This is a genomic window from Bacteroides sp. Marseille-P3684 (genome assembly GCF_900291465.1).
Classification (GTDB): Bacteria; Bacteroidota; Bacteroidia; order Bacteroidales; family Bacteroidaceae; genus Phocaeicola_A.
In genome coordinates, this window is sequence record NZ_LT985808.1 from 1313381 (window position 1) to 1371051 (window position 57671).

Below are 57671 nucleotides of genomic sequence, written 5' to 3' on the forward strand. Positions count from 1 at the left end.
TACTCAAACTCCTTGCAGGTTTGTTGGAGGACTGAAGCAACCGTACGCTTCAGTTCCTCCAGGTTGTTCAGGCAGATGGTGATGATGCTCAGTTTCATAAAGGCATTCTTTTACAAACTCTGCATGTCGTTCAGTTTCTTGTAGTACCCGTTCAGTGCCAGCAGTTCCTCGTGGGTACCACGTTCCACGATTTCGCCTTCATAGAGTACACAGATTTCGTCAGCGTTCTTGATGGTGCTCAGGCGGTGGGCGATGGCGATGGTCGTACGCGACTTCATCAGGCGTTCCAGTGCCTCCTGTACCAGACGTTCAGACTCGGTGTCGAGTGCCGACGTCGCCTCGTCGAGGATGAGGATGGGCGGATTCTTCAGGATGGCACGGGCGATGCTCACACGTTGGCGTTGTCCGCCGGAGAGTCGGCCTCCGCGGTCGCCGATCATGGTGTCATAACCCTTTTCCGTCTCCATGATGAACTCATGCGCGTTGGCAATCTTGGCAGCCTCGATGACCTGTTCCATGGTCGCATTTTCCACACCGAAGGTGATGTTGTTGTAGAACGTGTCGTTGAAGAGGATGGCTTCCTGGTTGACATTGCCGATGAGCGAACGCAGGCTGCTGATGGACACATCCTTCACGTTCTTGCCGTCGATGAGCAGCTCACCTTCCGAGACATCGTGATAGCGGGGTACAAGGTCTACCATCGTCGACTTTCCGGAACCGGATTGTCCCACGAGGGCGACGGTCTTGCCTTTGGCTACGGTCAGGTTGATGTGTTTCAGGACAGGGCGTCCGGGGAGGTAGCTGAAGCCCACGTTGCGGAACTCCAGTTGTTCCCGGAACTCGTCGAGCGGTTTCGGTTGGGCAGGTTCCTTGATGGGGTTCTCGGCTTTCAGGATCATGTCGATGCGCTCCATGCCTCCCAGTCCCAGGGGGACGTTGTAGAACGCTTTGGCAAACTCCTTCAGCGGGTTGATGATGCTGTAGAGGATGACGAGGTAGAAGATGAAGGTGGCGGCATCCATCGGTGCATATTCCGTGTTCAGGATGAGTGAACCGCCGAACCACAGCACGATGACGATGACACACGTACCCAGGAACTCACTCATCGGGTGGGCAGAGCTTTGGCGGATGACCATCTCGTTCATGGCACGGCGGAACTCGTTGTTGGTCTTCTCAAAACGGTCTGCCATTTTCCGTTCGGCAATGAAAGCCTTGATGATGCGCAGTCCGCCCAACGTCTCGTCGAGCTGGGACATGATGTCGCCCCACTGTGACTGTGCTTCCGTGGACTGACGTTTCAGCTTGCGGCTCACCGTACCCATGATCCATCCTGCCAGAGGCAGTACCACGAGCACGAACAGGGTCATCTTCCAGCTGATGGTGAACAGGGTGATGAAGCACACGAGCAAGGCTATCGGGTTGCGGATCAGCATGTCGATGGAGCTGGTCAGCGAGTTCTCCACCACAGTCACGTCGGCACTCATACGGGCAATGATGTCACCCTTCCGCTCTTCCGAGAAGAAGCTCAGCGGCAGGCGCAGCACCTTGTTGTATACCTGGATGCGGATATCGCGGACGATACCGGTGCGGAGCGGTACCATGACGGCTGATGAGGCAAAATAGCCGGCCGTCTTGAGCAGGGTCATCACGATGAGGATGCACCCCATGATGATGAGGGTGATGAATGCGCCGTGCGTATAGATAATCTGGCTGATGTAGTAATAAGCATTGTTGATCAACACGTCCTTGTCCAGATGGTTCCACTCCATGGGGATGTACTCATAGGTCTTTGTGTCGATTTTGAACAAGATGTTCAGAATAGGGATGATAGCGGCAAAAGAGAATACGTTCAACCATTGGGAAACGAAGTTCAATATCAACGCCCAAGTCAGGTATTTGCGATAGGGCGCAATGTATCGCCTCATCAACGAAAAGAACTGTTTGATCATAAATGTCAGTGTATTAAGTTGGAATAACGGCTGCAAAAGTAGGAAAAAAACTCCAAATGCCCCAGAGAATCTTTGGGGGATTCACCGGACCAGGTGCATCCCCCTTGTTGTCGTGCCGTCTTTTCTCTTACCACAAAGCAACCTTTCCGGCTATTCCCAGATCGAGTGTAGCCGTTGTTATGCCCAGCGCTTGGAATACTCTGCTCATGGTAGAAAGAGTCATGGAGCTTTTACCGCTTTCCAACTTGCATATTTGAGAGCGTTTCACTCCTATCCGCTCTCCCAGCTCCTCCTGTGTAAGATTCTGTTGGAGGCGTGCCTTTTTGATAGCCTCTCCGACAAAGTAGGCTTGTATGTCCTCTTTGAGCTGTGCTTCCATTGCGTCACGTTCTGGAGTACCGATGGGTCCCCAAAGCTCATCTTTCATCTCGTCTGCTGGTGTGAAATTCATCTTTGCCATAACCTTTATTATTTTTTATCGTTAAAATATTCCTGTCTTATTCTCTCTGCCTTTTCTATCTCTTTTTTCGGTGTTTTCTGTGTCTTTTTCACAATTCCGTGTGTTACCATAACCAACACATTGATTTCATTATCCCAAAAGGCAAACAATCGGTAACAAATGCCATTAAAGAGCGTTCGCAGCTCCCATATCTCGGAGTTCTCTAACTTCTTAAAGAGTTCTTTATCCATAACGCCGCCTTCAACCTTGAAGATGTTGTAGTAAATCTTCTGTTGAGCCTTGAATGGTTGTAGCTTTATGAAGGCTTTTGCCTCATCGCTTAGTACTATCGTTATAGGATGTCCGTTCATGTCGTTTCTTAATTGCATCTGCAAAGATAAGATTTTTTGTTTCTAAATAGGTAAACAAATAAATTTGTTTCTGCCGGCTTTTGCTAAAAATTCAATCTTTTTGCTTCTGCTCTTTTGTGCACTTTATCAGTGTCTGATAGGTTACGCTGAAAAATATCCCTCCCGTCATTCGGAAATATTCCGAAAAGACCTACCTTTGCAGCATTCCGGAATTTCCGGAAGTTTTTTAGTGACACGAGAATCTTTAGGTACTTATGAAGCTCAACAGTCAACCAATGACCATCAACGAGGCATTCCGGTTGTATTATCGTCCGTTGTGTCTGTATGCTCTCCACTATTTAGGTGACACGGAAGAGGTCGAAGATGTAGTCCAGGATTGCTTCGTCGACTTGTGGGTCCGCATGAAGGCGGACCGGACTCCCATTGAAAACGTGAAGTCTTACATGTATTCCATGGTGAGGAACCGTTGCCTGGATGCCCGGAGCCCCGGGCTGGCTCTCAGAGACCTGCGTCCCCTTGATCTGGAGGAGCCCCTTACTGACGAAGAATGTGAGGAACGTTCGTTCGTCGAGGCTCGTCTGTGGACTGCCATCGATGCCCTTCCCACCCGTTGTCGCGAAGCCTTCCTGCTCAGCAAACGTGACGGACTGACTTATGAGGAGATTGCACGGAGGCTCGACATCTCCGTCAATACCGTCCGAAATCATGTGAGCAAGGCGCTCAAAATCCTGAAAGAGGGCGGACGGGCTGTCTATTATTTCTTTTTCGGCTGAATGGTTATCCGTGAATGGTTGACAGATTGCAACCCAGTCAGACAAATCCCTTTACAGAATTGATGAAAATGCCGTTCCCGGCTAACGCGTACTTTTGAAAAATCGGGCAAAGTAGGCTTTTTTAGGAATATTCATGCGAAACGGTTTGCATGGATATGTAGAAATCAGGGCAAAAACGAATAATTATACCGCGAAACAATATTGTTTCACTCTTCAAACAATATTGTTTGACGTCCCAAACAATATTGTTTCATCCGCCGAAGTCAACTATTCGGAAGAAAAAACACTTGATTTGCATTTCTGAAACACTATTTTAGAACTGTTTACCTCTAGTTTGTTGCCGGAAGCGTCCGATTGAGAGGTGTGAAAAGGTATGGTCTGTTTCCTGATATTGTTCCCGTATGATGTCCCGTGAGTCTGTTTTCGTGCTGTTTGGATGTCGCATGAGTGGATAGGGTGTCAATGTGTATTTCGCGAATCGCCCGAGAAGGCCCTCCGAATCCATCAAGCCGTATTTTGGTGCGAGGAATGCATTTTCAGAGGGGTTCATTTGACGTTTTGACACTTTGACAAAGGGAGAGTGGAAGAATGGATGTATTTGCATGTGTGCTTTGAAGTAATAAATTGAAAGGATGTGTTTTCTTCTGTTTTGATAGAAAAATGACGCTTTTTATCTCTGTTTGTAGTCTTTGTGTTTTTATTTTCCGCCTTTATTGTGTATGTGGAAGAGAATATCTAATTTTGCGCCCGCTTTGGAAAAAGGAAAATGTTTTAAATTGAAAGTAGAATATGAAAATCATCTGGTCTGTACGGTCCTTTAATTTTACGAACATACCGTAATGGGTTGGTATTGTGAGTGATTTGTTTTTGTATTGTATAGGTGAAAAATAAGAAGTTGTGTCGTGCCCGGTCTGTGTTGGCTGGGGGTGCGGCAAAATAGAAAAGAAGAATTTCCATGTTTACTTTTATTTTGATGATGTTGCTCGGTGTCCTGATAGGATATTCGTTGCGCAACCGTTCGAAGATTCGTAAAGTCAATTCCTTGATTCATGGGGTGGTCTGGCTGATGCTGGGACTGCTGGGATGTTCCATCGGACAAAATCGTCTGATTGTCGACCATCTGAGTTATTTCTGCGGACAGGCGGCAGTCATTTCGTTGCTCAGCGTTCTGGGAAGCCTGTTGGGTTCGGTGTTGGTGTATCACCTGTTTTTCAATAAGAAAGGAGCAAGCCATGAGAAGTAGTCTGATTACGTTGCTGTTTTTTCTGCTGGGTGGGGTTGTCGGAGCCTGTGCCTCGGTGAGTGTCGACACCCATCGTGCGTCGGTCTATGTGCTCTATCTGCTGATGCTTCTGCTGGGCATCAGTCTGGGTTGCAGCCGCGACCCGAAACAGATTGTCGCTTCGTTGCGTCCGGATGCCTTGCTGTTGCCGTTGGCCACGGTTGGTGGTACGCTGCTGTTTTCGGCGATGGGCGGATTCCTGTTGAGTCGGTGGACGGCGTTCGACTGCATGGCGGTCGGCAGCGGTTTTGCCTACTATTCCGTGTCATCCATCCTGATTACCGAGATCAAGTCGGCTTCCTTGGGTGTTCAGGTCGCTACCGAACTGGGCACCATCGCCCTGCTCTCAAACATCTTCCGTGAGATGGCAGCCCTGCTCTGTGCTCCGCTGTTCCGCCGCTACTTCGGCTACCTGGCTCCGATTTCCGCCGCAGGCATCGGTTCGGCAGATATCTCGTTGCCCGCCATAGCCCGCTATTCCGGTCCGGATGCCATTCCGTTGGCCATCATTCACGGACTGCTCATCGAAATCAGCATGCCGTTCTTCGTCTCCCTGTTCTGCCGGTTGTGATTTGCTCCCTTTATTTTTTTGGTATTATGCTGGGGAAACATTATGTTTGCGCTGCATAATTTTACCCTGAATCGGTCATTCTACCAACTGACCCCATGAAAAGAAAATACATTTTGCTCATTGTTGCCGTTCTCCTTGTGGCACTTGTCCTGTGCCGTCGGCAGATTAGTTCCTTCTTTGCCCAACAAGGCATTGACTGGGCGGGACGTGTGATTGACAGCCGGGAGATGGTGACGTTCCGCAGCGACTGGGTAGACTCCCTGTATGCGAAGAAACGTTATGCCTATTTCCTGTTCACGAAGGGAGAGGGGAGGGGTGCTGATGACATCGTGCGTTCCCTTCCGCAGGACTCCGTGCTGGCTGTCAAGCCCGTCGGACTCCCGGCGTGTTCTCCGGACGAGCCTTTTGATACCCTGTCGTTGCCGGTTTCGGTTCTGGAACTGATGGTCAGGAAGGACGACCCGGCAGCTCTGTTCCGCGTCCTTTCCGTGGAACAGGATTCTGTCGGTGCCTTTTATCGGCTGAAGAGACTTCCTGTCCGGGAATGACCGTTCGGTCCGATGTCTCACGGATAACTATTTCCAACTGTCAGTAGCCCAGCTCCTGGATGCACGGGATGAAAGGCTTCCAGAAGGGAAGGCGGCTCTTGTGCATGAACCCGTGGCAACCCATGGGGAGGCGGCGTCCGTTAAGCTCGTGACAGACCTGGGGCTTCAGGTCGTAGGCAAACTGGAGGGCTGTCTCGACCGTCGGATAACGGAACTCACGGGGAACGAGCGCCCAGAAGATGTCTTCGTTGTGGAGGTCATCCTGACGGGCGTTGAAGGCGGCGATTTCGTCGGCGTAGGTACTGCATGCCTGACGGAAGGCAGCCACACGACGCAGGCAGAGACCGCCGTTGCCGATGCGCCCGAACATGCGGGAACGCGGAAGGTCCCGTCGGCTGAAAAAGTCCTTCAGGGCAAGCCACTGACGGAACGGGAAACGGCGGTAACGCGGACGCAACGGCCAGGGAGCAGCCACTAGGTCATAGCCCTTCAGGCACCAGGCGGCAAGTTCGTCGCGGAACAGCCAGGCATCGAGGTGGCAGATGAAGATGTACTCGGTGTCGGCAAACAGGTCGTAGAACGAGCGCGACAGCATCATCTCGTTGTAGCCCGCAATGCCGCGTCGGGTGCCCAGCCAGTCGGGGCTGACCCGCATGACTTCAACCGACGGATAGACGGTGCTGAGCGGACGGATGTCCAGTCCTTCGGGAATCAGGAAGAGGATGGGGTAGGCCGACAGGAGGCGAAGGGTGTTGTCGAGCGAGGCGCGCTCCCAGTCTTTCAACGTGGTGCGGTAGATGGGGATAATGACTTTTACGAGGTTGTCCATAGGGGCATGTTTGATTGGCTAATCGTGAAATGTGAATCCGGTCGCAAAAGTAACGATTCGCAGGTAAATCCTCGCTACAATCTGTCAATTTTTATCGCCTGTGTTGTATCCTGACGCCTCCCGTGTTTCCTATTTTTCACTAAAAACAGCCAATCCGCTTCCGTTTTATGTGGCACTTATAAGCGAAAAGTTTACCTTTGCACCTAATTATTAAAGGAATTCAACTTTCGCATGTTCAAGTTGTAGTCGACAGGGAGCTTCCTTGTCTCATCTCCATTGAATCTCCCTCCGTTGACTGGAAGTTGGGCGTATGCGGAACTTACGCTAAAGAAGAAACTGAATTATGTCGTGTATATTGCATATTGAGACCTCAACGCAGGTGTGCTCGGTGGCGTTGAGCGAAGACGGACAATGCATCTTTTCAAAGACTGATTTCGAGGGACCCTCCCATGCCGTGACGCTGGGCGTATATGTGGACGAGGCACTGTCGTTTGCCGACAGCCATGCCATCCCTCTCGACGCCGTGGCGGTGAGCTGTGGTCCCGGTTCGTATACGGGTCTGCGCATCGGTGTTTCGATGGCAAAGGGCATCTGCTACGGACGCAACCTTCCGCTTATTGGCATCCCGACGCCGGAAGTGATGTGTGTCCCCTTGCTGCTGGATGAAGAGCTGCCCGAGGATGCGTTGCTCTGCCCGATGATTGATGCCCGACGGATGGAGGTCTATGCAGCCCTCTACGACCGTGCCCTGCATCCCGTGCGCGAGATTGAGGCGGTCATCATCGACGAGTCGTCCTACGAGGACTACCTCAACCGCGGTCCGGTCTATTTCTTCGGCAACGGTGCTGCCAAGTGCAAGGAGAAAATCCTGCATCCCAATGCGCGCTTTGTCGAGGACATCCATCCGCTTGCCAAGTGGATGTTCCCCCTTGCCGAGAAGGCATTTGCCCGCGGAGACTTCAAGGACGTCGCCTATTTCGAACCGTTCTACCTGAAGGAGTTTGTGGCTTCCAAACCGAAGAAGCTGCTGTGAGACGGGCATTCCCGTGAAACCGATAGGCCTGTCTCCCCCGTTTCCCTCTTTTTTTTCAACCAACGAATTATGAATCAAGAATACAATTATAACACCCAACGTAAGAAAATGGCGCTTCCGGAGTACGGACGGAGCGTGCAGAACATGGTCGACCATGCGTTGACCATCGAAGACCGTGCAGAACGTCAACGCTGTGCCAACACCATCGTCAACATCATGGGAGGCATGTTCCCCCAACTGCGCGAAGTCCCCGACTTCAAGCACAAGCTGTGGGACCACCTCGCCATCATGTCGGACTTCAAGCTGGACATCGACTACCCCTATGAGATTGTCCGTCCGGACTACCTGAACGTGAAGCCTGACCGCATCCCCTATTCCAGCGGCAAAATCCGCTACCGGCATTACGGGCGTGCCATCGAGCTGCTCATCCAGAAAGCCGTGGAGATGCCTGAAGGCGAAGAGCGCGACCAGCTCATTGCCCTGACGGCAAGCCACATGAAGAAGGACTACATCACTTGGAACAAGGACACGGTGGAAGACCAGAAAATCTATGACGACATCTACGAGATGTCCGGAGGAGCCATCCGTCTGAGCGACGAGAACTTCCACCTGGGCATCACCGCACCGCAGCAGCACCAACAGCCGCAGCGGCAGTTCCAGCAGCAGCGCAAACGCTATTCGAACAATAACCAGAAACGCAAATATTGAAACGTGGAGACGTCCCCCCGTCTCTCGTCAACCTTAAAAACTAACCACTATGGCAGCATTTGTGATAGAAGGCGGACATCGCCTCAAGGGCGACATCTATCCGCAGGGAGCCAAGAACGAAGTACTCCAGATTCTTTGTGCCACGTTGTTGACACGCGAAAAAGTGACCATTCATAACGTGCCCGACATCCTCGATGTGAACAACCTCATCCAGTTGCTGCGCGACATGGGGGTGAAGGTGACGCGCGAAGGGGTCAGCTCCTACAGCTTCATCGCCGACGATGTGGACCTGGAGTTCGCCTCCGGAGAAGTGTTCCTGAAGAAGTGTGCCAAGCTGCGCGGCTCGGTGATGCTCATCGGGGCGATGCTGGGACGTTGCGGACAGGCCGTTTATGCCAAACCCGGTGGCGACCAGATCGGACGACGTCGGCTCGACACCCACTTCATCGGCATCCAACGTCTGGGAGCGGAATTCCACTACGACGAGGAACTGAAGGCATACGTCATCAAGGCAGAACACCTGAAGGGGACGTACATGCTGCTCGACGAGGCGTCCGTCACCGGAACGGCAAACATCATCATGACTGCCGTGAAGGCGGAAGGGACCACCGTCATCTACAACGCTGCCTGCGAGCCGTACATACAACAGCTCTGCCGCATGCTCAACCGCATGGGCGCACGCATCAGCGGAATCGCCTCCAACCTCCTCACCATCGAAGGGGTGGAGGAGCTGCACGGATGCGAGCACACCGTCCTGCCTGACATGATCGAGGTGGGAAGCTTCATCGGCATGGCTGCCATGACACAGAGCGAAATCACCATCAAGAACGTCTCCTACGAGAACCTGGGCATCATCCCCGAGAGCTTCCGTCGGCTGGGCATCACGCTCGAACAGTGGGGCGACGACATCTTCGTCCCCGAGCAGAAATACTACGCCGTGGAGTCGTTCATGGACGGTTCCATCCTCACACTCGCCGATGCGCCCTGGCCCGGACTGACGCCCGACCTGCTGAGCGTGATGCTCGTGGTGGCGACACAGGCACGGGGCAGCGTGCTCATCCATCAGAAGATGTTCGAGAGCCGCCTCTTCTTCGTCGACAAGCTCATCGACATGGGAGCGCAAATCATCCTGTGCGACCCGCACCGCGCCGTGGTCATCGGGCACGACCGCAAGTTCCGCCTGAGAGGAGGGAACATGGCATCGCCCGACATCCGTGCCGGTATCGCCCTGCTCATTGCCGCCATGAGTGCCGACGGCATCAGCCGCATCAGCAACGTGGAGCAGATTGACCGTGGCTATCAGGACATCGAACGGCGGTTGAACGCACTGGGGGCGGGCATCACACGAATCTGAACAAACTGACTCATGATAAAGAAAGAAGACGTATATAAAATAGGTGTGCTCAACAAGCCGCACGGCGTCAAGGGGGAGGTCGCATTCACCTTCACCGACGATGTGTTCGACCGCGTGGACTGCGACTACCTGATTTGCCTCATGGACGGCATCCTCGTGCCGTTCTTCATCGAGGAGTACCGCTTCAAGTCCGACAGCGTGGCGCTGGTCAAGTTTGAGGACATCGACACGGCGGAACAGGCGCGGCGCTTCACCAACGTGGAAGTCTATTTCCCCCTCCACCTTGCCACCGAGGCGGACTGCGACGAGCTGTCATGGGCCTACTTCGTCGGTTTCGAGGTGGCGGACGTGCATCACGGCGACCTGGGCCCCGTCACCCACGTGGACGAGTCGACCATCAACACCCTGTTCGTCATCAATCACGACGGACGCGAGCTGCTCGTCCCCGCACGGGAAGAGTTCATCCGCGAACTGGACCACGAGCACCGGAAGATGCTGCTGCAGCTGCCTGACGGACTGCTCCATCTCGACAGCGTCCCCGCAGCGGAACAGGAAGAGTAACCATTCATCACGGAGCATCCACCCATGAAGAGAAAGCGGTTTTGGCATAACATCAAGTTCAAGTACAAGCTGACCATCGTCAACGAGAGCACCCTCGAGGAGGTTGTCGGGCTGCACGTGTCGAAGCTCAACGGACTGTCCGTGCTGCTGGCGGTCTGCGTGGTGCTGTTCGTCATCGTCGCCCTCATCGTCTCGTTCACGCCCCTGCGCAACTACCTGCCGGGTTACATGAACAGCGAGGTGCGCAAGCAGATTGTCGACAATGCCCTGCTCGCCGACTCGCTCCACCGACTGCTCGACCGCCAGAACCTCTACATCATGAACATCCAGGACATTATCCGCGGCGAGGTGAAGCCCGACTCCGTCCGCTCCATCGACTCGCTCACCGTGCAACGCTCCGAGGCACTGATGGAACGTACGCAGAACGAAGAGCGCTTCCGCAAGGAATTCGAGGAGCAGGAGAAGTACAACCTTGCCGCCGTCAAGGGGCGCACCGGGGTGGCGGACGCCATCTTCTACCGTCCCGTGCGCGGCATGCTGACCCATGACTTCAATCCCGACGACCGCCACTTCGGCGTGGACATCGCTGCCGGAGCCGACGAGAGCATCCTCGCCACGCTCGACGGGACAGTCATCTTCAGCGGCTATACAGCGGACGCCGGACACGTCATCGCCCTGCAACACGGCAGCAACCTCGTCTCGGTCTACAAGCACTGCGGCTCCCTGCTCAAGGAGCTCGGCGACAAGGTCGCGGCAGGCGAAGTCATCGCCCTCGTGGGACGCCCCGACGGCACCACCGGCGGACCGCACCTCCACTTCGAGCTGTGGCACCGCGGACAGGTGCTCAACCCCGCCCAATTCATCGTCTTCTAAATCCTCACATCCATGAATAAAGCAACCGAACCAATGAAAAAACAAATAGCCATCCTGGGCTCGACAGGCTCCATCGGCACGCAGGCGCTGCAAGTCATCGCCGAGCACTCCGACCTCTATGAAGCCTACGCACTGACGGCGCACAACCAGGTGGACCTGCTCATCGAGCAAGCCCGACGTTTCATGCCCGAAGCCGTCGTGATAGCCAATCCCGACAAGTATGCCCGGCTGAAAGACGCCCTCGCCGACCTCCCCATCAAGGTCTATGCCGGCGAAGACGCCCTCTGCCAGATTGTGGAGTCCGCACCCATCGACATCGTGCTCACCGCCATGGTGGGTTACGCCGGACTGCGCCCCACGATGAACGCTATCCGTGCCGGGAAAGCCATCGCGCTGGCAAACAAGGAGACGCTCGTCGTGGCGGGCGACCTCATCACCCGCCTCGTGGACGAATACCACGTCCCCATCCTGCCGGTGGACTCCGAGCACTCCGCCGTGTTCCAATGCCTGGAGCCGGGCAATCCCCTGGAGAAGGTCATCCTCACCGCATCGGGCGGACCCTTCCGCACACTCACTGCCGAACAGCTTGCCACCGTCACCCGGGAGCAGGCGCTCAAGCACCCCAACTGGCACATGGGAGCGAAGATAACCATCGACTCCGCCTCGATGATGAACAAGGGCTTCGAGGTCATGGAGGCACGCTGGCTCTTCGGCGTACGTCCCGAGCAAATCGAGGTCGTCGTCCATCCGCAGTCCATCATTCACTCCATGGTGCAGTTCGCCGACGGGGCAGTGAAGGCACAACTCGGCATGCCCGACATGCGCGTGCCCATCCAGTTCGCCTTCTCCTATCCCAGGCGGCTCCCGCTGTCGGTCGAGCGCATCGACTTCACCCGCTTCCATGAGCTGACCTTTGAGCAACCCGACACACGCCGCTTCCGCAACCTGGCACTCGCCTACGATGCCCTCCACCGCGGAGGCAACATGCCCTGCATCGTCAATGCCGCCAACGAGGTCGTCGTCGAGGCATTCCTCCACGACCGCATCTCCTTCCTCGGCATGAGCGACGTCATCGCCCGCACGATGGAGCGCGTCTCCTTCGTCGGCAGACCCACGTACGACGACTATGTGGCGACCGACGCCGAGGCACGCCGCGTGGCGGAAGAGCTGGTGACATCCGGAGGCACACCGACACTGAACCCGTAAAATTCACCGGACGCACGGAACGTACGTCCCCCTATAAATCCTAAAAAACAAACGAACACAAATGGAAACATTCTTAATCCGCGCCCTGCAACTCATGATGTCGCTCTCCCTGCTCGTCATCATCCACGAAGGAGGGCACTATCTCTTCGCCCGCCTGTTCAAGATACGGGTGGAGAAGTTCTATCTGTTCTTCGACGCCTGGTTTGCCCTCTTCCGCTACAAACCCAAGAACAGCCACACCGAGTACGGCATCGGCTGGCTGCCCCTGGGCGGATACGTGAAGATTGCCGGCATGATTGACGAGTCGATGGACAAGGAACAGATGGCAAAGCCGCCCCAACCCTGGGAGTTCCGCTCGAAACCCGCCTGGCAACGCCTGCTGGTGATGATTGGCGGCGTGCTGTTCAACTTCCTCCTCGCCCTGTTCATCTACTCGATGATTCTCTTCACCTGGGGCGACAGCTACTATTCGCTCCCTGAGATGGACCGCGGCATGAAGTTCAACGAACGTGCACAGAGCATCGGCTTCCGCGACGGAGACATCCTCCTGCGTGCCGACGACAAACCCTTCGAACGCTACGGCATGGACATGCTGCGCGACATTGTCGACGCCAAGGTTGTCACCGTCCGCCGCGACGGACGCGAGGAACAGGTCTACATCCCCGACGACCTCAGCCTGCTGACCGTCGGCAAGGAACAACCCATCTTCGTCGACATGCTCATCCCCGCCAAGGTCGATTCCGTCCTTCCCGGAAGCCCTGCCGGACGGGCAGGCGTGCAGCGTGGCGACAGCCTGATTGCCCTCAACGGCAAGCCGCTCAACTCCTGGAACGCCTTTCAGGAGGGACTCTCCTCGCTGCGCGACAAGGCAGCCATGAAACCCGACGCACGTGCTGAATACGCCGACGTCTCGCTTGCCGTCGTCCGTGCATCGGGCGTCACCGACACCCTGCACATGCAGCTTGACTCCACCTTCGTGGCAGGCGTCGTGGCAGCCCCGCTGACCGACTACTACAAGCCGCACGTGGTCGAATACAGCTTCCTGTCCTCGTTCCCCGCCGGCATCACCCACGGGGTGAACGTCCTCAAGGGTTACGTGAACGACATGAAGTACGTCTTCAGCAAGGAGGGCGCCGCCAGCCTGGGCGGTTTCGGCACCATCGGAAGCATCTTCCCCACGGAGTGGAACTGGCCCCGTTTCTGGGAGATGACCGCCTTCCTGAGCATCATCCTTGCCTTCATGAACATCCTGCCCATCCCCGCGCTCGACGGCGGGCACGTGCTCTTCCTCATCTACGAGATTGTCGCCCGCCGCAAGCCCAGCGACAAGTTCATGGAGCGTGCACAGGTGACAGGCATGGCGATTCTGTTCCTGCTCCTCATCTGGGCGAACTTCAACGACATCCTGCGCTTCCTCTTCTAGCGCATCCTGCGTCCCTGTGACCGTGACACCGCGCAATCTTCCTTCACGAGGTTGGTTGCGCGGTGTTTCTGTGTCCGTGCGTCCGTCTTTCTTTTTCAGCGGAAGCGCCGCCTGTCGTCATCCCCTTCCTCTCGTTTCTTTCCTTTTCCGCGTAAGGCGCGTCAGTCGGCATGCCTTCCTTCTCCTTCCTCCGCCTTGCGGATACGTCGTATCCAGCTCCAAAAGGATTTGTTTGGCGGAAGATACGGCATATCCAGCTCCAAAGTGAATTATTTGGCGGAAGATACGGCATATCCAGCATCAAAATGAATTATTTGTTAAAGGAAACGTCGTATCCAGCGTCAAAGTAAATCATTTGTTAAAGGATACGACGTATCTAGCGTCAAAGTAAACTATTTGTTAAAGGATACGACGTATCTAGCGTCAAAGTGAATCGTTTGTTAAAGGATACGTCGTATCCAGGACCAAAAGGAATTGCGGGACGAAAGAAACGGCATTTCCAGGAGCGGAGAGGGGAGAAGGCGGGGGATGTCGGCAGGCGGGGCGTCCGCTGAACCCCGGAGAAGGGTGTGAAAAAGGAAACGCGGACGAAAGGGTTGTGGAGGTCCCTTTCGTCCGCGTGTCTTATGCTGTTCTGCAGCTCCTTGCGCCCCTTGTCAGCGGAAGCGGGAGGGCGAAGGACGGTGCGGCGCAAAGCATCAGCCCGACCCCAATGAAGAGTTTGTTCATGATTTTATAGTGTTTAGGTTTTCCGGACGGGCGATGTGTCCGTCCCTGCAATTTAGTTTATCGGTTTCATCCTGAATTTAATCAGCAGGGGGTTGTCAGCGGACGGGATGGAACGCGCCACTGCCTGCTTCAGGGGTGAATCATCCTCCACGTATTCGGGATAGAACAGGGCGTAGAAGGCATCGCCCTCCACCTGCAGGATGTTCAGCCGGGCTTTGGGGTCGGTGTCCCCCTTCAGTATCTTGCCGGACGCCTTGTCGATATAGATGTCATAGTAAGCCGTCTTCGGGCTGAGGGCTGATACGTAGATGCCCGTCCGGCTTTCCAACACGGAGAAGAGGGTCTTGAAATAAGGCTCCTTTTCCAACTTCCGGATGTCTGCTGCGCTTTGCGGCAGGAGGTCTTCGGGAATAGCCTTGTCGCCGAAGTCGATGTAGAAGCGTTTCTCCCCGTCAACCGTTGAGACGCCGAACTCCCCGTAATCCGGGCAGACCAGGTAGTTCCCTTCGTAATCCGCGAAGAACTTCTTCCCGCCCAGTTGGTAGTTTCTGCGGGGTTTGAGTCCGGTCATTTCCTTCCCGTCGTATTTGTAGAGCGTGTGGTCTCCCATGTCGGTCCACAGGAAGAAGGTGCTGTCGGAGGGATTGATGCAGGAGGCGAACAGGACGTTCCGTGGCGGGTTGTCCACTTGCAGGTTCAGCGGACGTGCCTGTCGGAAGGTGCCGTCGGCGAGGCTGTAGGACAAGAGCTTGTAGCCGTCGTTGATGAGGATGTCTTTCCCGTCGGCTGACGTACAGAAGCTGCGTATGTCGAGGTATTCGCCGGGCCCGTTCCCCTGGTTGTGGATGGAGTAGAGGTAGTTTCCTTTCCGGTCGAAGACAAAGAGCAGGTGCTGCTTGTAGTCGTGCACGAGAATCCTGTCGTCGGTCACCTGACAACCTTGTATCAGGCTGATCATCGAGCTGTCGGAGAATTCAAACGGAACGATTTCTTCCACTTCGATGTGTGAATACCAGTCAAAGGTTTCCCCGTCTTCGTACGCGATGGTGTATGTCGTCGGATAGTCTTCGTGGGAGACGGTCTTCCGGGTGCAGGCTGTCAGCAGCAGCCCGGTGACTGTGAGCAGGGTGAGGAGGATTGATTTCATGGTGTGTGATGAGTGGTGTGAGGGGTTAATTATGTGGTCTATGACACGTCCCGTTCATGTCAGAAGGGAACGGGATGTGCTGCAAATATAGCAAACAGCCGATAAGGTGTATCGTTGTGTGGATGGAAAAGAGTCTATCTGTATGTTTATTCAATCCGTTTCCACACTCTGTCCCAATTCATGTCTCCAGTAAAACGGTTCTTCGATTGCCAGATGCGTACAGCTTTTCCGGCGATGTAGCTTTCCGGCAGCAAGCCCCAGTAGCGGCTGTCAACGGAATCAAATACATTGTCGCCTGCCATGAAGTAGTAATTCTCTTGAAAATGATAGGCAACCAGTTTCTTCTCGTTCAGATAGGCTCCATCCTCATGCCAAATTAATTTTTGACCTGTTTCCCACTCGATTAAAGTGCGATAAAGCAGGAAATGCTGTCGACTGATGGTGATGTAGTCTCCCTTCCGCGGGATATAAAACGGACCGAAGTTTATGGTAGTCCACCCAATCTCCTTTTGTTTTGGATAGGCATTGATAGATACACCTTTTATACGTTTCTCTCCGGTTGTGAATACCTGATGGAGGCTATCGTGCAAGTGGCAAACGGCGGATGGAAATACAGTTAGTGGATGCCCGTTTATTTGATAATAGCCTTCGTCGATGGATAGGCTATCCCCCGGCAGACCGACACAGCGTTTTACATAATAGCTTAGTATGTCAAATCCGATACTGTCTCTTGTTTGCGGATAGGGGTAGTTGAAGATGGTGATATCGCCTGCTTTCAGTTGATTCCGTCCCCATACGCGATAGATTTTGAAAGGTTTGTGCTCAATGGATGCCTGTAGATTGAAGATGCGTGCTCCTAAATAAGTCTTATCTGCCAAAATATAGTCTCCCGGAAACAGTGTGGGTTTCATGGAACTTGACGGAATGTTGTAGCTTGCAAACAAGAATACGATTGTGAAAACCCATCCTCCGACCAACCAGAGTCCTACAGAAACAGTCCGGTCGAGTAATCGTAAGGTATGTTGGATCCATTTTCTCATGTCAGTACCAGATTTGTTCATTGTCTTCATACAGGAAGATACGTTCTTCTTTTCCTCTCGTATGGTCCCTCAATATCAGCAAGGCATTATCGGGAACATTATTAAAAGTCAAGCTCATGATAGTGGCCCGTTGTTTCCCTAAAGATACCCATCCGTTTAAATCCCAATAATAGAGTTCGTATTCGTCTCCTACACGGATGTTGTTGTCATCTCCTCTGGCAAGATAGCCAACCTTATTTATCCTGACCGGTTTGCCAAAGTCCATACCGATCCAGCCACCCGACTGGAGATTTGATATGTAATAGGTGAACGGGTCATCGTCAAACGCCGCTTCACGGCTATATCGTACATCATCTTTTTGACGTTGTCCCGTCCCGATGATGTCACCTGTCATTTTGTTCCCTTGATTATCAAAAAAAGCAAGTTCTGCAAGGTAGCAATAGCAAGGATTGGGACAAAAGTATCTCCAGTAGCGATAGCCGATAGAATCATTGGTATCCACATAGCCTGCTACTGTAAATTTGTCGAAACGGTGGAGAGTGACAGCATCACTGAAATCGGCATGGTTTGCTGCTTGTATCAGACTTCCTGTTATACACCTTCCTGTGTTAAATGCTTTAGTGGTCAGGGGAAACTTTCGATGCAGTGTCATGCTTCGGGTATGCTGTTTATCAGGTTTCAGATACTTGATTTTTTCCTGTTGTGTAAGTAGGAATGGATAGTTTGCAGGCTGTAGTCCTTTTTCGGTATAATAGGCAGGCAGGTAAACAGCGCCACGTTCCATGTCTTTGAAGCAGGCTTGTTCATCTTCTGTCCGGGCATAGCAGACAGGTACCCAGTTGTAGTTTCCGTAGACTGCCAGATAGGCGTATTTTTCGTGGTTCTGTCGTAATTCGGGCAATGGCTTTACGGTGACATTTACCGGACGGACATACTCAGCTGTCACATCCTTCATGAAAATAGTCCTGAGTGTCGATGGCACATGCACAGCTTCCGTATTCAACCGTATCAGACCTTTATCAGGCGCATACGTGCGACGGTAGACTTTGCCTTTACATTCTCCAGGTCTCATGAAGCCTAAGACCTTTCCTTCACACCCTTCCAAGTATCCCGGGCGTTGTGTGTCGGTCAGTAAAGTGACCCATGAATGGTTATTGGTCTTGGTTGCCCATTGTAGAATAAAATCATTGACAGCAGGAATACCTTTACTTCGTAGGATACCGACTGTGACTAATGAATAGATATCACATTCTCCGGAAGGGATTTTAGTCCAAAAAGGAACTCGGAATAGTGAATGACTGCGCATGGCATCTCCCAGATGACCACGGTGTAGCCTGTCCAAACTATCATTGATGGCACCGGCTGCCCAATAAGCGGAATGCCGATACACTCTGTTGTATACAAAGTCTTCATAGGCCCCTTCTGCTATAGGGCGCAGGGTGTCCCGCCAATTGTCCAATGCTTGATAATCGATGCATTTATAAGGCAACAAGTATTCGCAAAATTCTTCAAAAGAGATTTGTTGGGCATATACCCCATGCTGCCAGTCATCAAATGCCCTGTCTATGTTATGTATCAAGTAGTCAGCAGTGATGATTTTTACGTCTTGCTCTTTTTTAATGATGCCGGGAGGATATTTCCGATACAGTTCTTCCAGCATTCTGACTTTGGTTGCCGGAAGACTGTCGGAAAGTAAGATAGGTTTGGCTTCCTGATAATAGCACTCAATCTCTTGACCGACATACGATACATGTCCGGGCATATTGCAGATGAGGAACTTGGCTGCTTTCAGCTTTAGGGAATCGTTGGCGTAATGCTTCAGCACCTTTTCCAATTCCGTGCGATTCTCTTCGGCTGCTTGTAAAGCAAATTCAAGTTGCTGTTCGGTCTCCGATTTACAAGCAATTATAAAGAGCAATAGGATAAAAAAACAGTGTTTCATGAGTGGATGAGGATATTGGTTTAGTTAGCTTGCGCACTCGTAATCCATAGCAACGTGGTATTTTCTTTCTGCAATCGTGGAAGCTTAAGCATATTTTTCTTCTGCGATTTTCCTGAATGGTAAATATCGTTTTTCTCATCGTTCGTATCCTTTATATGCTTTACTATCGGAGCTTCCACAGCCATGTGAGTAAGTTTATTGCCCACATGGTTGAGTAGCTCCTCAGACACTTGTTTTATTCTCTTTGCAATCATGTTCCAATTGGTGAACCTTAGATTGTAGTTTATAATAGTTCGTTAAAAATTTACCGAAGTATTGCTAAATAAATAGTCTCGACTTATTTAGTATACTACAGTCTCTCAATGAGCAGTTCTCATCACACAGAAAACGCAGTCTGGCATCAAGACGGATAAAGCAATTTCAAACTTGAAAAATTATGAATCAACCTTTTATTTTAAATCATAAAATACCAACACCGGATTTCCTTCTTTATCCGCCTGCTTCAAACACGCCTTCAATGCAGGATAGATAATCTCCTCTTCCATATCAAGCAACGAAAGGCTGCCTACCAGCAAATCCCCATCCGTGCCGACTGGCATTGGAAACAAACCGCCCAACCCCAAATCGTCCTGCACGTCAGCGGCTTTCACGTTGGCAACCCGACCCGAAGACTNCTCTTCCATATCAAGCAACGAAAGGCTGCCTACCAGCAAATCCCCATCCGTGCCGACTGGCATTGGAAACAAACCGCCCAACCCCAAATCGTCCTGCACGTCAGCGGCTTTCACGTTGGCAACCCGACCCGAAGACTTATTATAAACCGACAGATACAAGTCTTTTTGAACATAATACTTCACGGCTAAGGCAGCCCGGTTTTCATATACATACAGAAAACGGATATAATCGTCCGACAAGATCTCACGCATTACATCTCCCGAATCTTCCGCTTTTTCAAAGACAGCAGCTTCGGGGAAGGTTCGATCTCCCCACTTCATCTCCAGGCATACCTTCAATGAATCATTCGTCCATTCATAAATCCGGTTCGAAAAATAGGGGTAAACACGTATCTTTCCTTCATAACCATAAAACGGAGCCGTATGCCCATGCAATATCCTGCCGGAAGCCGGTGCATCATATGCAGTGGACAACACATTACCCTCCTTATCTGCCTCTACATATTGCTTTCCGCGGAAAGAATCATTCTGCCGTAAAGGGAAATAATATAGATAATCGCCCTCCGCAGGAACGCAGAAAGCTAAGGGAGCCTGGCCAGGAAGTTTAATATCTTCTTCATATTCAAAGGTTGCCAGATCATACTTCAACAGTTTCGACATCATACGGTCCATCACATACAGTGAGCTGTCGGAGCGGTCAATCCAAAACGAATGCGGACTGAGGAATTCTCCCGGTCCGTTCCCCGTTCCCTCTATCTTATGAATAAACTTTCCGTCCGTTGCCGAAAATACCAGCACCGCATTGGTTTTATACGTATCAAGCAGATAAATCCTGTCTTTCCACACCTCAAGCTGATCTATGCTTCCAAACAACGAGCTATCGGATGTCTCCAAAGGAAGAAAGCGTTCAATCTTTATCAGATCCGAACTTTTGCAACTTTGCACATTACCGAAATCTACAAGCTCCGCTACCGGCTGGCTTTCACCTTTCCGGGAGGTACAACCGACAAATAGAATCAATAAAGTTGTAGTAAATAGAACGAATATTTTATGCATACCTATCATATTACAAGTTTAAATCCATATAGAATAAGGAATAGGAGCTATCTATAACAGAAACACTCCTAGACCCTATTTTAATACTTAAATTACTTCATTTTGGATAAAGACAAAATGAAATCTTAAAATCATTAATATTTATCGTCACTAGAACTTATTTTTACTACTAGCAAGTTTCATTGCCTGTCTTTGTACAATTATAACCTGTACAATCTGGACGGTAAAAACGTTCCCATATTTTTTGAGAATAATCGCCTTCCCCACTAGCTAATGCCAAACAGGAGTAAGCTTGTTAGAAACAATGTTGCTTTATTCATTGTCATCGAGGGATAATATCAATCCAAGCAACCCTGTGACCACCATGAGGACACACTAGGCAACCAAGATCTTTGCAATCAACTTCAGCTGGTTTATCTTCTCCTCCAGCCAAAGCTTCTACATTTTCCAGCAGCAACCCATTGACAGGGGTGTTGTGTTTGTTTAGTCCCAAAATGCATGTACTGCCTAGCAGTATAAGTAATAATGTTTTAGCGTAAATAGTTTTCATATGTGTAGAATTTGGTTTGTGGCAAATGTATAAGACTTACGAATAAAAAGATAACATTCAGGGTATTTTCTATCTAAAATCTTTCGTTGAGGTTTGATTTATACTTTAATAATTAGAAATGTAACGTGAGTGAAAAGAAATGAAACGTGTATAAACGGTTTATTGGAAAATATTAATTATATTTGGCACGAAACGATTTGTAAGATGATAATTGGATGAAGCGATTAAAAGCATTAAAGAAATTTTGTACCAACTATATTTTATGTATTCTAGTATTGACAGGAGTGGTTGGAGGACTTAAAATTTATTCCGTAGAGCGTACAGCCCTGTATTCAAAAACATACCGGGTCTTGCAGGAAACCATCAATCAGGATTATGAAAATCGTATCGGTGGAATTTACCGGCACACGGAAGGGAACAAAAGGAAAAGTCATCGGAAGATAAAGGAACAATGGGTCTATACGGAAAAGGAACTCTATCATGTGGTCTATCAGGACAGTATTTATGTTCCGCAAGCAAGGCAATATGCCGATCAGTTTATGATGGCAACTCAATGCCCCGTCAATCCTAGTGTTATGGCTGGGATATTTAAGGAAAAGCTGATGGAAAATGTAGGTGGGGACTACTCATGTGGCATTATCTATCGGCATAACGGCATCGCCCAATATAGTTTGAATGACACGATTTCTCCTCGGTATGCATCCTGTCTGACTCCAATGAGGTTTCTTGATTTTGCCAACACGGTCAGTGTTCAGGGCTGGGTGGATTATGACGGGCTGACCGTTTTTGTGAACATGCATCCTTTGGGGATGATTGGATTTGTAGTTTTGGATTTCCTGTTGCCGTTGATGCTTCTGACAGGCTATGTGATACGGTGTTATCGGGTTCATATAGTTTTTGATAAGGACGATAAACTGGTATGGATTGATGGAAAGTATTGTGCAATGGCTAAATTGGACCGTCAGATTCTGAAGCTCATTTTGAAGAACAAGGACTATGTGGTTACTCGTGAGGAACTGAAGCAGGCATTTTGGCCTGACAGCATGACTGCTGACAAGAATATAGATACCCATCTTTATACCCTTCGGAAAAACCTGACAGACTTTCCCCGTTATCAATTGGATACGGTCGGGCAAGGAAGATATCAGTTGAAATGTAAACCTTTTAGGAGGATACAGGCATTGGGGCGTTCATTCTGTCAAAATGTCAAATGAACCTCTCCACGGTGCTCTTCCTCGCACCAAAATACAGTTTGATGGATTCGGAGGGCCTTCTCAGGCGATTCGCAAAATACACCTTGTTGCCAAACGGCTTATTCTAGTTGCGTTGCAGTGGGTAAAAATGGGATAGCTACGTCCTTTTACTGTTCATGCCTCTGTTTTACCCCTCTTTTTATTACCTTCCGATTTGTTGACACCGCTCACCTTCTGGAGAGTGAAACTCCGGATTTGTTACTTCCATTTTCCAAACATTTGACTTCCGGGCACGAAACAATAGTGTTTGGCAGATGAAACTATATTGTTTGACGCCTCAAACTATATTGTTTGGCTCGCGAAACAATATTGTTCCGGGCACGTTTTGCCTGTTTTTTGAAAATGAAATGTATAGTTTTCTAAAATCAAAGGCTTTTTCCGTATGTTTCGTTTGCACTCATTCACGTTTCATCTCCAGATTATCGGATTTTTGAAAAGTATGAGTTAGCTGAAAGTCTTGATTTGGGGAAATAATGAAAGTTATTAGTCCGTTTGGCTGACAAGGTGTAAATCGTCTGACAGGCTTTTCCCATGTCTTTTTCGGGGCAAAGCACCAGTCGGATATCGGGGCGAAAACATTGATTTTGGTTCATTCCCAGCCTCAATAAAAAAATTGAGGTCAATATTTGTGCCGGAAAGTAGTCTTGTTTGCGACATATCCTGTACCTTTGAAGTGCTGAACCGTCCGTCGGATGAGACCGGACAAGATGCTTCGGAGAATATTCCGGCAAGGATGTTCACGGCATTTTGTCTTTATCCGGTTTATGGACCAACTTTTACAAGTGAAGAATGAAACAAGCCGTGAAAACATGTATGCCCTATGTGGCGTTGCTCCCTCTGATGGGGTTGCTCGGAGTCGTCTTTGTTTACGACAGCCGTCTGCCTGCCGATTGGCTGGGATGGCAACGCGAATGGCTGTATCATGCCTGTTGGGTCAGTGTGGCATGGCTTTTATTGGTAGGGATTGTACGCCCGCAGTGGCTCCGGCTGTTTCCCCGGATATTGGCAGGGACGTTGATAGCCTTGGGAGGTGTAGAAGCCCTTTGGGGGCTTTGCCAGCTTTTCGGTCTCTGCCCCTCCCGGCATGCGTTGTTCCCCATGACGGGTTCATTTTTCAATCCCGGTCCTTATAGCGGTTATCTGGCACTGGTACTTCCCGTGGCAGTGTTTGAGGCGTTGAGACTTGGGCAGAAACAGTCTCCGGTGCGTTGGGCGGCAGGGAGTGTGGCTTTGCTGATTCTCTGTGTCCTCCCGGGCGGTATGAGCCGTGCAGCGTGGCTGGCGGCAGGTGTATCGCTTGCCTTTGTCATGTTCCGGAGTACGGAGGGGAAACGGCATACGGCGTTTTTCGTTTTCTGCCGGGAGCATCGCCGGATGCTCGTCGGCGTTTTGTGCCTGTTGCTTTGTCTGGCAGCCGTCGGCATTTACCTGCTGAAAAAGGATTCGGCTGACGGAAGGCTGCTCATTTGGAAAGTGGCAATGAAAGAGGTTGTGGCACACCCCGGAGGTGCGGAGATGGATGCAGGTTCAACCTTTTCGGCTGTGTACGGGAATGCACAGGAACGGTATTTCACAGCCGGAGACTATACGGACGCTGAGGCTCGTGTGGCAGCCTCTCCCGAATTTGCATTCAACGACTACATCCAGTTTGCCCTGATGGAGGGAGTCTGGTGTCCGGTGCTGTTGCTGCTGATTGGTATCCTGGCTTTCAGGGGTACTACCCTGAGTGGCGAAGTCGGTCTGGGTGCTGCCTTGCTGTCACTCGGTGTATTCGCCTTTTTTTCTTATCCATTGCAGTTGCCGGCATTTGTCTGTACTTTCTTTCTGCTGGTTGTGGCTTCCTTCTTGGCCTGGGCAGGTCCGAAGGTCGGAAGGTGTGCCGGAAGAAGTTGGCCGATCGTGGCTGTCCCTTTTCTGATGTATATCCTGTTTACTTCGTCAGTTTACTCTTCGTTACACGGCATCACTCATGAGGAGACGTTGCGGTGGACCAAGGCGCGGCAATATTATCGTGTCGGTGCCTATCGGGAAGCCATGGAGGCGTATCGGAAGGTGAAAGGGATGGATGCATGTGCCGACTATCATTTCGAGTTGGGACGTGCCTGCTACAAGAGCGGTGAATGCCTCCCTGCCAAATGGGAACTGGACAAGGCACTGTGCCTTAGCGGAGACCCGATGATCCTGAATCTGCTGGCACAGAATGCATGGAAGGCAGGTTATCCGTTTATGGCGGAAACCTATTTGCAACGTGCCGCCCACAGGGTTCCGTCGCTGACTTATCCTTACTATCTACTGACGAAACTTTATGCTGACCCTTATTTCTACCAGCCGGACCGCTTGCAGGAGGCAGCGCGGATGGTGCTTGAAAGAGAACCCAAAGTCTTTTCACCTGCCATCGCACAGATGCGGGAAGAGGTAAGAGACATCCTGAAAGAGATACAGACTTCTGCCTTGACTCCGGTGGACCGGGACTCCATACGGCGTGACATCCCGTACATGATTGAGAGTGTCACGTTAATCCCTGTCGGACCGGGAGAGGGTGGAGATTCATTAACCTTGAAACAATAACCTTATGACTGGAATCGTATACAGTTCACTTGGAGTGATGATGGCAGCGGTGCTCCTGACTGCCTGCGGACGGGAGGACCGTCCGTCGGTGGAGAAGGAAGGTGTCGAGACCGTCCTGCCTGCCGAGGTGAACGAAGTGTCGGTGATGACCCTCAAGAAGGGAGACTTCAACCACGAACTGGTGAGCAACGGCAAGGTGGAGGCGCGGGCGTATGCCGACTTGAACTTCCGCCTGACCTCGGAACCCGTCGCACGGGTCTATGTGAAAAACGGTGACCATGTGAAGAAAGGGCAGAAGCTCGCCGAACTGAGCCTCTTCACCCTGCAGAACAAGCTGGAGCAGGCGAAGACCTCGCTCGACCAGGCGGACCTGGAGATGCAGGATGTCCTCATCGGACAAGGCTATGCGCCCGACCGTCCGGAGGCGGTGCCGGAGAATGTCATGAAGCTTGCGCGTGTACGGAGCGGCTACGAACAGAGCCGGGCGAACTACGAGCTGGCACGGTATGAGTTGCAGCAGGCTGTGCTGACTGCTCCCTTCGACGGCGTGGTGGCAAACCTTTTCGGCAAGCAGTACAACCGTCCTGACGGGGCGGAGCCGTTCTGCCGCATCATTGCCACGGCAGGCATGGAGGTGGAGTTCTCCGTGCTGGAGAGCGAGCTTCCGCTCATCAGACGGGGCGACGAGGTGGATGTCTCTCCCTATGCGGCGACGGTCGCTGCACGGAAGGGGCGGGTGACGGAAATCAACCCGTTGGTCGACGAAAACGGCATGGTGCGTGTGAAGGCACAGGTCGACGGAGGCAGCCAGCTCTTCGACGGTATGAACGTCCGCGTCACAGTGAAACGTCGGGTGCCGGGACAGCTTGTGGTGCCAAAGACGGCGGTGGTGCTCCGCTCGGGCAGGCAGGTGGTCTTCACTCTCCGGGAGGGGAAAGCCCAGTGGAACTACGTGCAGACCGGACTGGAGAACATGACCGAATACACCGTCACCGGTGACGGTCTGGAGGAAGGAGCGCAGGTCATCGTGACGGGCAACGTGAACCTGGCACACGAGACACCCGTCAGAGTCGTCGGACAGAAGAAATAGGAGTGCGGTCATGGTCAAGTTTCTCATCCGGCGTCCCATTGCCGTACTGATGGCGTTCACCGCCAGCTTCATCATCGGACTGGTGACCTACTTCGCCCTGCCCGTGTCGTTGCTGCCCGACATCGACATCCCCCAGATCACCATCCAGGTGACGGGCGACAACATGTCGGCACGCGAACTGGAGAACACGCTGGTCGCTCCCGTCCGCCGTTCCCTGCTCCAGGTCTCGGGGCTGGACGAGATGCGCAGCGAGACACGCGACGGTTCGGGCATCATCCGTCTGTCGTTCGATTTCGGGACGGATACAGACCTGGCGTTCATCGAGGTGAATGAGAAAATCGACGCCGCCATGAACAGCCTCCCCCGCGATGCCACCCGTCCGAAAGCCATCAAGGCAAGCGCCACGGACATCCCCGTCTTCTACCTCAACATGACGCTGAAGGACGGGCTGCCCTATGCACCCGTCGACGAACAGGCATTCCTGCAACTCTGCGAACTGGCGGACAACGTCGTGCGCCGCCGCATCGAACAGTTGCCACAGGTGGCGATGGCGGACGTCACCGGCATACCGGGAAGGATGCTCCGCCTCGTGCCTGACCGTGCGAAGATGGAAAGCCTGGGACTGACCATCGCCGACCTGGAAAATGCCTTGGCTGCCAACAACGTGGAGCCGGGCAGCATGCTCGTGCGCGACGGATACTATGAGTACAACATCCGCATCGCCTCGCTCCTGCGTACCCCCGAGGACGTGGAGCGGATTTACCTGAACGTGGACGGACGCATCCTGCAACTGAAGGACATCTGCCGCGTGCAGGTGGTGTCGCAGAAGGAGTTGGGACGTTCGCTGGCAGACGGCAAGCGTGCCGTGACCCTCGCCATCATCAAGCAGTCGGAGGAGAACATGGACAACCTCAAGGCGGAGCTGAAGCGCACGACCGACTATTTCTCCCGCCTCTATCCCTCCATCGAGTTCTCGGTGAGCCGTAACCAGACGGAGCTGCTCGACTACACCATCTCCAACCTGCAGCAGAACTTCACACTGGGATTCCTGCTGATATTCGTGGTCGCCATCCTCTTCATCGGGGACGTGCGCTCTCCCCTGGTCATCGGCATCAGCATGGTGACGTCGGTGGTCATCACCTTCTTCTTCTTTTACATCTGCCGGGTGTCACTGAACATCATCTCCCTCTCCGGACTGATTCTCGCCGTGGGTATGATGATCGACAACGCCATCATCGTCACCGAGAACGTGTCGCAGTACCGGGAACGGGGCTATTCGCTCCGTCGGGCAGCCGTGGCGGGCACGACCGAGATGATTACGCCCATGCTGAGTTCGTCGCTCACGACCATTGCGGTGTTCGTTCCGCTGGTGTTCATGAGCGGCATTGCGGGAGCCATCTTCATGGACCAGGCTTTCTCCATCACGTCCGGGCTGCTGGTGTCCTACTTCACGGGCATCATGCTGCTGCCGGTGCTCTACCTGCTGTTCTACCGCATTGCCCTGCGGAAGCACAACTGGCTGACGCGCAACTTCAGGGAGGTGCTGAAGAATGACTGGCTGGAACGGTTCTACGATGCCGGCATCCGTTGGACGTTTGCCCACAAGCGGCTCAGCCTGCTGCTGGGGCTGCTCACCCTGCCCCTGTGTGTGGTCATGTTCCAGGTGCTGGACAAGGAGCGCATGCCGGAAATCACGCAGAGCGAACTGATTGTCAAGGTCGGCTGGAACGAGAACATCCACGTGGAGGAGAACGAACGGCGCGTGAACGACCTGATGCGCGAGGTGGACAGCCTCGTCGTCGAACACACGGCATACGTCGGCATACAGGATTATGTGCTCAATGCGGACGAGGAGCTGGCTGCCGACGAGGCGGAACTGTACTTCAAGACCGCTTCCCCCGACGATGTGGGGAAGGTCGAAGCGCAGGTGAAGGACTTCTTCCGCCGCAACTATCCGGATGCAGTCGTGACGTTCGCCCCGCCCATGACCGTCTTTGAGAAGCTCTTCGTCACCGGAGAGCCCGACGTAGTGGCACGCCTGCATGCCGCGGACAAAGGCACGGCGCCCGACCCCGCTGCACTGAAGGAACTGGAGCAACGGATTGCCGGCGCGACGGGCATACAACCCGAGGGAGTCGCCTTCCGCAGCCAGCTCAACCTGGTCATCGACCGGAGCAAGCTGCTGGTCTATCATGTCGACTACAACGAGGTGCTGCGCACCCTGCGCACGGTCTTCAAGGAGAACCGCACCTCGACGCTGCACTCCTATCAGCAATACCTCCCCATCGTGATTGCCGGCAACGAGAAGACCGTGAGCGGAGTGCTGGCGGAGACGCTTGTGGAGAACACGCCTCCGGCAGGAGAGGAGACACAGTATGTCCCCCTGCGCGAACTGGTGACGGTCGTGCCGGGTGAGGACCTGAAAAGCATCACCGCCGGACGCAACGGCGAGTACATCCCCCTGAACTTCTACGGCGTGGACGATGCGCCCCGCCTGATGGAGGAGGTCAGGGACGTGGTGACGGAGGCAGGCGGCTGGGACGTCGACTTCGGAGGCAGCTTCTTCTCCAACCGGCGGATGATGGGCGAGCTGATGGTCATCCTGCTCATCTCCATCCTGATGATGTACTTCATCCTCTGTGCCCAGTTCGAGAGCTTCCTCCAGCCGCTGATTGTCCTGTCCGAGGTGCCCATGGACACCGCGTTCGCCCTGCTCTGCCTGTGGCTGTGCGGCCATACGCTCAACCTCATGTCCGCCATCGGCATCATCGTGTCCTGCGGTATCGTCATCAACGACTCCATCCTGAAGATTGACAGCATCAACGAGCTGCGAAAGCAGGGGATGCCGCTCTTCGACGCCATCCACACCGCGGGTATCCGGCGTCTGCGTGCCATCATCATGACCACGCTGACGACCATCTTTGCCATGGTGCCGCTGCTCTTCACGTCCGACATCGGTTCGGAGTTGCAGAAGCCCTTGTCGATAGCCATGATTGGTGCGATGGCGGTGGGCGTCGTCATCAGCTTGTTTATTGTCCCCTTGATATATTGGTATGTTTACAGAAGAAACTATGAGAATACGAAGAATTGAGATACTCGTGTGCCTGCTGCTGTGCCTTGCCGCCGGAGCACATGCACAGCGTACGTTGAGGCTGACCCTCGGACGGACCATCGAGATGGCGAATGACAGTTCGCTCTCGGCGTTCCGCAACCAGAACATGTACCTCTCGGGCTACTGGGAGTACCGGACGTACAAGGCGGAGCGCCTGCCCAGCCTGACGATGAACCTGACGCCGGCACGTTACTACCGCTACATCACCCAACGCTACGACTCGGAGATGGACATGGACGTCTACCGCGAACAGCAGATGTTCAGCGCCACGGGCGGACTGAGCCTGGAACAGAACTTCGACTGGTTGGGCGGACGCTTCTATGTGGACACGCAGCTCGACTTCATGCGCAACTTCGGCGACACGAAGTCCACCCAGTATTCTGCCGTGCCCGTCCGCATCGGCTACGAGCAGGACCTCTTGGGCTATAACGCCTTCCACTGGGACCGCAAAATCGAGCCGCTGAAGTTCGAGAAGGCGAAGAAGCAGTTCGTCTACCAGACCGAGCAGGTGTCCGAGGAGGCGGTGACCTACTTCTTCGAGCTCGCCATGGCACAGGCGGAGTACAACCTTGCCAGGGAGAACCTTGCCAGCTCGGACACGCTCTACGCCATCGGGGAACGACGTCAGCAGATTGCCGCCATCTCGCAGGCGGACCTCCTCACGCTGCGGCTTGACCGGGTGAACGCCCGCAATGCCCTGCGCAACTCCGAGATTTCCCTCAAGCGTGCCATGTCGGCACTGGCGACCTTCCTCAACCTCGACAAGGACACCCGCATCGAGATAGACCTCCCCGTGCGTCCGCGAACCCTGTCGGTACTTGCCGATGAGGCGCTGGGACATGCCCGGGCAAACAACCCGGTCTACCTGGAGCAGCGGCAGAACATCCTGGAGGCGGAGCGCGAGGTCGACCGCACGAAGAAGGAGTCCCACTTCAACGCCAGCTTCAATGCCAGCGTCGGCTTCAACCAGGTGGCGGACAACTTCCGGGCGGCATACCGCAATCCCCTCCAGCAGGACCTCGTCTCCCTCAGCATCTCCATCCCGTTGGTGGACTGGGGCGTGCGCAAGGGCAAGTACAACATGGCAAAGAACAACCTCGACGTGGTGAAGATTGCCGCCCGGCAGGAGGAAATCAGCGTGGAGGAAGACGTGGTGATGACGGTCAACGACTTCAACGTGCAGCAGGACCTCATCCGGAGCGCCGAGGAGGCGCTCGACCTGGCGGAGATGGCATACGACCAGACACGCCGACGCTTCATCATCGGCAAGTCGGACATCAACAGCCTGACTCTCTCGCTCAACCGTCAGCAGGAGGCGTGGAAGAACTACATCGGCGCCCTGCAGAACTACTGGCTGAACTACTACAAGATACGTCGCCTGACGCTCCATGACTTCGAACACGGATGCGCCCTGTTCGACCGTTTCGACTTTGATAAAGGTTCCTACCGATGAAGCAGGAAGAGACACATACGCACGGCTTCTCCTCGTTCACGCTCATCGTGACCTTCGTCTGCCTCTCGCTCGTCGGGCTGGCGCTCCTGCCGCTCCTGCCGGTCAAGCTCTCTCCCTCGCACACCCTGCCCAGGCTCACGGTCTCCTTCTCGATGCCGGGCAATCCCGCGCCGGTGGTCGAGTCGGAAGTGACCAGCAAGCTGGAGGGACTGCTCTCGCGCGTCCGTGGAGTGAGAAAGGTGTCCTCCACTTCGGACAACGGCAGCGGACGGGTCACCATCGAGCTGGACAGACATGCCGGGGTGGACGTCGTGCGTTTCGAGGTCTCCACGCTGATACGCCAGCTCTGGTCGCAGCTGCCCGACGGGGTGAGCTATCCGCAGATTACCGCCCAACAGTCCGACGACCGTTCGGCACGCCCCTTCCTGACCTATACGCTCAATGCACCTGCCGCCCCCTTCGTCATCCAGCGTTACGGCGAGGAGAACATCAAGCCGCTGCTCTCGCAGATAAAGGGCATCTACAAGGTGGAGCTGAGCGGAGCCACGCCCATGGAGTGGAGGCTGACCTATGACAACACCCGGCTGGAGCAGGCGGGCATCACGGTCAGCGATATCCGCGCAGCCATCCAGGAGCACTACGACCGGGAGTTCCTGGGCATCTGCCGGGTCGACGACGAAGGGGGATGGATGCGCCTCGTCCGCGTCACCGACGGGGTGGAGGAGGAGTTCCGTCCTGCCGACATCTGGGTGCGGAGCCGTTCGGGAGAAGCCGTCCGGCTGGACAAGCTCGTCCGCGTGACACACGAGGAGCAGGAACCGGACAGCTACTTCCGCATCAACGGACTGAACTCCGTCTACCTCTCCCTCACCGCCGAGGAGACGGCGAACCAGCTGGAACTCGCCCGCAACGTGCGGCAGGCGATGGACGAGGTGCAGCGCACCATGCCCGCCGGCTATGAGGTGCACACGAGCTACGATGCGACCGAGCACATCAGTCGCGAGCTGGACACCATCTACTTCCGCACGGGCATGACCGTCCTCATCCTCCTGCTCTTCGTCGCCCTCATCACCCGCAACCTGCGCTACCTGCTGCTCATCGTGCTCAGCCTGTCGGTGAACATGGCGGTGGCGTTCATCTTCTATTACCTCTTCGGGCTGGAGATACAGCTCTACTCGCTGGCAGGCATCACCATCTCGCTCAACCTGGTCATCGACAACACCATCGTCATGACCGACCACATCACCCGGCGGCGCGACCTGAAGGCGTTCCTCTCCATCCTTGCCGCCACGCTGACGACCATCGGCGCGCTGGTCATCATCTTCTTCCTCGACGAGAAGGTGCGGCTCAACCTGCAGGACTTTGCCGCCGTGGTCATCATCAACCTCGCCGTCTCGCTGCTGGTGGCGCTCTTCTTCGTGCCCCCTGTCATCGACAAAATCGGGTTGGAGCGCCGCCGTCCCCGTCATCCGCGTCTGTGGATGAAGAGACTGACGGTGCGGTTCACCCGTTTCTACCGCGTGCTCATCGGCGGACTGTGCCGCTTCCGGGTGGCGGTCTGCCTGCTCCTGCTCCTGGGGTTCGGTCTGCCGGTGTTCCTCCTGCCGGAGGAAATCAAGGATGCCAAAGGCTTCTGGGCGGAGCTTTACAACCGCGTGTTTGCGGGCAGCACCTACCAGGAGGACATCCGTCCCGTGGTCGACAAGGCGCTGGGCGGCTCGCTGCGTCTGTTTGTGGAGAAGGTCTATAACGGAAGCTACCTGGACAGCCGCGAAGACGAGGTGACGCTCTCCATCAATGCCACCCTGCCCAACGGCAGCACGCTGGAGCAGATGAACAACCTGGTGAAGCAGATGGAGACCTACCTGAGCGGCTTTGACGAGATACGCCAGTTCCAGACCTCGGTCTACGACGCCCGCCGTGCCACCATACAGGTCTTCTTCAAGAAGGAGCACGAGCACAGCGGCTTTCCCTACGTCCTCAAGTCGAGCGTCATCAGCAAGGCACTCACCCTGGGCGGCGGCAGCTGGAGCGTCTACGGCCTGCAGGACCAGGGCTTCAGCAACGACGTCCGCGAGTCTGCCGGAAGCCTGCGCGTGAAGATGTTCGGCTACAACTACGACGAGCTGTCCCATTGGGCGGACGAGATGACCCGCCAGCTGCTCTCGCACCGACGCATCAAGGAGGTGACCGTCAGCTCGGAGTTCTCCTACTGGAAGGACGACTACTCGGAGTTCTACCTGGAGTTCGACAAGGAGCGCATGGCGAAGGAAGGGCTGACGGCGAGTGCACTCTTTGCCGTCCTGCAACCCGTGTTCATGCACGACCAGCCTGCCGCCACGGTGGTCTTTGACGGACGGGCGGAGAGCCTGCGCCTGTCTTCGGTCCAGAGCAGCGCCTACGACGTGTGGAGCCTGATGGGGATGCCCTTCCGCGTCGGCGGACGCTCCTACAAGCTCTCGGACGTGGCGACCGTGACGAAGGTGCAGGCGCCGAAGAAGATAGCCAAGGAGAACCAGCAGTACGTCCTCTGCCTGCAATACGAGTACATCGGTTCGTCGGAGCAGGGGCGCAAGCTGTTGGAGAAGGACGTGGAGGAGATGCGGACGCGCCTTCCGCTGGGCTATACGGTGGAAATCCAGCAGGAGCACTGGAGGTGGGGCAACGGCGACGCGGGGCAGTACGCGCTGTTGCTCATCGTGGTTGCCATCATCTTCTTCATCACCTCCATCCTGTTCAACTCGCTGAAGCAGCCGCTGGCAATCATCTTCGTGATACCCGTCTCCTACATCGGCGTATTCCTGACGTTCTATCTCTTCGGGTTGAACTTCGACCAGGGCGGCTTTGCTTCGTTCGTCCTGCTGTGCGGCATCACGGTGAACGCCAGCATCTACATCCTCAACGAGTACAATGCCATCCGTCGCCGTCAGCCCCGTCTGGATGCGCTTCGTGCCTACACCAAGGCATGGAACGTGAAGGTTGTCCCCATCTTCCTGACGGTCGTCTCCACCATCCTGGGCTTCATCCCCTTCATGGTAGGCGAGGAGAAGGAGGGCTTCTGGTTTCCCTTGGCAGCCGGCACCATCGGGGGGCTGGTCCTGTCGCTCGTCGGCATTTTCTTCTATCTTCCCATCTTTTCGCTGAAGCGGCAGAAGGTCATGAAGCGGTAAGCGGACGCCGCGCCTGCGCGTCAGTCGACATGCCTTCCTTTTCCTTCCTCCGCCTTGCGGATACGTCGTATCCAGCTTCAAAAGGATTTGTTTGGCGGAAGATACGTCGTATCCAGCGTCAAAATGAATTATTTGGTGGAAGATACGACGTATCCAGCTTCAAAATGAATTATTTGTTAAAGGATACGACGTATCTAGCTTCAAAGTAAATTATTTGTTAAAGGATACGACGTATCCAGCGCCAAAAGGAATTGCGGGGCGAAAGAAACGGCATTTCCGGGAACGGGGAGGGGAGAAGGCGGGGGATGTCGGCAGGNTCGAGATCTACACGCGTAAGATCGTCGGCAGCGTCAGATGTGTATAAGAGACAGGGATGTCGGCAGGCGGGGCGTCCGCTGAACCCCGGAGAAGGGTGTGAAAAAGGAAACGCGGACGAAGGGGAAGTGGAGATCCCTTTCGTCCGCGTGTTTGCTTTACCAGCTCACCGTCACGGCACGTCCGTCGTAGGTCACCGGACGGGTGACGGGCTGTTGCCCCCTGTCGTGCAGGATGAGGCGGATGGGGCGTTCCGTCCGCATGCCTTCGAAGCTGCCCTGACGCGGATGCAGCGTCAGCGTCCGCCGGGCATCATCCCACGTCAGGCGGACGGTGGCACAGGCGCCCTGCTCGTAGCGGTAGTTCGTGCCCTCGTCCTCGTAGAGCGTGAAGCTGCCGTCCGCGCCGGCATAGATGTGTATCTCCCAGTCCGCGCGACGTGCCTCGACGGTCGACTGGAGCTCCCCTTCCGCCAAGGGAAGGATGCTGCCTGCACGGACGAACACGGGGATGTGCTCCGGACTGACGGGGAGGGTCCGGATGCCGTCGCCGTCCGTCGGGAGACCCGTCCAGAAGTCATACCAGCCGCCGGGCGTGGCAGGAAGGTAGACGTCGGTGACAGACAGCCCGGGAGCGGTCACGGGAGCCACCAGCAGGGCGCTGCCGAACATGTATTCGGTGGTCTGACGCAGGGCGAGCGTGTCGTGCGGGAAGTCCATCACGAGCGGACGCATCAGCGTGCCGTGGCGGAAGGTGATGTCCGCCGCTCCGGCATACAGGTAGGGGAAGAGGCGGTAGCGGACGGCAAGTGCGGCGCGTGCCTGACGGGTTACCTCGGGTCCGTAGTTCCAGAACTCCGTGTCCGTCATGTAGCCGTGGACGCGCATCAGGGGAAGGAAGACCGACGTCTGCAACCAGCGCAGGAAGCACTCCCGGTATGCCGCGTCGGCGTATTGGTTGGCGGGGCGGAAGAAGCCTCCGGCATCGTACGTCCACCAGGGCAGTCCCGACGCCATCATGCCCAGTCCCGCGGTGAGTTGCCGACGGAAGGTGTCCCAGTCATGCCCCACGTCGCCCGACCAGGTGGCGGCGGCGTAACGTTGCATGCCGGGAAAGCCGCTGCGGGTCAGAATCATCGTCCGTTTGTCGGGCACGTCGTGGCGCGACCCTTCATAGACCGTCCGTGTGACCAGCAGCGGGTAGACGTTGCGCAGCAGTTCGCCGGGCAGGCTGTCTCCGGCGATGCGCCGTCCCACGAGGTCGTCGTTCTCCGGTTCGGTGGCGTCCTGCCACCAGGCGTCGATGCCGTAGGGGCGTAGCAGACGGGAGGAGAACTCCTGCCAGTAGCAGGCGGCGGCATGCGGGTTGAAGAAGTCGACCCACGACGTGCCGGGGATGTAGTAGCCCTTGTCGGTGAGCCGTTGCCCGACTTCCGACTGCGGGTCGACCTTGGACCACACCGAGACCATGAAGCGCAGGTCGCGGGCGTGCAGGTCCCGTACCAGTGCCGCCGGGTCGGGATAGTGTTCCTCGTCGAAACGCATGGCGTTCCAGCCGTATTTGCCCCAGTACTGCCAGTCCTGCACGATGACATCCACGGGCAGCCGTTCGGCGCGGAAGCGGTTTGCCGTCGCGAGAATCTCCTCCTGCGAATGGAAGCGTTCGCGGCAGTGGATGTAGCCCAGTGCCCAGTCCGGCATCAGGGGAACGCCGCCCGTCAGGGTGCGGTATCCGGCGATGACCTCGTCGGGCGTTCCGGCAAAGAGGGTGTAGTCCACCGCGTCGGCGACGGGCGAGCGGAAGACGGTCCGGTCGTCCACGGGCTTATAATATAAGGTAGGGCGGTCGTCTTTCTCCAGCAGGGCGCGTACGGAGTGGGTTCCGGCATCCAGTTCCACGATCAGCGAGGTGGTGGGAGGCAGCCACGTGTTCCGTATGTCCACCAGCACCTTCCCGTCGATTTCCAGCTGATGCCGTCGCGCCATCGTCCGCCCGACATCGAGCAGCAGGGCGTAGCGTCCCTTTTGCGGGACGGTCCATGTGGCGGTGAAGGCAGCCCCTTCGCGTACTTCCTGCTTGCCGCCTTCGGTGGAGGTCACGTCGACCACCGTCTTCTCGCCCGACGCACCTTCCGGAGCCAGGGTGAGCCGTCCGTCGGCAGGGTTGAAGTCCGTCAGACCGTAGTTGTTCCACAGCAGTCCGTAGCCTTTGTTCGAGAGGATGAAGGGGATGGCTATCTGGGTGTTGACCTGCGTCAGCCGGCGCGTCAGTCCGCGGACGTTGAGCTGTCCGTCCTGGAACTGTCCCAGTCCGTAGAGGTATTCGTCCGCCGGGGAGCGGAATGTCTGTTGCGCTTCGTAGGTCTTCTCGTCCTGTACCCGGGCAGGGAGCAGGTGTCGTCCTTCCTCGCGCAGGAGTGTCTCACCCGCGGACGAGAAGTAGGCGAGGCGTCCGCTCGGCTTGTCGACCGTCACGGTGAGGCGTGGGAGGGTGAGGGTCAGGGTCTCTCCGTGCTCTTCCACACGGAAGTCCGGCGTCTGCCGGTTGATGTAAATCCACTCCGGCAAGTCATGGACCGGTTCCTTGACGAATTGGACGCGCACGGCGTTGTCCGCCATCGGCAGGAGGCAGAGCGTCCCGCTGTCGGTGTGGCAGATGAGGCTCCGGTTCTCCTGACGGAAGGAGCGGATGGTTTGTCCGTCGGCTGACGAAGCCAGCAGCAAGGCTCCTGCCAGCAGCATCTTCGTGCGGAGGGACCGGAACAGTCGTAGTTTGTTGTACAGGTGTCTCATGGTTTGATGGTTTATGTTTGTGATTCGGTGGGGTGTCAGTTCAGCATCAGGCTCATGTAGGGGCGTTCGTCGCTCCACAGCCGGGCGGCAAGTTCGCCGATGCCTGTGGGGATGCCCTCGTCCGGAGCAGCCGGAGTGGCTGTGCCCTGCGAGAGGCGGACGCAGACGTTGTTTTCGGGGATGTCCGGGTCGGAGATGCGCCAGCAGGCTTCCGTGTCGGGGTGCGTCCGTGCATGGAGCGCCAGGACGTCTGCCACGCGGATGATGCGCAGCATGCCCAGCGGACGCCCCGCCTCGTCGGGAGCCACGGGATGCAGGCATTCCGTCTCCTGCATGAACGTGTGTTCGCAAGCCCGGTTGACCAGCGTCCGTGCCACGGCAGGCGTGTCGGCAAGGCACTCGCCGATGCGGCAGACGTCCGGTGTGGGAACACAGAAGGCAAGTCCCGTCACCGTCCCGTCGCGGCGGGCTACCCAGAGGCTGCCTTCGCTCAGGTAGAGGTCGGCGAGCACCACGCCGAAGTCCTCCTCGGAGTGCAGGACGCAGCAGGGACGTTCCGCCATCTTCCGGCTGAAGTAGGCGTACACGTCCCGACTGTCTTCCCGGTATTCGCTGACCGTCACGGTGTCGTCCCCCGGCGCGATGGAGAGCCGGCGCCAGTCATAGACGAACAGCGGTGCATAGCCCGACGTCGCATAGCAGTCGAAGAGCCACGGCTCGGCGGGAATCAGGGAACTGACGGGGCAGCCCTCGGCATACAGCCGCCGGTGCGTCTGTCTGAGCAGACGGCGCATGAGCCCCTGTCTCCGTGCCTGCGGATGGGTGCAGACCCCTGAGAGGTAGGCGAGCGGAAGGCGGGCTCCCCACGTCTGCAGCTCGTAGGGGATGAGCTGAAGGGCGGACACCACCTGCCCGTCGCGGAGGATTGCCTCGTTGAGCGCGTCGCGGTAGCGCAGGCGGAAGTAGAGGTCGATGAACTCCGGCGTGTCGCGGAAGCACAGCTCCCACAGGTGGCGCACGGAGCTTTTCAGGTCAGCGGAAGTCATTTCGTGCATACGGCAATCCATTTTTCCAGGAGCACCTCGGGGTAGTAGGAAAGCTTTGCCTTGCGCAGGCCTTCCAGCCCCAGGTCCTCCTCGCGGTTGATGAAGAAGTACTGTTCGGGGATGTGGTTGGCAAACTCGTAGTTAATCATGGTGTACGAACCCTCGATGTCGACGTCCGCCTTCTCCACACAGACATCGAACGTGTTGGCGTTGATGGGCGCGCCGAAGGTGAACGCCACGATGCGTCCGCCGACATGGAGCACGCCGCCCAGCAACCCGAGCTCGTCGAAGTGGTTCAGGGCGTCGGTCAGCGAGCGGTGTTCGTCCTCCAGCTCCCGGCGCTCCTCTTCCGTGGTCTCGTTCAGGCGGCACCAGCGGTCGGCAAGCTCCAGGCACTCCGGCACGAGGGTGGCGTCCAGCGGAAGGTACTGATAGTCGGGGTAGGTGCGCAGGAACTTGTTGATGTGGTTGCGCTTGGGCTGGTAGCGTTTGCCCTTCAGCGTGGCAAGGTCGGTGCGCAGGTAGATGTAGTCATAGTAGTCGCGGTCGGCAGTGAAGCGGAAGCAGTCGGGTGCGGCTTCCTCCAGGTCGGCACGCATGTGCGAGCATACGCCCATCATGCGGAAGGTCTCTCCCTCGGCTTCGGCATCCTCCTTCAGGTCGTGCAGGACCGCCCGCAGGTCGCCGTCGCCCACGGGCATCATGTAGCACGCATGTCCGTCGACTCGGAATTTAATTAACAGGAATCCGTCCTTCTCAGCCAGTTGGGTCTGGTACAGGAACCGCCAGCTGTAGAGGTTGGAGAAGGACAGGTCGCAGTTCCGTCGGGTACTCGTCAGTGTGTACCGCAACACCCTCTCCCGGTCGGAGAGGGAAATCTCGTTGAAAGCAATCATATTCGGTCGTTCATCTTAAAGCATCAGAATGCGCAAAGGTAGGCAGAAGGGCGAAAAAAGTGTTATCAAACATAAGATATTTGCTTCCGCCGGGCAAAAAATGAGTGCGTATTGACATCTTGATATGGCAATAATTGAGTAATTTTGCGTCATCGAAACAACATTCATGTGTAAGAGAACAACTTTTAATACATACCATCATGGATTTAATCAGTGAAATAGTTGCGCGTGCGAAAGCCAACCCGCAACGCATCGTTCTTCCGGAAGGAACTGAAGAACGTACCCTGACTGCTGCCGACCGTGCGCTGGCAGACGGTGTAGCCAATCTCATCATCCTGGGAAACCCTGCTGAAATCAAGGCCCTCGCTGACAAACTGGGCTTGAAAAACATCGACAAAGCCACGATTATCGACCCTGAGAACCATCCGAAGAAGGAAGAGTATGCCCAACTGCTCTGCGAACTCCGCAAGAAGAAAGGCATGACCATCGAGGAGGCTCGGAAGCTGGTGCTTGACCCGCTCTACCTGGGCTGCCTCATCATCAAGTCCGGCGATGCCGACGGCCAGCTTGCCGGTGCCCGCAACACCACGGGTAACGTGCTCCGTCCGGCTCTCCAGATTATCAAGACCGCTCCGGGCATCACCTGCGTATCCGGCGCCATGCTGCTCATCACGAAGACTCCGCAATACGGCGAGAACGGTGTATTGGTAGTAGGCGACGTGGCTGTGACTCCGGCTCCCGATGCCGACCAGCTGTCGCAGATTGCAGTCTGCACCGCCCGTACGGCTCAGGCTGTCGCAGGCTTCGAAGACCCGCGCGTTGCCATGTTGAGCTTCTCGACCAAAGGTTCTGCCAAGCACGAAGTGGTCGACAAGGTGGTTGAGGCACTCGGTCTGGCAAAGAAGCTCGACCCGACGTTGAAGATTGACGGCGAACTGCAGGCTGATGCCGCCCTCGTTCCGTCGGTAGGTGCCAGCAAGGCTCCGGGTTCGGAGATTGCCGGCAAGGCAAACGTCCTCGTATTCCCGAACCTCGAAGTGGGTAACATCGCCTACAAGCTGGTTCAACGCCTGGGCAACGCCGATGCCATCGGTCCGATCCTTCAGGGTATCGCCCGTCCGGTGAACGACCTGTCACGCGGCTGCTCCGTGGACGATGTCTACAAGATGATTGCCATCACCGCCAACCAGGCCATCGCTGCCAAGAAGGCGTAAGAGTTTAGCGGGTGAGCCGGTGAGTTCCGCGAGGACTCATCCGCTCGTCCGCTTCTGCATGTATAAACCCACAAACTTAAATCCCCGAAACCCAATGAAGATATTAGTATTGAACTGCGGTAGTTCGTCCATCAAATACAAGCTGTTTGACATGACTACCAAAGAGATTCTCGCACAGGGCGGTATCGAGAAGATTGGTCTGAAAGGCTCGTTCCTGAAGCTGACCCTCCCCAATGGCGAGAAAGTCATCCTCAACAAGGACATCCCCGAACATACGGTAGGTGTGGAGTTCATCTTCCAGACACTGACCAGCGAGCAATACGGCGCCCTGAAGTCGCTCAAGGAGCTTGATGCCGTAGGTCACCGCATCGTGCACGGCGGCGAACGCTTCAGCGAGTCGGTCATCCTCAACAAGGAAGCCCTCGATGCCATCACTGCCTGCAACGACCTTGCCCCGCTGCATAATCCTGCCAACCTGAAGGGTGTGGCTGCCGTATCCGCCCTCCTTCCGGGTCTGCCTCAGGTCGGCGTGTTCGACACTGCCTTCCACCAGACCATGCCTGACTACGCCTACATGTACGCCATCCCCTACGAGCTGTATGAGAAGTACGGAATCCGTCGCTACGGCTTCCACGGGACTTCCCACCGCTACGTGTCGAAGCGCGTGTGTGAGTTCCTGGGCATCCAGCCTGAAGGCACCCGCATCATCACTTGCCACGTGGGTAACGGCGGCTCTGTCTCTGCCATCAAGGACGGCAAGTGCATCGACACCAGCATGGGTCTGACACCGCTCGAAGGACTGATGATGGGTACACGCAGCGGCGACATCGATGCCGGTGCCGTGACTTTCATCATGGAGAAGGAAGGTCTGAACGCAACGGGCGTGTCGAACCTGCTCAACAAGAAGTCCGGTTTGCTGGGTGTCTCCGGCGTATCGTCCGACATGCGCGAGATTCAGGCAGCTGTCGACGCAGGCAATGCGAAGGCGAACCTGGCACAGACGATGTACTACTACCGCATCAAGAAGTACATCGGTACGTACGCAGCTGCCCTGGGCGGTGTTGACGTAATCGTGTTCACCGGTGGTGTCGGCGAGAACAAGGACGACAGCCGCGAACGTGCCTGCGAAGGTCTGGAGTTCATGGGTGTGAAGCTCGACAAGGAACTGAACAAGACCATCCACGGCGAGGAAGCAGTCATCTCTACCCCGGATTCGAAAGTGAAAGTGGTTGTCATCCCGACCGACGAAGAGCTGATGATTGCCACCGACACGATGACCCTCTTGCGGAAATAAGCGCGCTCCCCGCGAGCCGTCCCGTCATAAAAAATCCCCGGACAGTCCGTCATGCGATTGTCCGGGGATTGTTGTATCGGTTCACTTACAGCCACTTCTTGAAGAACTCCAGCGTCTCGCGCTGCATGTCCCGGCTGAAGAAGTGCGGGCCGTCCCACAGCTTGGTGACCAGACGTTCGGGGACACCCTGTGACTCCCATACGCGGTGCATCGTGCGGTAGGCATCTTCCACGCCAGCCACCGGGAAGAGCTTGTCCTTCCGTCCGTTGAAGAAGAGCGTCGGCTTGGGACAGGCGATGGATGCCACATGCGGATAGTCGAGGTAGCGGCGCAGTCCGGGGATGAGCATCGAGTAGGCGGAGCCGCCCTTGTTCTGGTTGTTGGTGAGGGTCATCAGGTGCTCGGTCGTGTTCATCCAGCAGACGGACGCTGACGCCTTCACGACATCGGTCAGTGCGGCGAGTATCCACGAGCGGTAAGCCCCCATGGAGAAGCCCAGGCAGCCAATGCGGTCCGGGTCGACGTAAGGCAGGGAGGCCAGGAGTTCGGCACTGCGCACATCGTCCATGTTGATGCAGGCGCCCCACGAGCTTCCCATTTGCAGGAAGTTGCTTGCCACTGCCTGCTGACGGTCGTAGTCGAAGCCCTCCTTGCATCCCCGCTCGCCCCAGAAGAGCGCGTCCACGCAGAGGACGACGAAGCCGTTGGCTGCAAAGTAGTCCGCCGTATACTGTCCGTCGTAGCAGCGCACCGCCCAGTCGTCCGCATCCGCCAGCACCTCCTTGCTCACGCCGAAGGGGCGCACCATCTTCTCCTTGCCGATGGTGAAGTGTGCACCGTGGTCGTGGAGCATCACGACGGCAGGCAGCCGCTTGCCCTCGGCACCGTCAGGCACCAGCAGGTAGGCAGGGACACGGCTCCATGCCGAGATGTTGAATGTGATTTTGCGTACCTCATAGCCCTCGCGCTGCTCCGTCGCCACGGTCTGCACGGCATAGTCCTGTGGGGCAGGCGGAAGGTTCCGGAGGCATTCCGTCACGGTCTCGCGTGCCTTCGTGCGCCACTGTCCGAAATCGGTTTCAGGCGCGTTGCCCCAAGCCATCGGGTAGGTGAGCTGCTCCTTCATCTGCTGGTAGAACAGCGGCATGTTGTTCACAATCTCATAGCGCAGGGAGTCTGCCGGTTGCTGTGCCCGGACCGTCCCTGCGGTTGCCATCAGGGCAATCATGCCCAGTAAGACGTGTTTCATACGTAATAGGTCTTTAAGTTTCTGTCAGTGGGACAAAGATACAACGTATCTTGACAACCGGAGGGCGGCGGACGGACAATTTTTGTTCCCTTCTGTCGCCTGCCGGGCTTCTTTTTCCCTCCAATGACACGGGAATCATGCTTTTTGTCTAAATTTGCAACATCTTACGAAAGGATATCACATAAAAGCTACATCAACATACTACATGGAAAAGAAATTCAAACGAACAACCGTCACTTCGGCGTTGCCCTACGCCAACGGTCCTGTACACATTGGCCACCTTGCCGGTGTGTATGTTCCTGCCGACATCTACGTGCGTTACTTGCGCCTGAAGAAGGAAGATGTACTCTTCATCGGCGGGTCTGACGAACACGGAGTGCCCATCACCATCCGGGCACGCAAGGAGGGCGTTACCCCACAAGATATTGTTGACCGTTACCACAACCTCATCAAGAAGTCGTTCGAGGAATTTGGCATATCGTTCGATGTGTACTCGCGCACTTCGTCGGCAACCCATCACCAGATGGCTTCCGACTTTTTCCGTACGCTTTACGATAAAGGCGAATTCATCGAGAAGACCAGCATGCAGTATTACGACGAGGAGGCGAAGACCTTCCTTGCCGACCGCTACATCACCGGCGAGTGCCCGCACTGCCATGCCGAGGGCGCTTACGGCGACCAGTGCGAGAAGTGCGGCACCTCCCTTTCGCCTACCGAACTCATCAACCCGAAGAGCGCCATCAGCGGCAGCAAGCCCGTGATGCGCGAGACGAAGCACTGGTACCTTCCGCTCGACAAGCACGAGGCATGGCTCCGTCAATGGATTCTGGAAGACCACAAGGAATGGCGTCCGAACGTGTACGGACAGTGCAAGAGCTGGCTTGACATGGGTCTGCAGCCGCGTGCCGTAAGCCGCGACCTGGACTGGGGTATCCCTGTTCCCGTGGAGGGAGCCGAAGGCAAGGTGCTCTATGTGTGGTTTGACGCGCCCATCGGCTACATCTCCAACACGAAGGAGCTTCTGCCCGACTCGTGGGAGAAATGGTGGAAGGACCCCGAGACACGCCTGATTCACTTCATCGGCAAGGACAACATCGTGTTCCACTGCATCGTCTTCCCCGCCATGCTGAAGGCGGAGGGAAGCTACATCCTGCCCGACAACGTGCCTGCCAACGAGTTCCTCAACCTCGAAGGCGACAAGATATCGACCTCGCGCAACTGGGCGGTTTGGCTCCACGAGTACCTGGTGGACTTCCCCGGCAAGCAGGACGTGCTGCGTTACGTGCTCACCGCCAATGCTCCCGAGACCAAGGACAACGACTTCACCTGGAAGGACTTCCAGGCACGCAACAACAACGAGCTGGTCGCCGTCTACGGCAACTTCGTCAACCGGGCACTGGTGCTGACGCAGAAATACTTCGACGGACGTGTACCCGAGTGCGGCGAACTGACCGACTACGACAAGGAGACCTTGCGCGAGTTCGCCGACGTGAAGACGCAGGTGGAGCGTCTGCTTGACGTCTTCAAGTTCCGCGATGCGCAGAAGGAAGCCATGAACCTGGCACGCATCGGAAACAAGTACCTGGCTGACACCGAGCCGTGGAAGCTTGCCAAGACCGACATGCCGCGCGTGGCAACGATTCTGAACATCGCCCTCCAGCTGGTTGCCAACCTCGCCATCGCCTTCGAACCCTTCCTGCCCTTCAGCTCGGAGAAGCTGCGCAAGATGCTCTGCATGGACAGCTTCGACTGGAACCAGCTGGGACATACGGACCTGCTCCCTGCCGGTCATCAGCTGGGCAAGCCCGAACTGCTCTTCGAGAAGATTGACGACGAAGTCATTGCCGCACAGGTGGAAAAGCTCGAAGCGACCAAGAAGGCAAACGAGGAAGCCAGCTACAAGGCGAACCCCATCCGTCCGAACATTGAGTTCGACGACTTCCTGAAGCTGGACATCCGCGTGGGTACGGTGCTCGAGTGCACCAAGGTGCCCAAGGCTGACAAGCTCCTGCAATTCAAGATTGCCGACGGACTGGAGAACCGCACCATCGTCTCCGGTATCGCACAGCACTACAAGCCTGAGGAACTCGTGGGACGCCAGGTGTGCTTCATCGCCAACCTGCCGCCGCGCAAGCTGAAAGGTATCGTGTCGGAGGGCATGATTCTTTCTGCCGAGAACTTCGACGGCAGCCTCTCCGTGATTGGCCCGATGCGCGAAGTGAAGCCGGGCAGCGAAGTGAAATGATTTAATCCCTGACAATTGACAATCGGCAACGGGGGCGCACCGTCCTTCCGTTGTCCCTTGTCAATTGTTTGTTTCCCCACAACCATTATGAAAGAAGTATTGCTTTATAACCTAAACAATGAGAAGGGAAAGCGCATCCGCGAAGTGTGTGCTTCCCTGTCCGTTTCGTGCCGCGACATTACCCCCGCGGACTATCTGGAAACCATCGGCGCACTGGCAGGCATCGTCGGCTATCCGCTCCGCCACACCCCTGCCGGACCGGCGTTCGGCGAGGAGATGATGATATTCTGTGATTTCAACAGCGACGACATCTACAACTTCCTCTCACGTTCCAAGGCGGCAGGCATCGCACCTGTCCACCTCAAGGCAGCCCTCACGCCCCACAATGTGCAATGGAACTCGCTGCAAATCCGCGAGGAACTGCTCAAGGAGCATGCTGCCATGAACGGCGGAAGCGCAAAGTGACCGGCATGAAGTATTTCATCACCTACGGCGACGAGAACTACACCCGCTCCGCACAGCGGCTCGCAGCGGAAGCCCGTTCGCTCGGCATCTTCGACGACGTCCGGACGTACGGACCGGCGGACCTGCCCGACGATGTGAAGCGGCATCCGCTCATGTGTCATGCCCGTGGGGGAGGATACTGGTACTGGAAACCCTGCCTTCTGCAGGCATGCCTGCGCTGGATGCAGGAGGGCGACATCCTGGTATACGCTGATGCAGGCTGCTCCGTGCAGCCGTCGCCAGAATGGGACCGCTTCTTCCGGGACCTGCGGACGAAGAGTGTCGTCGCCTTCCGGCTGGGCTACCGCAACAAGTTCTACTGCCGTCGCAGCCTGCTGGACTATGCACGCGCCGAGCAACCGCACTGGGGCGAGTACTACCAGGTGATGGGCGGCATCCTGCTGCTGAAGAAGAACGGGGCGAGCGTCCGGCTGGTGGACGACTGGCGACAGCTCATGGACGAGCATCCCGAGTTCGTGACCGATGTGCCGGCAGAAGAGCGGAAGCACGAGGCACCCTTCTTCCGCGAACACCGTCACGACCAGTGCGTGTTCAACGTCTGCCTCTACCGTTGCCGCGACCAGGTGCGCATCCGCTGGGAGAATGTGGAGCGCATCGCCCTCCTCGGACGGCAGGCGTTCCTGGCTTCCCGCCTCTCGGACCGCAATCCCCACCGCGTCATGCCGCGCACCCCCCTTTCGAAATTCCTCACACGCACCTTCGCGGGGCGTCCGCTTTCCTCCCTGCGGCAATGGTACTGGGAGAAGAAACGCTAGCCTATGGACTCACTCAAAGACAAGACGGCAAAAGGACTCTTCTGGGGCGGATTCAGCAATACGCTCCAGCAGGTGGCGAGCATGTTCTTCGGCATCGTGCTGGCACGCATCCTCTCGTCGCACGACTACGGACTGTTCAGCATGCTGCTCATCTTTACGTCCCTGGCCAACCTGCTTCAGGACAGCGGCTTCACCACGGCACTCATCAACAAGAAGGATGCTACCGACGAAGACTATAACTCCGTCTTCTGGTTCAGCTGCTCGATGGGAGCGGGGCTGTACGTCCTCTTCTTCCTTGCCGCACCGTGGATTGCCGAGTTCTATGGCGCGCCCGAACTGACGGCAGGCGCCCGGGTGCTCTTCCTGTGGTTCCTCTTCGGCTGTACGGGGACGGTGCACAACGCCATCCTCATCAAGCGGCTGATGATGAAGGAGAAGACCCGTGCCGACCTCACGGCGTTCGTCGTGTCGTGCGTCGTTGCGGTGACGATGGCACTCTGCGGCATGGCCTACTGGAGTCTCATAGTCCAGATGGTCGTGCAGGGAGCCGTGAGCGTCCTTCTGCGCTGGCACTACTCCCCCTGGCGTCCCTCGTTCCGCTTCCCCAAAGCCCCCATCCGGCGCATGCTGCCCTTCAGCAGCAAGCTGTTGATAACGGGGCTGTTCAACGTCGTCAACGACAACATCTTCACCCTCATACTCGGCATCCGCTACTCCAAGGCGCAGGCAGGCTACTACTCGCAAGGACGTAAGTGGGGCTACATGGCATACTCCAGTCTGTGGGGCATGATGTCGAACGTCTCGCAGTCGGTCCTGGCACAGGTCGCCGACACGCCCGGACGGCAGCAGGCGGTCTTCCGCAAGCTCGTGGGCTTCATGGCGTACGTCACCTGCCCCTGCATGCTCGGGCTGGCATTCGTGGCGCCGGAGCTGACCACCATCACCGTGACGGACAAGTGGGCGGCGAGCGTCCCCTACATGCAGCTGTTCTGCCTCTGGGGCATCATCGCGCCGCTGAACAACCTCTGCACGAACACGCTGCTCAGCCGCGGACATTCCGGCGTCTACATGTACGGGACGATTGCGCTCGACGTGGTGCAGCTGCTGGTCATCTACTTCTCCGCTCCGCTGGGCATCTATCAGATGGTCATCAACTACGTCGTGGTCAACTTCGCCTGGTTCTTCGTGTGGTTCTATTTCATCCGCCGGAGCATCCCCGTCAGCCTGGCGGGACTGCTGTTCCGGGACCTGCTGCCCTATGCCGCCCTGACCCTTGCTGCCATCGGGGTGGTGCACCTCGTGGTGGCACCGCTCGGGAATGTCTACCTGCGCTTCGGCTGCAAGATAGCCTTCGTCGCCCTGCTCTATGTCGGGACGCTCCATGCGCTGCGTTCCGAGATGCTCCGCGAGACCCTCGGCTACCTGCGGAAGCTGAAGGGCGGGGGACGGGGATGAACGGAGCGGTTGACCCGTCCGTCGGTCAACCACGCCGGAACAGTGAAAGGCGGACAGACACCCATCCCTGCAAACAGATAAACTCATATACTCATGCTGACACTCATACCCATCGGAGGACTCGCCAACCGCCTGCGGAGCATCGCTTCGGGAGTGGCGCTGGCACGGGACTACGGACAGACACTGCACATCTACTGGTTCAAGGACGCGGGGCTGAACTGCCGCTTCGACGACCTCTGCCTTCCGCTCGACGCACCGGACATCCGCCTGCACGAGGCATCGGCGCTGGACGCGCTGGTCTATGACCGTCCGCGCAAACGGAACGCACGGTTGCCGGGCGTGTTCCAGCGGCTGCTGTTCGACGGACGTCTCCATGAACAGGGACCCTGGACGGCGGACGCACCTGCCTTCGACTTCGGCGGATGGATGGCGCAGCACCGCCGTACGTACATCAGCAGCTGCCACTCGTTCTATCCTGCCGACCCTGCCCTCTATGGCGAGCTCTTCCGTCCGAATGAAACCGTCGGACGGCTCGTCGACGCCTACGTCGCGCGCTTCACGCCACACACCGTCGGGGTACACATCCGACGGACGGACAACGCCGCCTCCATCGCCCGCAGTCCCCTGTCGCTCTTTATCGAGGAGATGGAGCGCGAGGTAGCGGCGCACGCGGACACACTCTTCTTCGTGGCATCCGACTCCGAGGAGGACAAGCGTGCCCTGCGTGCACACTTCGGCGACCGCATCCTCACGTCCGACCGTCCGGCAGACCGCTCCAGCCTGGCAGGCATGCAGGAGGGAGCCGTCGACTTCTTCACGCTCAGCCGTACCCGGCGCATCATCGGTTCCTACTACAGCTCCTTCTCCGAGGTTGCCGCGCTCATCTGCGGCATCCCTTACCACTGCACAGCCTCACGCCTATGAAAGTCACCGTCTTCCCCTACCTGCAACCCCGTCCGGGCACACGCCCCAACCCCTACATCCACGACATGGTGCAGGCACTCTCCGCGCTGCCCGGCGTGGAAGTCGTCAATCCGCCCCACCGCAATCCGCTCCTCTCGCTCCTGAAGCCGGGACGGCAGGGCGACGTCGTCATCCTCAACTGGTTCGAGAGCATCCCCGACTTCCGTCACGGATACATCCAGACGTTCATTGCCGTGCTGTGGTTCGTGTGGCTGAAGCTGCGGGGCAGGAAGGTGGTGTGGATGCTGCACAACAAGCATCCCCATCACCCGCGCCGCCGTCGGCTGAAGGAACTGCTCACCCGACTGGCAGCACACGGGGCGGACCTCATCATCACCCATGCCACCGACGGCGTGGAGCTGGTCCGCCAACGCTTCCCCCGTCAGGCGGCAAAGGCGCACTTCCTCCATCACCCGACGAAGGACCGTCTGGGTGTCCCTGCCGACGTCCCGCCTGCCTGCGACTACCTCGTGTGGGGGCACATCACGGCGTACAAGGGCGTGCTCGAACTCCTGGAATACCTCGCCGCCCGTCCGCAGACCTTCCGTGTGTGCATCGTGGGTGGCTGTTCGGACGAGTCGCTCCGACGGCGGATTGAGGCGGTCCGCCTGCCGAACGTCGACTGCCGCTTCCACGCCCCCTCGTTCGAGGAGCTGCGGACGTACCTAGACCGGAGCCGCTTCGTCCTGGTGCCTTACCACGCCGCGTCGGTGCTCAGTTCGGGCATCCTCATGGATTCGCTGGCGTTCGGAGCGAAGGTCGTAGGGCCCGACACCGGCTCGTTCAAGGACTATGCACGCGAGCCGCGCCTGAAGGTCTATACCTTCCGCTCGTTCGACGACCTTGCCCCTCTGCTGGCGGCACATGGCGACGAGCCTGCCTCGATGGAGGCTTACCGCGACTTCCTGACGGAGAACGACTGGGCGCATTTCGTCCGTCGGCTCTGCCGCCTGCTGGAGGGCGGAAGGGACTCCTGCTGACGCTGACGTTCTGACACGGAAATCCCCGTTTGGCTGTCTCTTTTTCCCGATTGGGCGTTTTCAGCTGACGCGTACTTTGGTGATTTTCTCCCTTCTGGAGCGAAGTTGAATACACATTTTAAGATAATGCCGTCCGGACGAGGCTGTATTTTTATTTTATTCACATAAAAACGACCGTTTGCTTCCGTTTCCATCGCGGTGTCTACCCCTTTTCACCGTCGTACGGACACGTCCGCACCACCGTACCGACCCATCCGCACCACCGTGCGGACACGTCCGTACGAAAAGAAGGGTCTGTTTTGTCTGCATTCTTTACCTGTTTTCATTTTTAGACGGAAGTGGGCTTGTGTTTCCCAACTTTCGTTTGGATGTCTGTCCGGAGGATTTCATACCGTCCGGATGGCGAAGGTGTGCGTGCGTAGAGAGAAAAGAAAGGAAAATGCAGGGTAAGGTGACAACCTGCATTCAGCAAATCGCCCGAGAAGGCCCTTCCCGCTCACCGATTCGTATTTCGGTGCAAGGAAGGCCCTTCTCGGGCGATTCATTTGACGTTTTGACAAAATGCCAACTTTATCGGTTCATGTCGGCGCCCAGGTAGAAGCCCAGGTTCGTCTGCTGGTTGTACCCCATGTTCTGCATGGCCTGCGAGAGGTCATAGGTGTGGTCCTCCATGAGGTGGGTGAAGCGGTGGTGCGTCGGGTAGTTGGTGGAAAAGACCAGGATGGACTTGTTGTCTTCGGAGCCCAGGATAACCTCTTCGCGCCAGTCGCCGAGGAAGTCGCCGTAGTAGCACGGGTTGTACTTCGTGCTGTGGTTACCCTGGTTGCTGCCGTAGCCTGTGCTGAAGTTCACCAGCCGGTTGCGCTTCGTGAGCGGGTTCGTCCGGTAGCTCATGATGAGTCCGCGGTCCCAAAGGTCACGCGTCAGCTCGCCGCTCCAGTAGATGGCGGCGTTGTACATCGTCCCCCCGCCGATGCCCTTCGGCAGGTCGGCAGTGACGGGTGCGTCCGACGGACCGGCGCAGTTGTAGAGCCCCGAGTTGATGGACGACCAGTATTCGAAGTTCGGGCTGTCGGGGTCGATGTCTGCCACGATGCTGCGCCCGACGTCCCCGTGGTCCCCGGCTCCGTGTCCGGCGATGAGCGAGCCGTCGCGTGCGTCAATCACCTGGCAGGCATAGCCGTGCCCTTGTCCCGCATAGTTCCCCGGCTCCTCGAAGGAAGCGACGATTTGCAGTCCCTCGCGGTTCTTCACGAATTTGCCCACGCTCAGGCAGTCGCCGTGCCCGTTGCCCGTGCACCAGAGCTCGTTGCCGTTGTCGTCGATGGCAGCAGAGCCGTAGAGCACCTCGTCGCGTCCGTCCCCGTCGAGGTCGGCAACGCGGAAGGCATGCGAGCACATAGCGAGCCACTTGTCGCTGTGTTCGGCGGTGTCGAAGGTCCAGCGTGTCTGCAGGCCGTCCTCCCGCAGGTCGAGGGCGCGGACCTGCCAGTTCTTGTAGATGCCGCGCGAGATGATGAGGCTGGGGTTGGTCGTGCGGACGCCGGTGGATGGGTCGGGGATGCCGTCGAGGTAGGCGACGCCGATGAAGAAGCGGTCCATGCGGTTGCCGTAGTCATCGCCCCAATAGTCAATCCAGTGTTGGGCGCGGTCCTTCTTCGAGCCGCTTCCGCCGCGGGCGATGTTGTCGGTACGTGCTATCTCCCGTCCGTCGAACGCCCGGCAGACGGAGATGTACTCCGGTCCGTCAAAGACGAGTCCGCAGGTTGTCGGGAGCGAAGCGCCCGAAGCCCAGCCCGCCCCGTTGCTTTCGCGGATGCGGTAGTCATGCACCCGGCCGTCGGCGTTGGTGATGGTCTTCCCGTCGGCAAAGGTCGTTCCCTCTGACGAGCGGAAGGCAATCTCGGGCAGCCCGTCGCCGTTGAAGTCGTAGACGATGTAGGACGTGTAGTGGGAGCCCGAGCGGATGTTGATGCCCAGGTCAATCTGCCACAGGAGGGTGCCGTCCATCTTGTATGCCTGCAGGAGGGTGGTGCCGTTGTGCCAGCCGCCCTGGTTGGCGCCGTCATAGGGTTCGCGCTTCACGACCAGCTCCATGACGCCGTCGCCGTCAAGGTCTGCCGGCTGGATGTCGTCGATGGTGTAGGTCAGCGAGGGGTCGGGCAGCCGCGAGTCGTCGACGGGAATCCGGTAGTAGAACGTCTTGGCGCGTTGCGGTGTGAAGGTGTAGGCGCATAGCGTCTCCGCCTGGTTGGCAAGGGTGACGCGGTAGCGCGTGGTCTGTGCGGGGTCGATGGTCTCGTCCAGCCAGCAGGAGGCATCGGCGATGGGTGCGGCGTTCAGCTTCGTTTCCGTCCCGTCGTTGACGGACTTGTAGAGGTCGAAGGCGGTGTTTGCCGGGTCAGTCGGCAGCATGCGCCAGCTGACGAGGGCACCGTGGATGCCGGTGGTGGCGTTGGCGTCCGCGTCCGGTGTCGGGTCGTAGCTGACCCACATGGCACGGTCGCCGGTGATGATGTCGGTCGGCAGGGGCGGCAGCTCGTCCGATGGAAGGAGGGTGTCGGTGTCGTCCTTGCAGGCGGTGAGGCTCGCCGTGAGGCAGCAAGCCCACAAGAGTTTATGAAGGATTTTCATAAGCGGTAGTCTGTATGGTTAATGGTTCTGTGTGGTTTGTGATGTGTCGGACGGAGCTTCCCGGTCCGGCACCGGTCGGGCGGTCTCCTGCCGGTGCCGGGAGCCGGGAGGGTGTCCGGCGGACGCCCGTCGGTCAGTCACCCCAGCCCGGGTTCTGCCCGAGGTTCGGGTTCTTGAGCTTGTCCGCCTGGGGGATGGGGAAGAAGTACATCTTGTCGTCCCATTGGCGGGCTACTTCCTTGCGGGTGTAGGCGAACGTGCCGTCCGTCTGCCGGGTAATCTTCATCTCGGTGATGCTCCTGAAGTACTTGTCAGCCTCTTTCCAGCGACGGACGTCCCAGAAGCGGTGCCCCTCGAAGGCGAGCTCGACCATCCGTTCGTTCTTGTACTTCGTCCAGAACTCGTCGTTGCTCATGCCGGTGGGGAAGGGTGGCATGTTGACGCTCTTGCGGGCGCGGGTCCGGCTGGCTGCCTCCCGGGCGGAAAGGGGGAACTCCGCACTGGTGGCGTCGGCACTGCCCAGGTAGCGGAAGACTGCCTCGGCATAGTTGAGGTAGAACTCTCCCAGGCGGAAGGTAATCCACGTGTGGTATGCCGACTTGTTGGTGCTGTTCGAGCGCGGGTCGATGTCGCCCTGGCAGTACTTCTTCAGGTAGTAGCCCGTGGGAGTGCCCCCGTTGACCGGTTCGCCGTTGGCTCCTCCCTGGAAGGTCTCCAGCGGGGCTTCGTTCCAGGCGGGCCAGCCCGTCTCCCCGTTGACGGCAATGGTTGCGGCGAGGCGCGGGTCGCGGTTGGCACAGGGGTTGGCGGGATCGTAGAACGCGCTCTGGTCCCAAGGCTTCCCGTCCACCATCTCATAGGCATCCACGAGGTTCTGCGTCGGGCAGTTGCCACCCTTGCAGTTCTCCAGTCCGGCGGGGAAGTTGGAGGTCTCCATGCTGCTGCTTTCGCGGTCCGCCCTTCTGCCGAAGATGATTTCCGAGGTGGCGTCCTTGTAGTTGTTCTTGGTCCACAGCTTGGCATAGTCGTCGATGAGCTTCATCTTCGCGGCGTCGGCGGCGTCGAGCAGCTCCTTGTTGGCAAGTGCGGCGCGGTGCCACAGTTCCTTGTTGCCCGTCGGGTTGAACAGCGGACTGGCGGCGTAGAGGGCGGCACGCGCCTTCAGGGCGAGCACGGTCAGGCGGTTGACCCGTCCCGTCTCGGGTGACTCGGCAGGCAGGGCGACGTCGGCGGGCAGGTTGGCATAGTCGGCGATGATGGAGTCCTTCACGGCGTCACACTCGGCAATGATGTAGTCGAAGATGTCCTGTGCCGGGGTGCGCGGGAGGCTGTTGCTCTCGTCGGCAGTGAGTACATGGTCGCTGAAGGGCACGTCGCCATATTGGCGCACGAGCAGGAAGTAGTAGTAGGCTCTCAGGCAGCGGACCTCGTAACGGTAGTTGTTGTAGCGGTACATCTGCGGTTTGTAGTCGGCATTCATCTCCAGTTCGGGGAAGGTCAGTCCGGTGAACCGTTCCAGGTAGAGGTTGCAGTTGGAGATGGCGCGGTAGCAGGAGCTCCATGCGCCGGCGGGCGTGTTGACCGGACTCCAGGTGCCGTTGTAGAACGTCTCGATGGCACCGCCGGAGTACGCGTACTCCGCTTCGTCGGTCGCGGCGCCGAGGACCGCGCCGGAGTAGGAGCCGAAGTCGGTGTCCAGGTCCGAGTAGATGTTGGTTATCAGGCCGCCGACATTGCCGAAGTTCAGCTTCACGAAGTCCTCATCGTAGTTGTTGTATTCGTGGTAGTCCATCTCTTCGGAGCAGGCAGACAGCGCTCCCAGGCACAGGACGCCACAGAGGAATGTATTCAGTTTCATAGTTCGTCTTGTCTTAAAGGATTAAAAACCTATTTGCAGTCCCACGACCAGGCTCTTGTTCAGCGGGTTGGTGGCGCCGTACGCTTCCGGGTCCGCCACGTCGATGTGGTCCAGACACAGCAGGTCCACTCCCCGGGCATAGAGTTTGGCGTCGCCGATGAAGCGTGTCTTCTGGAGCAGGCTCTTGGGGAAGCGGTAGTACACCTCGACGTTGCGGAGCTTCAGGAACGACCGGTCGGCAAGCCACAGGGTACTCGTCTGGTAGTTGTTGTTCGAGCTCTGGGTGGCGAGACGCGGATAACGGGCATCGGGATGCTCGGGTGTCCAGCGGTTGTCATAGTAGTGGCTGGAGAGCGTGGTGGTGTTCAGCAGCGGACGGAAGAGGCTCTTCGTGTTCAGCAGTGCCGAGTACTGTGCCGTCCCCTGGAACAGGGCGTCGACCCCCCATCCCTTCCATTCCGCTCCGAGGTGGAAGGAGTAGAAGATGCGGGGCGCGGTGGTGCTGTAGCCGATGGCGGTCCGGTCGTTGCTGTCGATGAGGTGGTCTCCGTTGATGTCCTTATACTTCACGTCGCCAGCGTAGAGCGTGCTGAAGTTCTGGGGCAGCGTCTGCTGTCGCTGTGCCACTTCGTCAGCGTCCCTGAACAGTCCGTCGGCAACCAGTCCGTAGAGCTGGTTGAGGCTATGTCCCGTCTGGACCAGGTTGGGATACTGGCGCGGCTCCTCCAGCTGCTCCTTGATTTCATTGCGGTTCCAGTTGAAGTTCCCGCCGGCATTCACGATGACGGAGCCGAGCCGGGCGGTGTAGTTCGCTCCGACCTCCACGCCCCAGCTGTCGACGATACCGGCATTCTCGAACGGGGCACCCATGCCCAGCACGGCGGTGTATTTGCCGTCGGACGACACCCAGATGTCCTTCCTCCGCTGGTAGTATCCTTCCAGGGTCACGTCCAGACCGCCCCACAACGTGGCGTCTACGCCCAGGTTGTATTTGTACGCTTTCTCGTGGGTGGAGTTCACCGAGGCGAGACGGCTGATGGCAGTCGTTCCGAACGAAGAGTCATAGGCGCTGTTGAACATGTAGCGCACGCCGCTCGTGGTGTAAATCTGGTCCCAGTAGTCGAGCACGGTGTCGCTCCCGTCCTTCGGCAGGTAGTCGGCGTTGATGACACCGAAGGAGGCGCGCAGCTTCAGGAAGTCGACCCAGGACGCACGCTGCATGAAGTCCTCTTCCGACAACACCCATGCCGCAGAGACCGTCGGCGAGAACGCCCACTTGTGTCCCGGAGCCAGCAGGCTGGAGGCGGAACCTGACAGGGCGAGGTCGGCAAAGTAACGCTTGGCATAGCCGTAGTGGGTGAACCACGAGAGGTTCTGCCGGAAGATGGTCGTGTTCAGTCCGTAGGCATCGCGGAACTCATATTCCCACTTGGCCTGTGAGAACACATCGTGCTTCCCGGCGAAGGTGCGGCTGTAGTCGATGCTTCCGGCGAAGTTGAAGAGCCGCATCCAGCTGTTGATGTTGGCGCTCTTGCCCATGGTGCCCGGCTCGCCTCCGGTGGTCTGGGTGTAGAACGGTCCGTTCACCTCGTCGTAGGTCACGACGTAGCCGCCGTACTGGTATGCCTGGCTGTGGTCTTCCCAGATGGAGGAGTAGTTGTCGTATGCCAGGCGGAGGGTCGCTCCCAGCCCTTTGACGAACCCGGAGAGGTCCTGTGTCAGGGTGAGGTCGGCATAAAGGCTCTTGGTGTGTCCCTTCGAGTAGGCGGCTCCCTGTGCCTGTGCTACCGGGTTGAGTGTGCCCGTGAAGGTATTGTTGTTGCCGCCCCAGAGCCCGTCTTCGTTGCGGATGGGGAAGGCGCCGGCAGGCACGGTGTAAATCATGTCCCACAGGTTGGCGGACGCGCCGGGCCGGCTCGACTCGGACAGCGTTCCCAGCAGGTTGAGTTTCAGCCGGGTGCTGTTGGACACGTCGATGTCCAGGTTGGAACGCAGGTTGCCGCGTGCGTATTTGTTCTGTGTGGAGTAGCCGTCGTTCACGTCGGGGTGCTTGATGAAGCCTTTGTCGGTCACCAGTCCGAGCAACGTGTAGTAGCGGAACTTGGACCCTCCCCCGCGTATCTCCATCGTGTACTTGTTCGACACGCCGGTGTTCCTGAACGTCTCGTCGAGCCAGTTCACGTTGGGATAGAGGTAGGGAAACTCTCCGTTGCCGAAGTATTCGATTTCCTTGTCGGCATAGCGCGGTGCCAGTCCCTCGTTGGCGCGTGCCTCGTTCATGGCGCGTGCATAGGTCGGCGCGTCGACGAACTCCGGTTTGCGTGAGAGGAAGTTGGTGACATGGTCGTAGGTGAACCGCATCTCGCGCGTGTTGTACTTGCCCCGTTTGGTCGTCACGAGGATGGCTCCGTTGACCGCCTTGTAGCCATACAATGCCACGGCAGGTGCGTCCTTCAGTACCGAGACGGACTCCACCTCCTCCGGACTGACGAACGAGAGGTCACGCTCCACGCCGTCGACGAGGAGCAACGGGGCACTGCTCGACAGGCTTTGCAAGCCACGGACGTAGAACGTCGGTTCGACAGCCGCGTAGTTGCCGGCATTCTGCAGGGAGATGAGCCCGAGCCCCTGTCCCAGCAACGCATTGGCTATGTCCTTGGCAGCGCGTTTGTCGAGTGCCGGAGCAGAGACCGTCGAGACTGCCATGGTCGACTCTCCGCGGGTAAACGTGCGGTCGGCGCCCACGTCGACCGTTTCCGCCTTATAGCCCATGACCACCTTCGTCAGTGAGTCGTCCACCCGGACAGTGGTTGTCCCTTTGTCGGGACTGAACACGACAAGCTTTTCGTTTTTGGCAGCCTTGATGGAGAACTTGCCGTCTTTGTCGGTCTCCACCCGCGTACCGGGCGCACCGATGACCATGACCGACGCGCCATAGACGGGGCGTCCTGCCGGGTCGACGACCACTCCCGTGACATTCCCGACGGCTTCTTGCGCCAGTGCAGGCAGGTTCGCGCACATCAGTCCTGCTACTATCAGATATCTATATGTTTTCATAAATCCATTCATCGTTTGGTTATTCACTTCTCGTCTTGCCGGACCTTACCATCCCGGGTTCTGTACGAGACCATACTTCTTGTTGATTTCTATTTCCGGGATGGGCGACAGGTACCATTTGGCATCGAAGCCGTTATCCCACCAGTAGCGGCGGATGTTCTTCAGGACGAACTTCTCATAGTCGAAGCGGGTCGGCTGCTTCGCGCCCTTGTTCTGGTCGCCCTCAAACCACTTCGTGTAGATGCGGTTGCCGTTCTCGTCGAGCCGATAGATGAGCAGTCCGTGCAGCTCCTTCTCGAAGAGGTCCTTCCGCTTGTAACGGATGAGGTCGAAGAATCGTGAATCCTCCAGTCCCAGTTCGCAGGCACGCTCGCGGAGCAGCTCCTGCAGGAGGTTGGCCTTGTTGCTGCGCAGGTTCTTGTCCGGGTTGCAGTCCTCTAGCTTGCCCAGTCCGACACGTGCCCTTACCTTATTTATATACTCCAGTGCACCGGCATTGTCGTTGCGTGCCTGCAGGAGTGCTTCGGCATAGGTGAGGTAGATGTCCGACAGGCGGAGCGTCACCCACTGGGTGTACTGGCGCAGGTAGTCGTTCCCCAAGTAATACTTCATGTTGTCATAACCGGTGGCGTATTGTCCCGTCTCGTTCTTCGAGTTGTTTCCGGCATCATAGCCTCCCACCCAGAGCT

At 56.7% G+C, this 57671-nt stretch carries 44 protein-coding genes (2 of these 44 running past the window's edge); 25 read left to right on the forward strand and 19 right to left on the reverse strand.

Going from position 1 to position 57671, the window contains the following annotated elements:
- The 4 genes from C8275_RS04980 to C8275_RS04995 all read right to left on the reverse strand — a co-directional run.
- Positions 1-98, reverse strand: the 5' end (the start) of a protein-coding gene (locus C8275_RS04980; protein ID WP_106484332.1) for a glycosyltransferase family 2 protein. 739 nt of this gene lie to the left of the window's left edge; only the first 98 of its 837 coding nucleotides appear in the window; its start codon is at positions 96-98; the stop codon falls past the left edge of the window.
- A gap of 12 nt (positions 99-110) precedes the next feature.
- Positions 111-1949 (reverse strand): ABC transporter ATP-binding protein, encoded by a 1839-nt coding sequence (locus C8275_RS04985; RefSeq protein ID WP_106484333.1) that lies wholly within the window; start codon positions 1947-1949, stop codon positions 111-113.
- A 127-nt stretch (positions 1950-2076) separates the two neighbouring features.
- Positions 2077-2409, reverse strand: coding sequence for a helix-turn-helix domain-containing protein (locus tag C8275_RS04990; protein WP_106484334.1), 333 nt, complete (start codon positions 2407-2409; stop codon positions 2077-2079).
- A gap of 8 nt (positions 2410-2417) precedes the next feature.
- Entirely contained in the window at positions 2418-2759 is a 342-nt protein-coding gene (locus tag C8275_RS04995) for a type II toxin-antitoxin system RelE/ParE family toxin (RefSeq protein ID WP_106625730.1), read from the reverse strand.
- 254 nt (positions 2760-3013) lie between these two features.
- Between C8275_RS04995 and C8275_RS05000 the strand changes: the two genes are divergently transcribed.
- The 4 genes from C8275_RS05000 to C8275_RS05020 all read left to right on the forward strand — a co-directional run bounded on the left by C8275_RS05000 (position 3014) and on the right by C8275_RS05020 (position 5933).
- Positions 3014-3532 carry a sigma-70 family RNA polymerase sigma factor gene (locus C8275_RS05000; RefSeq protein WP_106484335.1) on the forward strand — a complete coding sequence of 173 codons (519 nt, stop codon included), beginning with the start codon at positions 3014-3016 and terminating at the stop codon, positions 3530-3532.
- A gap of 955 nt (positions 3533-4487) precedes the next feature.
- Complete coding sequence (locus C8275_RS05010) at positions 4488-4775, forward strand: LysO family transporter (RefSeq protein WP_022384694.1); 288 nt, start codon at positions 4488-4490, stop codon at positions 4773-4775.
- Positions 4765-5385, forward strand: coding sequence for a lysine exporter LysO family protein (locus C8275_RS05015; protein WP_106484337.1), 621 nt, complete (start codon positions 4765-4767; stop codon positions 5383-5385). Before C8275_RS05010 ends, C8275_RS05015 begins: the two co-directional genes overlap by 11 nt.
- A gap of 95 nt (positions 5386-5480) precedes the next feature.
- Positions 5481-5933 carry a hypothetical protein gene (locus tag C8275_RS05020; protein ID WP_157948174.1) on the forward strand — a complete coding sequence of 151 codons (453 nt, stop codon included), beginning with the start codon at positions 5481-5483 and terminating at the stop codon, positions 5931-5933.
- Between the two features lie 40 nt (positions 5934-5973).
- Here C8275_RS05020 and C8275_RS05025 read toward each other — a convergent pair whose 3' ends face one another.
- Positions 5974-6762 carry a DUF5672 family protein gene (locus C8275_RS05025; RefSeq protein WP_106484339.1) on the reverse strand — a complete coding sequence of 263 codons (789 nt, stop codon included), beginning with the start codon at positions 6760-6762 and terminating at the stop codon, positions 5974-5976.
- Positions 6763-7105: 343 nt separating this feature from the next.
- On the opposite strand from C8275_RS05025, the gene tsaB reads away from it, so the two are divergent.
- From tsaB to rseP, 7 genes are all read left to right on the forward strand, one after another.
- Positions 7106-7795: a tRNA (adenosine(37)-N6)-threonylcarbamoyltransferase complex dimerization subunit type 1 TsaB gene (gene tsaB, locus C8275_RS05030; RefSeq protein ID WP_022384690.1), complete on the forward strand. Its 690-nt coding sequence runs from the start codon at positions 7106-7108 to the stop codon at positions 7793-7795.
- Positions 7796-7864: 69 nt separating this feature from the next.
- The gene (locus C8275_RS05035; RefSeq protein WP_106484340.1) at positions 7865-8503 is read left to right on the forward strand and encodes a DUF4290 domain-containing protein; all 639 of its coding nucleotides are present in this window, start codon (positions 7865-7867) and stop codon (positions 8501-8503) included.
- Between the two features lie 49 nt (positions 8504-8552).
- The gene (murA, locus tag C8275_RS05040) at positions 8553-9857 is read left to right on the forward strand and encodes a UDP-N-acetylglucosamine 1-carboxyvinyltransferase (protein WP_106484341.1); all 1305 of its coding nucleotides are present in this window, start codon (positions 8553-8555) and stop codon (positions 9855-9857) included.
- A 12-nt stretch (positions 9858-9869) separates the two neighbouring features.
- On the forward strand, positions 9870-10418 hold the full coding sequence (gene rimM, locus C8275_RS05045) for a ribosome maturation factor RimM (protein WP_106484342.1): 549 nt from the start codon (positions 9870-9872) through the stop codon (positions 10416-10418).
- Between the two features lie 24 nt (positions 10419-10442).
- Positions 10443-11291: a M23 family metallopeptidase gene (locus C8275_RS05050; protein WP_106484343.1), complete on the forward strand. Its 849-nt coding sequence runs from the start codon at positions 10443-10445 to the stop codon at positions 11289-11291.
- Between the two features lie 33 nt (positions 11292-11324).
- Positions 11325-12497, forward strand: coding sequence for a 1-deoxy-D-xylulose-5-phosphate reductoisomerase (locus C8275_RS05055; protein ID WP_106484344.1), 1173 nt, complete (start codon positions 11325-11327; stop codon positions 12495-12497).
- A gap of 61 nt (positions 12498-12558) precedes the next feature.
- The gene (gene rseP / locus C8275_RS05060) at positions 12559-13920 is read left to right on the forward strand and encodes an RIP metalloprotease RseP (RefSeq protein ID WP_106484345.1); all 1362 of its coding nucleotides are present in this window, start codon (positions 12559-12561) and stop codon (positions 13918-13920) included.
- Positions 13921-14701: 781 nt separating this feature from the next.
- Here rseP and C8275_RS05065 read toward each other — a convergent pair.
- The 6 genes from C8275_RS05065 to C8275_RS14625 all read right to left on the reverse strand — a co-directional run bounded on the left by C8275_RS05065 (position 14702) and on the right by C8275_RS14625 (position 21058).
- The gene (locus C8275_RS05065) at positions 14702-15796 is read right to left on the reverse strand and encodes a 6-bladed beta-propeller (RefSeq protein ID WP_106484346.1); all 1095 of its coding nucleotides are present in this window, start codon (positions 15794-15796) and stop codon (positions 14702-14704) included.
- A gap of 146 nt (positions 15797-15942) precedes the next feature.
- Positions 15943-16866, reverse strand: coding sequence for a signal peptidase I (gene lepB / locus C8275_RS05070; RefSeq protein WP_106484347.1), 924 nt, complete (start codon positions 16864-16866; stop codon positions 15943-15945).
- Positions 16838-18778, reverse strand: coding sequence for a discoidin domain-containing protein (locus C8275_RS05075; protein ID WP_157948175.1), 1941 nt, complete (start codon positions 18776-18778; stop codon positions 16838-16840). The genes lepB and C8275_RS05075 overlap by 29 nt, the downstream gene beginning before the upstream one ends.
- Before the next feature lie 20 nt (positions 18779-18798).
- Positions 18799-19032, reverse strand: a complete 234-nt coding sequence (locus C8275_RS05080; RefSeq protein ID WP_106484349.1) for a hypothetical protein — start codon at positions 19030-19032, stop codon at positions 18799-18801.
- A 195-nt stretch (positions 19033-19227) separates the two neighbouring features.
- Positions 19228-20508 (reverse strand): 6-bladed beta-propeller, encoded by a 1281-nt coding sequence (locus C8275_RS05085; protein ID WP_157948176.1) that lies wholly within the window; start codon positions 20506-20508, stop codon positions 19228-19230.
- 322 nt (positions 20509-20830) lie between these two features.
- Positions 20831-21058 (reverse strand): hypothetical protein, encoded by a 228-nt coding sequence (locus tag C8275_RS14625; RefSeq protein WP_157948177.1) that lies wholly within the window; start codon positions 21056-21058, stop codon positions 20831-20833.
- Positions 21059-21273: 215 nt separating this feature from the next.
- Between C8275_RS14625 and C8275_RS05090 the strand changes: the two genes are divergently transcribed.
- The 6 genes from C8275_RS05090 (at position 21274) to C8275_RS05115 (ending at position 33704) form a co-directional block, all read left to right on the forward strand.
- Positions 21274-22272 carry a winged helix-turn-helix domain-containing protein gene (locus C8275_RS05090; RefSeq protein WP_106484351.1) on the forward strand — a complete coding sequence of 333 codons (999 nt, stop codon included), beginning with the start codon at positions 21274-21276 and terminating at the stop codon, positions 22270-22272.
- 840 nt (positions 22273-23112) lie between these two features.
- A complete protein-coding gene (locus C8275_RS05095; protein ID WP_157948178.1) occupies positions 23113-24879 on the forward strand; it encodes a tetratricopeptide repeat protein in 1767 nt (588 codons plus the stop codon).
- A 4-nt stretch (positions 24880-24883) separates the two neighbouring features.
- Positions 24884-25969, forward strand: a complete 1086-nt coding sequence (locus tag C8275_RS05100) for an efflux RND transporter periplasmic adaptor subunit (protein ID WP_106484353.1) — start codon at positions 24884-24886, stop codon at positions 25967-25969.
- Between the two features lie 10 nt (positions 25970-25979).
- Positions 25980-29060, forward strand: a complete 3081-nt coding sequence (locus tag C8275_RS05105) for an efflux RND transporter permease subunit (protein WP_106484354.1) — start codon at positions 25980-25982, stop codon at positions 29058-29060.
- A complete protein-coding gene (locus C8275_RS05110) occupies positions 29041-30534 on the forward strand; it encodes a TolC family protein (RefSeq protein WP_106484355.1) in 1494 nt (497 codons plus the stop codon). Before C8275_RS05105 ends, C8275_RS05110 begins: the two co-directional genes overlap by 20 nt.
- Positions 30531-33704, forward strand: a complete 3174-nt coding sequence (locus tag C8275_RS05115) for an efflux RND transporter permease subunit (protein ID WP_106484356.1) — start codon at positions 30531-30533, stop codon at positions 33702-33704. The genes C8275_RS05110 and C8275_RS05115 overlap by 4 nt, the downstream gene beginning before the upstream one ends.
- Before the next feature lie 473 nt (positions 33705-34177).
- Here the strand turns inward: C8275_RS05115 and C8275_RS05120 are convergent, their stop codons facing one another.
- From C8275_RS05120 to C8275_RS05130, 3 genes are read right to left on the reverse strand one after another with little or no spacing between them, the layout of a single operon-like run.
- Positions 34178-36811 (reverse strand): TIM-barrel domain-containing protein, encoded by a 2634-nt coding sequence (locus C8275_RS05120; protein WP_234395707.1) that lies wholly within the window; start codon positions 36809-36811, stop codon positions 34178-34180.
- A 35-nt stretch (positions 36812-36846) separates the two neighbouring features.
- Positions 36847-37866, reverse strand: a complete 1020-nt coding sequence (locus tag C8275_RS05125) for a GNAT family N-acetyltransferase (protein ID WP_157948179.1) — start codon at positions 37864-37866, stop codon at positions 36847-36849.
- Positions 37854-38753 (reverse strand): DUF2156 domain-containing protein, encoded by a 900-nt coding sequence (locus tag C8275_RS05130; protein ID WP_106484358.1) that lies wholly within the window; start codon positions 38751-38753, stop codon positions 37854-37856. Before C8275_RS05130 ends, C8275_RS05125 begins: the two co-directional genes overlap by 13 nt.
- A gap of 200 nt (positions 38754-38953) precedes the next feature.
- Here C8275_RS05130 and pta point away from each other — a divergent pair, with 200 nt between their 5' ends.
- Positions 38954-39967, forward strand: a complete 1014-nt coding sequence (gene pta, locus C8275_RS05135; RefSeq protein ID WP_106484359.1) for a phosphate acetyltransferase — start codon at positions 38954-38956, stop codon at positions 39965-39967.
- A gap of 94 nt (positions 39968-40061) precedes the next feature.
- Positions 40062-41261 carry an acetate kinase gene (locus C8275_RS05140; protein ID WP_106484360.1) on the forward strand — a complete coding sequence of 400 codons (1200 nt, stop codon included), beginning with the start codon at positions 40062-40064 and terminating at the stop codon, positions 41259-41261.
- Between the two features lie 85 nt (positions 41262-41346).
- Here C8275_RS05140 and C8275_RS05145 read toward each other — a convergent pair whose 3' ends face one another.
- Positions 41347-42510 carry a dienelactone hydrolase family protein gene (locus C8275_RS05145; RefSeq protein ID WP_106484361.1) on the reverse strand — a complete coding sequence of 388 codons (1164 nt, stop codon included), beginning with the start codon at positions 42508-42510 and terminating at the stop codon, positions 41347-41349.
- A gap of 205 nt (positions 42511-42715) precedes the next feature.
- On the opposite strand from C8275_RS05145, the gene metG reads away from it, so the two are divergent.
- The 6 genes from metG (at position 42716) to C8275_RS05175 (ending at position 49433) form a co-directional block, all read left to right on the forward strand.
- Positions 42716-44755 carry a methionine--tRNA ligase gene (gene metG / locus C8275_RS05150; RefSeq protein WP_106484362.1) on the forward strand — a complete coding sequence of 680 codons (2040 nt, stop codon included), beginning with the start codon at positions 42716-42718 and terminating at the stop codon, positions 44753-44755.
- A gap of 87 nt (positions 44756-44842) precedes the next feature.
- Positions 44843-45220, forward strand: a complete 378-nt coding sequence (locus C8275_RS05155) for a DUF3783 domain-containing protein (RefSeq protein ID WP_106484363.1) — start codon at positions 44843-44845, stop codon at positions 45218-45220.
- Between the two features lie 5 nt (positions 45221-45225).
- Entirely contained in the window at positions 45226-46035 is an 810-nt protein-coding gene (locus C8275_RS05160; RefSeq protein WP_157948180.1) for a hypothetical protein, read from the forward strand.
- 3 nt (positions 46036-46038) lie between these two features.
- Positions 46039-47490 (forward strand): lipopolysaccharide biosynthesis protein, encoded by a 1452-nt coding sequence (locus C8275_RS05165; protein WP_106484365.1) that lies wholly within the window; start codon positions 46039-46041, stop codon positions 47488-47490.
- A 93-nt stretch (positions 47491-47583) separates the two neighbouring features.
- Complete coding sequence (locus tag C8275_RS05170; RefSeq protein WP_106484366.1) at positions 47584-48414, forward strand: glycosyl transferase; 831 nt, start codon at positions 47584-47586, stop codon at positions 48412-48414.
- Positions 48411-49433, forward strand: a complete 1023-nt coding sequence (locus C8275_RS05175; RefSeq protein ID WP_106484367.1) for an exopolysaccharide biosynthesis protein — start codon at positions 48411-48413, stop codon at positions 49431-49433. Before C8275_RS05170 ends, C8275_RS05175 begins: the two co-directional genes overlap by 4 nt.
- A 570-nt stretch (positions 49434-50003) precedes the next feature.
- On the opposite strand, the gene C8275_RS05180 is transcribed toward C8275_RS05175, so the two are convergent.
- The 4 genes from C8275_RS05180 to C8275_RS05195 form a co-directional block, all read right to left on the reverse strand.
- Positions 50004-52067, reverse strand: coding sequence for a hypothetical protein (locus C8275_RS05180; protein WP_106484368.1), 2064 nt, complete (start codon positions 52065-52067; stop codon positions 50004-50006).
- 133 nt (positions 52068-52200) lie between these two features.
- Positions 52201-53925, reverse strand: coding sequence for a RagB/SusD family nutrient uptake outer membrane protein (locus C8275_RS05185; RefSeq protein WP_106484369.1), 1725 nt, complete (start codon positions 53923-53925; stop codon positions 52201-52203).
- 21 nt (positions 53926-53946) lie between these two features.
- Positions 53947-56982, reverse strand: coding sequence for a SusC/RagA family TonB-linked outer membrane protein (locus tag C8275_RS05190; RefSeq protein ID WP_106484370.1), 3036 nt, complete (start codon positions 56980-56982; stop codon positions 53947-53949).
- Between the two features lie 45 nt (positions 56983-57027).
- Positions 57028-57671: the final stretch of a RagB/SusD family nutrient uptake outer membrane protein gene (locus C8275_RS05195; protein WP_106484371.1), read on the reverse strand. The gene runs 1342 nt beyond the window's last position; the window shows 644 of its 1986 coding nt (coding positions 1343-1986); the start codon falls outside the window, past its right edge; it ends in the stop codon at positions 57028-57030.

What these genes read in the sequence shown, in the direction of transcription:
- rimM (WP_106484342.1), top strand. Translation starts at nt 9,870, where the DNA reads ATGATAAAGAAAGAAGACGTATATAAAATAGGTGTGCTCAACAAGCCG.
- C8275_RS05035 (WP_106484340.1), top strand. Translation starts at nt 7,865, where the DNA reads ATGAATCAAGAATACAATTATAACACCCAACGTAAGAAAATGGCGCTT.
- C8275_RS05110 (WP_106484355.1), top strand. Translation starts at nt 29,041, where the DNA reads ATGAGAATACGAAGAATTGAGATACTCGTGTGCCTGCTGCTGTGCCTT.
- C8275_RS05075 (WP_157948175.1), bottom strand. Translation starts at nt 18,778, where the DNA reads ATGAAACACTGTTTTTTTATCCTATTGCTCTTTATAATTGCTTGTAAA.
- metG (WP_106484362.1), top strand. Translation starts at nt 42,716, where the DNA reads ATGGAAAAGAAATTCAAACGAACAACCGTCACTTCGGCGTTGCCCTAC.
- C8275_RS14625 (WP_157948177.1), bottom strand. Translation starts at nt 21,058, where the DNA reads ATGAAAACTATTTACGCTAAAACATTATTACTTATACTGCTAGGCAGT.
- C8275_RS05090 (WP_106484351.1), top strand. Translation starts at nt 21,274, where the DNA reads ATGAAGCGATTAAAAGCATTAAAGAAATTTTGTACCAACTATATTTTA.
- C8275_RS05175 (WP_106484367.1), top strand. Translation starts at nt 48,411, where the DNA reads ATGAAAGTCACCGTCTTCCCCTACCTGCAACCCCGTCCGGGCACACGC.
- C8275_RS05145 (WP_106484361.1), bottom strand. Translation starts at nt 42,510, where the DNA reads ATGAAACACGTCTTACTGGGCATGATTGCCCTGATGGCAACCGCAGGG.
- C8275_RS05160 (WP_157948180.1), top strand. Translation starts at nt 45,226, where the DNA reads ATGAAGTATTTCATCACCTACGGCGACGAGAACTACACCCGCTCCGCA.
- C8275_RS05000 (WP_106484335.1), top strand. Translation starts at nt 3,014, where the DNA reads ATGAAGCTCAACAGTCAACCAATGACCATCAACGAGGCATTCCGGTTG.
- C8275_RS04995 (WP_106625730.1), bottom strand. Translation starts at nt 2,759, where the DNA reads ATGAACGGACATCCTATAACGATAGTACTAAGCGATGAGGCAAAAGCC.
- C8275_RS05100 (WP_106484353.1), top strand. Translation starts at nt 24,884, where the DNA reads ATGACTGGAATCGTATACAGTTCACTTGGAGTGATGATGGCAGCGGTG.
- C8275_RS05185 (WP_106484369.1), bottom strand. Translation starts at nt 53,925, where the DNA reads ATGAAACTGAATACATTCCTCTGTGGCGTCCTGTGCCTGGGAGCGCTG.
- C8275_RS05105 (WP_106484354.1), top strand. Translation starts at nt 25,980, where the DNA reads ATGGTCAAGTTTCTCATCCGGCGTCCCATTGCCGTACTGATGGCGTTC.
- rseP (WP_106484345.1), top strand. Translation starts at nt 12,559, where the DNA reads ATGGAAACATTCTTAATCCGCGCCCTGCAACTCATGATGTCGCTCTCC.
- C8275_RS05025 (WP_106484339.1), bottom strand. Translation starts at nt 6,762, where the DNA reads ATGGACAACCTCGTAAAAGTCATTATCCCCATCTACCGCACCACGTTG.
- C8275_RS05050 (WP_106484343.1), top strand. Translation starts at nt 10,443, where the DNA reads ATGAAGAGAAAGCGGTTTTGGCATAACATCAAGTTCAAGTACAAGCTG.
- C8275_RS05120 (WP_234395707.1), bottom strand. Translation starts at nt 36,811, where the DNA reads ATGAGACACCTGTACAACAAACTACGACTGTTCCGGTCCCTCCGCACG.
- tsaB (WP_022384690.1), top strand. Translation starts at nt 7,106, where the DNA reads ATGTCGTGTATATTGCATATTGAGACCTCAACGCAGGTGTGCTCGGTG.
- C8275_RS04990 (WP_106484334.1), bottom strand. Translation starts at nt 2,409, where the DNA reads ATGGCAAAGATGAATTTCACACCAGCAGACGAGATGAAAGATGAGCTT.
- C8275_RS05170 (WP_106484366.1), top strand. Translation starts at nt 47,584, where the DNA reads ATGCTGACACTCATACCCATCGGAGGACTCGCCAACCGCCTGCGGAGC.
- C8275_RS05125 (WP_157948179.1), bottom strand. Translation starts at nt 37,866, where the DNA reads ATGCACGAAATGACTTCCGCTGACCTGAAAAGCTCCGTGCGCCACCTG.
- C8275_RS05130 (WP_106484358.1), bottom strand. Translation starts at nt 38,753, where the DNA reads ATGATTGCTTTCAACGAGATTTCCCTCTCCGACCGGGAGAGGGTGTTG.
- lepB (WP_106484347.1), bottom strand. Translation starts at nt 16,866, where the DNA reads ATGAAGACAATGAACAAATCTGGTACTGACATGAGAAAATGGATCCAA.
- C8275_RS05115 (WP_106484356.1), top strand. Translation starts at nt 30,531, where the DNA reads ATGAAGCAGGAAGAGACACATACGCACGGCTTCTCCTCGTTCACGCTC.
- C8275_RS05055 (WP_106484344.1), top strand. Translation starts at nt 11,325, where the DNA reads ATGAAAAAACAAATAGCCATCCTGGGCTCGACAGGCTCCATCGGCACG.
- C8275_RS05155 (WP_106484363.1), top strand. Translation starts at nt 44,843, where the DNA reads ATGAAAGAAGTATTGCTTTATAACCTAAACAATGAGAAGGGAAAGCGC.
- C8275_RS05065 (WP_106484346.1), bottom strand. Translation starts at nt 15,796, where the DNA reads ATGAAATCAATCCTCCTCACCCTGCTCACAGTCACCGGGCTGCTGCTG.
- C8275_RS05080 (WP_106484349.1), bottom strand. Translation starts at nt 19,032, where the DNA reads ATGATTGCAAAGAGAATAAAACAAGTGTCTGAGGAGCTACTCAACCAT.
- murA (WP_106484341.1), top strand. Translation starts at nt 8,553, where the DNA reads ATGGCAGCATTTGTGATAGAAGGCGGACATCGCCTCAAGGGCGACATC.
- C8275_RS05015 (WP_106484337.1), top strand. Translation starts at nt 4,765, where the DNA reads ATGAGAAGTAGTCTGATTACGTTGCTGTTTTTTCTGCTGGGTGGGGTT.
- C8275_RS05165 (WP_106484365.1), top strand. Translation starts at nt 46,039, where the DNA reads ATGGACTCACTCAAAGACAAGACGGCAAAAGGACTCTTCTGGGGCGGA.
- C8275_RS05020 (WP_157948174.1), top strand. Translation starts at nt 5,481, where the DNA reads ATGAAAAGAAAATACATTTTGCTCATTGTTGCCGTTCTCCTTGTGGCA.
- C8275_RS05140 (WP_106484360.1), top strand. Translation starts at nt 40,062, where the DNA reads ATGAAGATATTAGTATTGAACTGCGGTAGTTCGTCCATCAAATACAAG.
- C8275_RS05190 (WP_106484370.1), bottom strand. Translation starts at nt 56,982, where the DNA reads ATGAAAACATATAGATATCTGATAGTAGCAGGACTGATGTGCGCGAAC.
- C8275_RS05010 (WP_022384694.1), top strand. Translation starts at nt 4,488, where the DNA reads ATGTTTACTTTTATTTTGATGATGTTGCTCGGTGTCCTGATAGGATAT.
- C8275_RS05180 (WP_106484368.1), bottom strand. Translation starts at nt 52,067, where the DNA reads ATGAAAATCCTTCATAAACTCTTGTGGGCTTGCTGCCTCACGGCGAGC.
- pta (WP_106484359.1), top strand. Translation starts at nt 38,954, where the DNA reads ATGGATTTAATCAGTGAAATAGTTGCGCGTGCGAAAGCCAACCCGCAA.
- C8275_RS04985 (WP_106484333.1), bottom strand. Translation starts at nt 1,949, where the DNA reads ATGATCAAACAGTTCTTTTCGTTGATGAGGCGATACATTGCGCCCTAT.